This is a genomic window from Duffyella sp. Ts4 (assembly GCF_051851875.1).
GTDB lineage: Bacteria > Pseudomonadota > Gammaproteobacteria > Enterobacterales > Enterobacteriaceae > Duffyella > Duffyella gerundensis.
Map to the genome: position 1 here is coordinate 114,162 of NZ_JBLYPN010000001.1, position 56,245 is coordinate 170,406.

Consider the following 56,245-nt stretch of genomic DNA (forward strand, 5'->3'; position numbering starts at 1 on the left):
GAATGCCCATCGCCTGCAGCACGGTCTGATAGGAACCCTGTTGCACCAGTCCGGGCGAATTCCACGGCACCAGCGCCACCACGAAGAAAATCGACAACAGGTAGAACAGGGCGATACGCCAGATCACCGAGTTAGTTGCCTGGGTGATCTGCTTGCCCGGATTCTTCGATTCAGCGGCGGCGATGGTGACAATTTCGGTCCCCATAAATGAGAACATGGTGGTCAGGATGGCGGCCATCACCGCGCCCAGCCCGTTGGGCATAAAGCCGTGCGTATCATACAGGTGTGCCAGCCCGCTGGTGGTGCTGTTCGGCATAAACCCAAACACCGCAATACCGGCCGCACACAGGAAGGCGATAATCGCCACTATTTTGATCAGCGCAAACCAGAATTCAAACTCGCCATAATTTTTCACACTCAACAGATTGGTCACGGTAAGAATAAGTGTGATGGCGAAAGTGAACTGCCAGATGGCGACCTGCGGAAACCAGGCGTGCAAAATAGTGCCCGCGGCGTTGGCTTCCAGCGGGATCACCAGCACCCAAAACCACCAGTAAAGCCAGCCGATGGTAAAGCCTGCCCAGCGGCCCAGCGCCTTATCTGCATAGGTTGAGAAAGAGCCGGAATCGGGCGAGGCCACCGCCATTTCCGCCAGCATGCGCATAATCAACACCACCAGGGCACCGGCAGCAGCATAGGCGATCAGCACCGCCGGGCCCGCTTCAGAAATCGCGTGGCCGGAACCGACAAACAGGCCAGCGCCAATCACGCCAGCGATTGAGAGCATGCGCACGTGGCGCGGTTTCAGGCCTTGGGCCAGAACATCATCATTGGTCTGTATGGGTGTCATGGAAACGCCTCCAGAAAGACGCCCGGTCTCAGTTCACCGGGCGAATGGGGATCGGGCCCGCCGCAGCGAGCCCGGGCATCAGGCTGAAATCGTCTCTTGTTCCGCGCGCGTGGCGCAGCTCTCCAGCGTGGCGCTGAGAATCTCCAGCGCCTCAGCGAACTGCCCATCCGGGATGGTCAGCGGATAGAGGAAACGAATGACATTGCCTTTGGCACCACAGGTCAGCAGCAGCAGCCCGTTGGCCATTGCCATTTTTTGCACCGCCTGCGCGGTGCTGGCCCGATCGAATTCAACCGCCACCATCGAACCCAGGCCGCGTACGTCGGTAATCGCCGCATAACGCGCTTTCTGGCCCTGTAGAAAGGTGGTCAGCTGCTCGCCCAGTCCGGCCGCGCGCTCGCACAGCTGTTCTTCATCAATCACATCCAGTACCGCATGCGCCGCGGCGATAGCCAGCGGATTGCCGGCATAGGTGCCACCAAGCCCGCCGGGGCCAGGCGCGTCCATCACCTCGGCACGCCCGGCCACGGCGGAGAGCGGCATGCCGCCCGCCAGGCTTTTGGCCATGGTGATCAGATCGGCTTTGATCGGATAATGTTCCATGGCAAACAGCTTGCCGGTGCGGGCGAAACCGGTCTGGATCTCATCGGCGATGAGGAGAATGCCGTGACGGTCGGCCAGCGCACGCAGCGCAAGCAGAAACGCTTCTGGCACCACGTGAAAACCGCCTTCGCCCTGAACCGGCTCCAGCACAATTGCCGCCACGTCCTGCGCCGCAATATCCTGACTGAAAATGTCTTCAAGGCTGGCCAGCGCCGCTTCCACGCTGATGCCCTGAACCGCGCTCGGGTAGCGCGCATGAAACACCGAAGGTGGCATCGGGCCAAAATCACGCTTATAGGGGGCCACTTTGCCGGTCATCGCCAGGGTCATAAAGGTACGACCGTGAAAGGCGTTACCAAAGGTGATGATGCCGTGGCGGCGGGTCGCGGCACGGGCAATTTTCACGGCGTTTTCCACCGCTTCCGCGCCAGTGGTGAAGAAGGCGGTTTTCGCCGCGCCGGCAACGGGGACGCACTGATTAATGCGTTCGGCCAGCGCCACGTAGCTTTCATACGGGGAGATCTGAAAGGCAGTATGCGTAAATTTTGTTAATTGATCGGCAATGGCCTGTTCCACGCGTGGATGGCGATGGCCGGTGTTCAGCACGGCGATACCGCCGGCGAAATCGATCCAGCTGTTACCCTCGGCATCCCACAGGGTTGCGTTTTCTGCCCGCGCCACATACCAGTCGCACAGCGTGCCGGTACCGCGGGGTAAAGCCTGCGCTTTGCGCTGCTGCAACAGGGTCTGTTTCTCGCTCATTTAACCACCTCACCGTTATCCGTATTTACAATTCTCAACAAACACCTTATTTATGCGTGAGGCGAAGCGAGTTGCCAGAGCCAATTGTTGAGAGAAAGGAGGATCCAATTGCGGATGTTGTACGCGGATCATCTATTAGAGCGGTTGCAGTTTTTGCAGGAGGGGTCGTTACAGCAGCGTCTGCTGAACTGCATGCAGAGCGCAATAATTGACGGCATTTTTCCGCTCGGCGGGCGGCTGCCGCCAACGCGTGACATGGCGCGTGAGCTCGGGGTGTCGCGCAATACGGTATTACATGTTTATGAAAGTTTGATGGCACAGGGCTACGTCACCGCACGCACCGGCAGCGGCACCTGGATCGCCGAGACGCTGCCGGAAACCTGCCTGCACAGCCATGCCATTGAGGAGGCTCAGCCAGCGGCGGCGCAGCTGTCAGCCACCTTATCAAAACGCGGAGCGAGTCTGCTGGGCCATGCCACGGCATCGCCGTATCAGTGGGGCGCCTTTGTGCCCGGCGCGCCGGACGTCACGGAATTTCCTCACAAACTGTTCAGCCAGATTCAGGCGCGGCTGAATCGCGAGCCGGACGTGCACCGACTGGTCTACAGCAGCGGCGGCGGCTGCCCCGATCTGCGGCATGCGCTGGCGGCTTATTTGCGCGTAGCGCGATCGGTCAGAGCCGATGCCGATCAAATTTTGATCACCGAAGGGGTGCACCAGGCGGTGGATCTGGTTACTCGCGTGCTGTGCGATCAGGGCGACCGCGTCTGGATGGAAGAGCCAGGCTACTGGGGAACGCGTAATCTGCTACGCATGAATGGCCTCACTATCCGCGCCATGGCGGTGGATGAGCAGGGCATGGTACCGGAAGTTGGGCCGCCGCCGAAGATGATATTTGTGACACCGTCACACCAATATCCGCTGGGTGTGCATCTCAGTCTCGCACGACGTAAAGCGTTGTTAAGTCTGGCAAGAAAGCATAAAAGCTGGATTGTAGAGGACGACTACGACAGTGAATTTCGTTTCTCTGGCCAGCCTTATCCGTCGTTGCAGGGACTGGAGGCGGATGCCCCGGTGATCTACATGGGCACCTTCAGTAAAACGCTTTATCCGGCGCTACGTATCGGCTATATGGTCGTGCCAAAACAGCTGGCTGAGCCGCTGCGCATCGCCGCCGCCGAGCTCTATCGCGGCGGCCATCTGTTAATTCAGCGGGCACTGGCCGAGTTCATCCGTCAGGGCCATTATATGGAGCATATTCGTCGCATGCGGTTGCTTTATCGCCAGCGGCGGCAGTTTCTCTGTCGGCTGATTGAGCGCTATCTGGGGCCGGGATTTTTATCGCCGGTGAACCATGAAGCGGGCCTGCATCTGGTGGTGCATTTACCGGCCAATTGCGATGATGTGGCGATCGCCGCGCTGGCGCTGCGCCGTGGCGTAAAAGTGCGGCCGCTTTCGCAATATTATATGCATCAGCAGGAGGCGCGCGGTCTGCTGCTGGGCTACGCCTGCGTCAATGAGAAGCAGTGCCAGGATGCGTTTGGTACCCTGAAAGCCTGTTTGACTGAGTCGGGCATTGCGGTACAGCAGCAGGGATAACGCCGGACGGCGCGGTAAAAAGGAAAGAAAAGGGCGCGAGAATGGCGGGCGCTAAACAGGCTAATAAAGGCCATTTTGTCGTACCATGCACCGGGCTCCGTTGACGCCATCGATTTTTGCTCTGGCTTTGGCAGGAACGATTTATCACGTGAAAAAAGGCTGCCGTTTTCGATCGAAGCCCCAGCGAGGCGGAATGTGATAAGCGGGCACGGTTGACTGTTGGCGAGCGTGGTTCAACAATCTGACAACGCTGCGCCGCCCGCTGGAAATTGAAATGGGAGGTTTCAAAACCGCCGCCATTTTCTTTTCTGGAAAAATGGGCAGCGGCAGTCAATGAAACGCCATGTCATATCGATCGGGTTAAGCAGCAACGCTGAGCAAGAAAGCCATCGCAATACGTTCGGTGTCCTTACGTCGGTTTTAAACAGCGGGCGACGATCTGCAAAACATCTCGATATGCCAAAGCCGGGCTATTCGATAACGCAGCAGCGTGGCAGCGCAAGATTGAACGACAGGTGAAACAGTTGGCCAGACGTGAAGCTGAAGCGCGTTATACCATTCATATCGGCACCCATGGGCCGGAAGCAGATTGGCCACCATTGATGAGTAAATCGACCTGGCCAGTCATGGGTCAAAAACTCCGGATTTCACGTAGCGCCATCAAGGTGCGCATAATGTATATTATGTTAAATTAGCTATGCGATCGCGTAGCGACAACCGGCTGACCCCCTTTAACACGATGCTTCTCTGCCCTTGCCTCTTTTCTCACTGTGGTCGACGAATGCCAATCTTTTCCACGCTGCTGTGATTGCCTCTGTCAGCTAATGTCGATGCTCATCATCTCAATGATGCTTCACCCAACCTGGTGTTCTGCTGGCGCAACGCAACGCGGTGTTCATCTTGCGCATCCTTCTGTCAACTCTGTGGTTTTCTGATTTCGCGATCTTACAGCACCGTTATCAGCGCCGTTTGCACATGCGCCGTCGTCGTGTGAATCGTCTGCGCCATCCGTTCCCGTAGGCCGACGCATTTCATTGATGGTTTTCCATCATCGTCGCCTGTTTCTTCTGCCCGCTATCGTTTCTATAGTGAACCGACTTATTAGCCTGTCGCGGCGGCACATCACCGATCGCAGAATAAAAATACCCGGAGCATCACTATGTTTCCCTCCGCTTTACCGCGCCCGCGCCTGTTGTCACCTGCTGCTGTTCCAGGTTTGCGCTGGGGTATCATCGGCCCCGGCTGGATTGCCGATCGTTTTGCTGAGGCGCTGCGGCACCATACTCATCAGCAGCTGGTTGCCGTAGCCGGACGTAACGCTGAAAAGACTCAACGTTTTGCGGAAAAATGGGCCATTCCGCAGCGTTTTGACAGCGCCAGCGCGCTCCTGGAGATGAAACAGCTCGATATCGTCTACATTGCCACGCCGCATAACCACCACTTTCCCGACGGCCTGCAGGCGCTGCGCGCGGGCAAACACGTGCTGATTGAAAAGCCGCTGGCGCTAAACGCCCATGAAGGCATGGCGTTAAAACAGGAAGCGGAATCGCGCAAGCTGCTCTGTATGGAGGGCATGTGGTGCGATTTTACGCCAAAGTATGACGTTATCACCCAGCTGCTGCTAAACGGTGATTTGGGCGACGTTCATACGCTGTTGGCCGATCATGGCCAATATTTTCCTGCCGATCACCGTATTTTCAATGCCGATCTCGCCGGTGGTCCGCTACTGGATCTCGGCAGCTATCCGATTGCACTTAGCGTTAAGGTCGCGGGCGGCGTGCCGGAGCAGGTTTTTGCTCAGGGTCAGGCGGCACCACAGGGCGTCAATGGCCAGGCCTCAATGCTCTTTACCCATAGCAACGGCACGCATTCGGTGCTGAATACCACGCTGTTCAGCAACACGCCGGGTCGTGCGGTGATTGGCGGTAGCGAGGCGACATTGATGCTGGACGGCCCTTTCTACGCGCCGGGTAATTTTACCCTGAGCGCCAGCCAAAGCTCGCAAACGCTGGTGTGGCAGGATGCCGGTCAGCACTACGCCCAGCTGGCACATGAAATTGAGCACGCCGCCTGGTGCGTCGGCCAGGGAATCAGTGATTCGCCGGTACGGCCGTTATCGACCGCGCTGATGACATTGATTACCATGGATGAAGTGCGTCGCCAGTTGGGCATCGTGTTCAACGAAGAGCAGCCGCACTGATTGCATACCCGTCCGCCACAGCCTGGGTTGCGCCCTCGCCTGCGATCCGCACCGGATCCGGCGGGCATGACCGCAGGCTGCCGCGTCACCACGGGTTCGGCACAGGGAAATGGAGTAATACATGGCAGAAAAGTTGACCCTGGAAAGCCTGGCCAAACGGGCTGGCGTGGGCATCGCCACGGTCGATCGGGTGCTCAACGAGCGCGGCGGCGTGTCGCCCGATACCACACGCAAGGTATTGAAAGCCGCCCGCGAGCTGGGCATCAAACGCCTGCTGCCGGAGCCTTATAAACATCCGTGGCAGATTGAAGTCTTCCTCAGCAGCAATGACTCCTTCTTTTTTAAACAGCTGGCGCACCATTTTGCTGATATTGCCAGCGCGCTCGGCTATCAGCGCGTCACCCTGCACCGCACTTTTATTCCGGAATCACAGCCGGAGAAGCTGGCCCAGCGCATCATTGGCAGCAGCAAAATCCGCGACGGCCTGATGGTGTTTGCCCACGATTATCCGTTTATTCACGATGCGCTGCGCCACTGCCAGCAAACCGGCACGCCGGTGATCACACTGGCCACCGACTTGCCTGCGGCGGCGCGCCTGTGCCACGTTGGCGTCGATCAGTGCCAGGCGGGACGCACCGCCGGGCTACTGATGAGTAAAAGCGTTCATCAGCCCGGCGATATCATTATGGTCAGCGGACGCTTTGATTACCGCGCCCATCGCCAGCGTATCAGCGGCTTTCGGGACGTTGTCAGCCAGCGCGCGCCGCAGTCGCAGCTGCGCGAAGTGCTGGCGGGTATGGATCAACGCCACACTATCCGCGCCCTGCTCGACGATCTGCTGGCTGAATCGAGCCATGTCGTCGGCCTCTACAACACCGGCGTCGGCAACAGCGAGATCAAAGAGGTTCTGCTGCGTCATCAGCTGCTCGGCAAATGCGTCTGGATCACGCACGAACTCTATTCTGTTACCCGCCGCCTGCTGGAGCAGGATGCGGTCAGCTTTACCCTCGACCAAAATGCGCGTCAGCATGCCCGGCTGGCGATCGATATTCTGCTGCGCCATCTGGAGAGCGGTTTTCAGCCGGATGAGTATCAGGACGGCAACGTGGCGCTGAAAATTATCACCGCCGAAAATCTCGACTAGCGGTGCAGCTTTTCGCCCTGATCGCAAGGCGATCTGTTGGTTTTGCGACGGAGAAAACATTCCTCGCCAGTGAGTTTGACCGGCATCGCAAAATGAAATATTTAATCTGAATTTTAATTTTATGAAAATTTTGTTTGCTTATAATCCTGTGATGTTTCATTTACCGCCGTCGCCAACAAGCATCACAGGAGCCCAACATGAAAATCGCTTTTGACGTGGATGTCATCAAAGATTTAGGTATCACACGCATGGTCCATCAGGTGGCCGACTGGGGGTACAAATATATTGAGCAGTCGCCTCATCCGCAGATCAACCCGTTCTATAAGCACCCGAAAGCCAGCCGTGAGGTGATCACCGAATACAAAAACGCCCTGCGCGCCACCGGTGTGGAAGTCTCCTCTTTTATCGTGGTCTATCGCTGGTCCGGCCCGGATGAGATGCGTCGTCAAGCGGCGGTGACCAACTGGAAGCGCATGATTGAGATTGCGGTAGAAATGGGCGTACAGGTGATCAATACCGAGCTTTCCGGCACGCCAAACGAACCGGAAATCTGCGAAGAGATGTTTTATCGTTCGATGGAAGAGCTGCTGCCCATCGTTGAACGTGAAGGCATCCGCATCGAAATTCAGTCACATCCCTGGGATTTCTGCGAAGAGAACAATGAAACCGCCGATCTGGTAAAATCGTTCCGCAGCGAGAACGTGAAATATCTCTACAGCGTGCCGCACACCTTCTTTTACGACAAGGGCAAGGGCGATGTGAAAAGCATGCTGAACTATGCCGGAGAAGATCTTTCCCACGTGCTGATCGCCGACACCATGAACCACACCAAACATTGCCGCTACATCGTCAACCCGCCGGGCGTGGATGCGGTGGTGCATCAGCATGTTGGCGTCGGCGAAGGCGAAGTCGATTTTGATACGCTGTTTGCCACCCTGCGCGAGATGGATTTTGCCAACCGCCAGTTTAAGGTCGGGGGTGAAGCGATCATCGCCTCGTCGCTGTTTGGCTACCCGGAAAAGATGAAGTATCAGGCAGTGGAAACCCGTGAGCTGATCGAACGTCAGCTGCTGGGACGCTAATCCCTGAACCGCCCTGCGGGGCGGATTATGCTGCCTGGCGTTATGAGCGCCTTGATGTTAACGTCTTGTTGTTATTATTGTTAACGGAAAAATCATCCACGCGCTTTTTCCCTTTTGCGGCGGAATTCTTTTAACCTGTCCGTCGCTTCACGTTACACTAGCGCCACAATTTCTTTGCAGCGCCAGACCATGACCCTTTCCCGCTCGATAATGCAACGACTCACGGCCGCGATAGCAATCGTCGCCGTGCTGTTGCTGTTTGTCGCGCCGGTGATTTCAACCAGCCTTGCGCCGCAGATGATGATGGCGGACATGCCGGAAATGGCGATGGATCAGATGATGCCTTCCCATCACGGCGACGATCACGCGGCGGGCATGATGGACCATGCGGCCATGAACGACGCGGGCTTTGCCTGCGGCTATTGTGACCTGCTGATCCATGTGCCGCTGCTGCTCTGGCTGTTTATTCCTTTTATCTGGCTGGCGCTGCTGCTGTCACGCGCACCACCGCCCGCGCCCATCGCCGCGCCACTGCTGCGACCACGTCGGCAACTCTACCGTCCACGTGCCCCGCCGCGTCCTGCCCGCATCCTTTTAGCCTAACCGCAACGTCAGCGTGCACCTGCCGCCGCCGACCTGCGTCCTGTTTATTCTGTTAAGAGTAAAATGATGACTTCTACTGGATCCGTGCATGGCGCGCTGTTCACCCTGATTCGCCGCCTTCATTTTTACATTGGCCTGTTTGTCGCGCCGTTTATTTTTGTCGCCGCCCTGACCGGCACGCTCTATGTCCTGACACCACAAATTGAAAACGCGCTCTATGCCGATGCGCTGACCACCCAACCGCAAGGCAAAGCGCAGCCGCTGTCGGCGCAGATTGCTGCCGCGCGCGCCCATACCGGCGAGCGGGCAAAAATCTATGCGGTTCGTCCCGCTCCCGGCGCAACCGACACCACGCGCGTGCAGTTTACCCGTGCCGACTTGGGCGCATCGGAATCGCGCTCGGTGTTTATCGATCCCTACACGCTGGCGATTAAAGGCGATATGACGGTGTACGGCACCACCGGCGTGCTGCCGTTTCGTATGTGGCTCGATCAGCTGCATCGCGGTCTGCTGCTGGGCGACGTCGGTCGCCTGTACAGCGAACTGGCCGCGTCGTGGCTGTGGATCGCCGCGTTGGGCGGCCTGATATTGTGGCTCGGCACGCGTTCCCGTCGCGTGGTGAAAAAGTCGGGTGCCCGCCACTGGCACGTCACGCTGGGACTGGTGCTGGCGGCCGGCCTGCTGTTCTTCTCCGCCACCGGCCTGACCTGGTCGCAGTGGGCAGGCAGCAATGTCGACCGGATGCGCGCCGCGCTGAACTGGATGACGCCGCAGGTTAACACCGCGCTGGATGGACGTGCTCCCGACAGCGCACCCGATCCGCATGCCGATCATAACGGTTCTTCCAGCATGCCAGGCATGGATATGAGTATGCCGATGCCTGCGGCGCCAAAAGCGCCAGCGCAGCGCAATCGCGCTGACGCCGACTGGGATCGCGTGCTGAGCAGCGCGAAGGCGGCGGGTTTGCAGTCACCTCGTCTGGAGTTGCGTCAGCCAAAAAACAGCGCGTCGGCGTGGACGGTCACCGAAGTGGATCGCAGCTGGCCATCGCATGTTGACGCGGTCGCGGTAAATCCCGAGACCTTTAGCGTTATCGATCGTGTGCGCTTCGCCGATTTCCCGCTGGTGGCGAAACTGACCCGCTGGGGCGTTGATGCTCATATGGGCGTGCTGTTTGGCCTGCCGAACCAGCTGCTACTGGCGGCGTTTGGTCTCGGGCTGTGCACGATGATCGTGCTGGGCTATCGCATGTGGTGGCAGCGTCGCCCTAAACAGAGTGAAACCAGCCCGGCGCAGACGCTGGCCGAGGCCTGGCTGCCGCTGCCGGGCTACATCAAAGCGACCAGTTTGCTGATCGCCCTCGCGCTGGGCTACGCCTTGCCGGTGATGGGTGCCAGCCTGCTGCTGTTTGTGCTGTTCGATATTCTGCGCTGGCGCGACGATCATCGCGTGGTGGATGCGTCCGTGGTCTATCCCGATACGCCTATCGGCATTATGCGCGCCCGCTTTGCGGTGAAACGCAAAGAGATGCGTTATTTTCTGCGCTCGCTGGTGGTGCTGATATTGGTGGTGGGCACGGTGATCACCAATGCGGTAATTGGCGGAGTGGTCGATCAATACCAGATCCCGTTCAGTGACTGGACCATCACCATGTACATCATGCAGGGCCTGATGGTCGGCGTGTACAGCCTGGTGATCACCGGACTGTTATCGATTCCGCTATGGTATTTCTTCCTCGGCGAGAGCGATAAACAGGGCGAATAGCCGTCGCGTGTCAGATGATTTTTCGTATGTTACAGGGCCTTTATGGCCCTTTTTTTATCTCTGATCTCCGCCGTGCGGTGCCAGTGCGGCCTTCAGCGCCTCAATAAACAGCGTCACCCGCTGCGGCAGAAAACGCACGCTCGGCAGCACTGCCCAGACCGACAGCGACTGCGGAGTGGCATCCTGCAACGTCACTTCTTGCAGCAGGCCCGCGGCGATCTCCTGCGCGACATCCCATCGCGTCAGCTGCGCTACGCCCAAACCCTGTACGCATAAAGCACGCACCGCCTCAACGCTGGCCGAGCTGAAACGGCCATCAACGCTGACGCTGCTTACCTGCCCGTCAATCTCGAATGACCAGTGCAGCAGGCTGGAGAGGCGCAGGCAGTGATGATCGTCTAGCTCGCGCAGGGTACGCGGTGTGCCGTGCTGCGCCAGATACGCCGGTGAGGCGCAGAGTATGCGTGGATTAGCGGAGATACGCCGCGCAATCAGTGACGAATCACGCAGCGGCGCGACGCGTACCGCCACATCAATGCCACGGCTAACGATATCGACCACCTCGTCTGCAAGCTGTAAATCGATGCGCAGTTCGGGGTTGGCGGTCAATAAGGCAGGAATCAACGGCAACACATGACGTCGACCGAGGCCCGACGGCGCGGTAATGCGTAACAGGCCGCCCGCGCCTTTGGTGTCGGGCAGAAAGCGGGCTTTGGCGCTCTCTTCTGCTTCCGTCATGGCGCGGGCATAGGGAATAAACTCAGCGCCTTCCTCGGTAAGCGAAATGGCGCGCGTGGTGCGTTGAATCAGCCGCCGGCCGATCTCCTGTTCCAGCGCTGCCAGGCGACGAGACACTTTCATCGGCGCCAGATTAAGCCGTCGCGCCGCCTGCGCAAGGCTGTGGCTTTCGGTCACGACCAGAAACAGCCTGACGTCATCAATGTTCATTGGGTATCGCCTGTGCAAGGGGAAGTGTTGAGCCTCTTACGGCTCTGATCAACGCTGATTATATCCAATTTTGATATTCTGGCTTATCAGCAGCCGGGATTTCTTCATCACTCTGGCCGGATTATATTGCAGTACGAGATAAACCGACCCGGAGCGAGCATGTCCACGTCCCCTCTTTTTCACGCAGCAAAGATCAACCAGCTACAACTGACCAACCGGCTGGTGGTGGCCCCGATGACGCGCGTAAGCGCCTCGGAAGATGGCATCGCCAGTGAGCGCATGGTGCGTTACTACGAAGATTTCGCGCGCGGCGGTTTCGGCCTGACGATCAGCGAAGGCATTTACATCGATGATCAGTGGTCACAAACTTACGCCTTTCAGGCTGGCATCATTAATGCCCGTCAGGCAGAAGCCTGGCGTAAGGTCACCGACGCCGTGCACCGCCAGGGCGGAAAGATCCTGGCGCAGATCCAACACGCCGGTGCGCTTTCTCAGGGCAATCATTACCAGCAGGAGACCGTTGCCCCCTCGGCCATTCAGCCGCTGGGCGAACAGCTGCCGTTTTATCGTGGTGAAGGCGATTATCCGCAGCCTCGCGCCCTGAGTGACGCTGAAATTCATCAGATTATCAGCAGCTTCGCCGATGCTGCCGAACGCGCGATAAAGGATGGCGGATTTGATGGCATCGAAATTCACGGCGCCAATGGCTATCTGCTGGATCAGTTTCTCACCCGCTACACCAATCAGCGCAGCGATAAATGGGGTGGCGATACCGCCGGGCGGATGACGTTAAACCTGGCGGTGATCGCCGCGGTACGCGCACGTATTGGTGATACGGTGCCGCTGGGCATCCGTATTTCGCAGGCTAAGGTCAACGATTTTCAGCATAAATGGCAGCATGGTGAGGAGGATGCGCGCACGGTATTCAGCCTGTTGGGCGATTCAGCGATTGATTATATTCATGTCACCGAGCATGAAGCCTGGCAACCGGCATTTGCGGAGAGCCCACTTTCCCTGGCGGCGCTGGCACGGCAGTTTGCGCCGGGCAAAATCCTGATCGCTAACGGTGGCCTGCATCAGGTGGATAAAGCAGAGCGGCTGCTGGATCAGGGCGCCGATCTGATCGCCCTTGGCCGTGGCGCGCTGGCTAATCACGACTGGCCGCAGCGGGTTAAAAACCAGGCACCGCTGCGCGAATTCGATCGCACCCTTCTGGCGCCGATCGCCGATATCAAAGCCAGCGAACTGCCATCCTGAGGCCGTTGCCGGGCGCTGTGCTATCGCAGTCGCCCGGCGCCGATCGCCAGTAAAGAGAGAACGATCAGCGCCCCGCCTGGCGCCAGCACTACCCAACCGGCACGCTCGACATAGGGCATGCCTTCGGCCAGTAGTCGTCCCCATTCCGGCAGCGGCGGCGCGGCGCCCAAGCCTAAAAACCCCAGTGACGCCAGCGCCAGCGCAATGCCCGGCACGCGCAGCATGGCGTGGCGAAACAGCGGTCCGGCCACCGCAGGCAGCAGATAACATAGCCCGGCGCGCAGTGGGCCAACGCCCAGTATCGGCAGCATCTGAACCCATGCGCGCGCCCGCGCCTCACTTAATAACGCCGCGGTATGCGCCGCCAGCGGTGCCCAGCTCACCACGATCACCGCCAACACCGCGCCGCCTGCGCTCGGTCCGGTTAACGCCGCCACAATCAGCCCGGCCATTACCGGCGGCAGTGCGTTTGCCGCCTCAATCGGGCCGCTGCAAAAACGCGGAAAAAAACCGGCCAGCAGGCCGATCAGCAGGCAAATTAGCGCGGCGACAAACGCCATCACGCAGGTATGCAGCGTGCCGTGTGCCACCCGCGCCAGCAGATCGCGGCCCATGGCATCAGCACCAAACGGCAACGCCAGCGACGGTGGCTGCAAACGCGTAAAGCCTGACAGATAAGGATCGCGCGTTAACCCGGCCAACAGCAGCAGGCAAAATAGCGCCAGGCACAGCGCGGTCAGCCAGATGGCGCCGTGGGAAGATGGGGTGCGGTTAATGGCGGGCGTTGGCATCGCGCCGCCGCGCAGCGCCCGTCCGAGCAGCAGCTGTCGCAGCGCGCTGGTTAACAGCCCTGCCACCGCGGCCAGCAACAGCATAATCAGCACGCCCGCCTGCAATGCGGGCAGATCCTGCGCCGCGGCAGCGCCGAGCGTGGCGCGACCGATGCCCGGAATGGCAAAGACTTTTTCCACCGCAATGGCGCCGCCGGTCATCGAAACTAACACCAGGCTCAGCAGCGGCAGCACGCCCGGCAAAGCCCGCGTTAGCAGCGCCAACAGCAGATGACGACGTGCAATGCCAGCCACGCTCCAGGTCAACAGCCATTTTTCGTTCAGCGATTCACTCAAGGCATCAGCAAACATTCGTCCCAGATAGCCACCGGCCGGAATCCCCAGCGCCAGCGCAGGCAGGATCACATGCTGCACGCCCTGCCAGCCGTAAGGTGGCAGCCAGCGCAGCCATACCGCGCCGACGATCAACAACACGGTGGCCAGCAGAAACTCCGGCAAGGTGGTCAGCGTCGCCGCCGCGATGCCTGAAGAGACCCGCGGTTTTCCATGCAGGCCGCGCCACAATACCGGCAGGCAGAGTGCCGCCGCCAGCACGGCGGCAACCAGCGCCGCCGCGGCCATCAGGGTTAACGAGACGCCGGCAGCCTGTAACATGCCGGGCAGCACAGGCTGACCGGAAACCCACGACACGCCCGCATCGCCCTGCAGCAGCTGCCACAGCCAGTGGCCAAACAGCGACAGCGGGCCACGATCGAGGCCCAACGACTGACGAATCGCCGTCAGGGTTTCCGCCGTCGCCTCCTGCTCGCCGGAACGGGCGCGCAGCAGCGCCAGTGCCGGATCGCTGCCGGAAAGCCAGGGCAACATGCCCACGATCAGCAGAATGCCAAAGAAGGTCAGCAACCTGGAGAGCAATGTTAGCCGGTGCGGCGTACGCACAAGCGTGGCGCAGGTACGGCAGTAAAGGGATTCACTCATGGCGCGGTGGGCACCAGAACGGTGGCTTCATCGATCAACATGCGCTCACGCGGATCGCGCAGCGCACCGTGCAGCTGCGGATTTTCGCCCTGAATTACCCGCTCATGCAGCAGCGGGATCGCCGCGTCGCTGGCCAGAATCAGCTGTTCAGCAGCCACGATCGCCTTACGACGCGCGGTGCCCGCTGGCAGAGCCGCGGCCTGCTCCAGCGCGCGGTCGATGGCCGGGCGGCAGAGCTGAGCAATGTTAAAGGATCCTTTGCAGCTGAAATCGCTGTAAAGATAGGCGACCGGATCGCCGGAATCGAGCACCGTGGCGCGCGAGAGAATAAAGGCATCAAACTTACCGGCCAGCGCATCCGCCTCAATTTGCGCATATTCACGCACCACCTGCTTAACGGTAAAACCGGCGGCGGTCAGCTGTTGTGCCAGATAGACCGCCACTTCAGGCAGCTCCGCGCGGTCACTGAAGGTGGCCAGCGTAATGGTCTGGCCCTGCGGCGCGCGCGCGGGCGTCGGTTCGCTTACCGGCTGGCGTAATTGTGCTGCCCACGGCAGCGCCGGGCCAAGCAGACCCTGCGCCACATCGGCACGTTTTTCATAGACATTATCAACCAGCTGCTGGCGATTGACCGCATTACGCACCGCGGCACGCAGCCCGGCGTCGTGGAATGGCCCGGTTTTACTGTTCAGGTAGAGCGTATTGGTGCGCGGCATCGGGACTTCATGCACCATGGCGGGATCGAGCAGCGCCACCTGAGAAACCGGAATCGCCTCGACGATATCTGCCGTACCGGTGCGCAAGGCCGCCGCCCGTGCCGTGCCGTCGGGCACAAAGCTGACGTCAATGCCTGCGGCCTGCGCTTTGTTGCCCCAGTAATCGGCATGGCGATCGAGCGTGGCGCCGCTGGTGCCATTAATGCGTTTCAGCACAAAGGGTCCGCTGCCGGCGTTAAGCGGATTGATGATCCCTTTCTCACCGTAGGCCGCGCGCGACAGGATCGCCAGCTGCGGGCTGGAGAGCCGCTGCGGCAACAGCGGATCCGCCGTGGCGGTGGAAACGATCACCGCGTTATCACCGTCGGCGCGCACCTGCAGATCCACGCCGTCCAGAATGCGTGGCTTTGGCGCATACGTCGCGGCGGTACTCAGCGCGTTGACGACTGCCGCCGCATTCAGCGGCGTGCCATCATGAAAACGCACCCCCTGACGCAGCGTCAGCCGCCAGGCATGGTTCTTCAGCGGTTCCCATCGCGTTGCCAGCCCCGGCTGCGCATCGCCCGCCGCATCAAGTACGATCAGGGTTTCCGCCGTACGCCAGCGTGACAGTTTAAACGCGTCGTCACTGAGCGGCGTCAGCCCGGAACGCGGCGGCTGCAGCATAGCGAGATGAATTCGCCCTTCTCGATCCTGTGATGAATCAGACTCATTAAAGCAGCCCGCCAGCAGCGTGCCGAGCGTCAGTATCAGGGCCGGGCGCAGAAGCGATGTCATGGAAATATCCTTATAGTGAAATAACGGGGATCGCCTGCAGAAGCTGGCAGGTTTGTGGATGGTGCGGTGCAGCAAGCAGATCGTCGGTAGCACGATCTTCGACGATCTCACCGGCGTGCATCACCAACAGGCGATCGCACAGCCCGGCCAGCGCCGAGAAATCATGTGACACCATCAGCAGGCCCATGCCCTGTTCGCGCGTCAGCCGCTGCAACAGGCCTTTCATCTGCTCACGCAACGGCAGGTCGAGGCCGCTAACCGGTTCATCAGCCAGTAAAAAGCGCGGCTCTGGCGCCAGCGCCCGGGCAATGGCCACCCGTTGTGCCTGGCCGCCGGAGAGCTGCCCCGCCGGTACATGCAACAGCGTGCGCGGCAGCTGCACCCGATCGCACAGTTCCGCGACCCGCTGGTGCACGTTTTGCAGGCCGAGCAAATGATGCAGCGGTTCGGCAATCAGCTGCGCCACGCTGTGATGCGGTGCCAGCGCACTGGCGGGATCCTGCGGAATGTATTGCACGCGGCGTCGATACCAGGCAAGTGACGCCACCGAGGCCGGGGCGATCGCTCTGCCTTCACAGCTCATCGCGCCGCGGTCGGCTGCGTCCAGCGCCAGCATCACTTTTAACAACGAGGTTTTTCCGCTGCCGGAGGCGCCTACCAGGCCAACGGTTTCCTGGGATTGCAGACGGAGCGATATCTGATTGAGGATCGGCGTGGCTGCTGAATGGCGCTGCCAGAAAGATCGCGGCGCAAAGCGGCTGATGTTATCCAGATGAATAAAATCGTTAGCAATCATCCGGCCAGCGCCTGCCGCGCGGTGAGGATCAGATCGCTGTTCTGACGCGCCGCGGCGATCAGCGTGCGGGTAAAGGGCTGTTGCGGCGACCGTAAGATGCGCTGCATGCTGCCGTTTTCGATCGCCACGCCCTGCTCCAGGATCACTACCCGCTGGCAGAGCCGCGCGGCCACGGCAATATCGTGCGTAATAAACAGCAGCGCCTGCTTGCCTTGCTGCAACAACGTGGTCACCTGCTGTTGTGCCACGACGTCCAGCGCGGTGGTCGGCTCATCGGCGACCAACACACTACTGCTGCTCAGCAGCGCCATCAGCGCACAGATACGCTGACGCTGACCGCCTGACAGCTCGCCAGGGTAGCGATCGCCCAGACCATGCAGGCCTGCGGCATCAAGCAGCGTGCTCAGGCTGCCCTGCTTCGCACTGCCCGCCACCCATTTCAGCTGTTTAGCCACCGTAAAAAGAGGATGCAGTGCCGAAGCAGAATCCTGAAAGATCGCCGCTACCCGGCCCGCGGTACTGCGCTGTAACGCAGGCTGGTGGGCAACATCGATGCCATTAACCAGAATCTCACCGCTGACCACGATACCTGGCGGCAGCGTGCCGGTTAATGCCTGCGCCGTCAGCGATTTCCCACTGCCTGACGCACCCAACAGGCAGAGCCGTTCTCCGGCGTACAGCAGAAAGCTGAGATCGTCGATCAGGATTTTTTGCCCTGCGCGGAGGGTCAGATTGTTAACCTGTAAAACAGGCTGCTCAGAAAGGATCATAGTTACGGTGACGAAAAGGTTACGTTGATTATGTTATAACATAACATATCAAGGTATTGCCAGCTGATGCAAAACATTTCGCGCTGCGCCTGTTTGCCTTGTTTAGCTGAAAAGCCACTGAACTGCGAAGATTTTTAGCGTTAGCCCGGCACAGAGTGCGAAGTTATTTAGGCGGTAAAATTTAGAATGTCTGTTTTCCCTGCAAACGGAATAACCATGAACGACGTTATCAACACCTTTGTTACGCATCGCAGCGAACGCAGCTATCTCGATAAAGCGATTCCGGAAGAGATCCTCACCAATATCATCGAATCCGCTTATCACGCGCCCACCTCCGTGCACTCGCAGCAGATCTCGCTGATCGTTACCCGCGACAAAGCCACCAAAGAGAAACTGGCGGCACTGTGCGGTGGCCAGCCGTGGATTGCGCAGGCGCCAGTGTTTATTACCTTTGTGATCGACCTGCATAAATCAGCGGAAGGCATCAAGCTGACTGGCGAACAGCAAATTGCGCATGAAAGCATCGAAAGCATCGTTTCCGGTAGCCTCGACGCTGGCATCGCGCTGGGTACCGCCATGGCGGCAGCACGGGCGCAGGGTCTGGGCATTGTGCCGATTGGCGGCCTGCGTCGCGATCCGCAGGCGGTCGCCGAACTGCTGAACCTGCCGCCGCTGACCTTCCCGGTGAATGGTTTGGTGCTGGGTTACGTGGATGAACCGGCTGAGCTTAAGCCGCGTCTGCCGATGGCCACATTCCGTCATGAAGAGCGCTACAGCAGCGAAAACCTGCTGGAGAACATTCAGGCGCACAATCAGCAGCTAACCGATCACTGGCAGGCGATTGGCCGTGACGGCGGTGAGGACTGGAGCCACACCGTTGCCAACTACTACAAAAATATCTACTTCCCGGCGGTGCGTCCTGCTCTGCTGAAGCAAGGTTTTGGCATCGATAAGTAATCTCCACGGGCGGTGCCGAGTGCCGCCCGTTTTGTTGTCATCTTTTTCAGGCAGGCTGTGCCTGTTTTCCGGCGGGATATTCCCGCCGCTTTGTTATGGGAAAAATTTATGGTGCATTCTGATCAACCGGCGCAAAAGCCTGCATGGGGCGCCGTGTTCGCCATGTCGTTTGGCGTGTTTGGCCTGATTACCGCCGAGTTTCTGCCGGTGAGCCTACTGACGCCCATTGCCGACAGCCTACAGGTCACCGAAGGCCAGGCGGGACAGACCGTCACGGTTACCGCCCTGATGGCGCTGTTTACCAGTCTGGTGATTTCGCTGGCGACGCGCCGCATCGATCGCCGCTGGGTGCTGCTGGGTTTCTCGTTGATTCTGGTGGCCTCGAATCTGCTGGTGGCCTTTGCCGACAATCTGCATGTGATTCTGGCCGGACGCCTGCTGCTGGGTATCGCCATCGGCGGCTTCTGGACGCTCTCGACCGCGACCGCCATGCGGCTGGTACCCGCCGAACAGGTGCCGAAAGCGCTGTCGATCATCTTCAGCGGCGTGTCGCTGGCAACGATCATCGCCACGCCGTTGGGCAGTTTCCTCGGCGATATCATCGGCTGGCGCAATATCTTCCTGCTGACCGCGCTGCTGGGCGGCCTGGCGTTTATCTGGCAGTTTTTCTCGCTGCCAGCGATGCCCGCCGATCGCGAAAAACGGCATGGCAGCATGCTGTCGGTGCTGATGCGTCCCGGTATGCGCTGGGGCATGGTGGCGATCATTATGCTGTTCACCGGCCACTTCGCCTTTTTCACCTACCTGCGCCCTTTTCTTGAAACCGTGGCGCAGGTCAATGTGCACGCCCTGTCGCTGATCCTGCTGGCCTTTGGCGTGGCAAACTTTGTTGGCACTTCGCTGGCCGGTTATCTGCTGATGCGTAATCTGCATCTGACGCTGGGCGGCACCACGCTGCTGATGGGCATCATGGCGATTCTGCTGGCGGTGTTTGGGCATAATTCCCTGCTGGATGGCCTGTGCATTGCACTGTGGGGTATGGCGTTTGGCGCGATTCCGGTTGGCTGGTCAACCTGGATCACCCGTACCGTACCTGACGAAGCGGAAACCGGCGGCGGCCTGTTGGTTGCCACTATTCAGCTCGCCATTACGGTGGGTGCTGCGGCCGGAGGTTGGGTATTTGATGCCAACGGCGCACGCGGCGTGTTCTTTGCCAGCAGCGTGCTGATCCTGCTCGCCTCGATGACCATTTTTACCCGCTTACGCCAGCGCGCCTGAGCATTGTGCGGCCTCTTTCGGGGCCGCGTGAAAGAAATTGATATAAAGATGATGTTGTTGAATGGTTGAAAGCGGCGTTAACTGAGTCAGTGATCGTTAACACGGGGCAAGGCTATTGACTCTACCGGAGGCAAAATGATTATTGCCCAGATTTCAGATATCCATGCAGCCGCTGACAACGACAACCTGCAGCGTCTTGAGCGGGCCCTCGCCTGGCTGGCAACGCTGGCGCCCGATGCGCTGGTGCTCACCGGTGATCTGGCGGATAACCGCCACTGCGAGCACGACCTGCTCGCCGCCTGCCTTAACGCCGTGCCCTGGCCGCTGTTTATCCTGCCCGGCAATGCTGATAACCGCGATCGGCTGCGCGCCACGTGGCCCGAGCGATTCGTTGACAAGCGGCCTGCGCTGCACTTCACCGCGGACATCGGCGGCATCCGTCTGATTGGCCTGGATTCCACGCTGGAAAACAGCGATGCGGGCAGCGTTGCCGCACATCTCGGCTGGCTTGACCAGGCGCTGAACGCGTCGCCTGCTCTGCCATCCATCCTGTTTTTACACCATCACCTTTTTCTTTGTGGCATTCCGGGCATTGATAACAGCATCTGTCACGATCGGCGGCAGCTTGAAACGCTGCTGCGTAACAGTATGCGACCGCCGTTGGCTATCGCCTGCGGGCATGTTCATCGCCCAATGATGAGCCTGTTTGCCGGGATTCCCGCTTACGTCTGCGGATCGGTTTGTGCGGCCAACCCGCTGTGGTTTGGCGCCGATACGGTACCGCCGGTTAACGATCCGGTTTATCTGCTGATTCATCGCTTCAATGATGGCGAGCTGGTGAGTTACCACGTTGCGGTTTAACGCCGCGGCAGCCAGCTTGCTCTTTCTGTCCGACATCTACGTTTCATGAGGATAAAGAATGAAAAGCACGGGCAATACGTTTTTGATTACCGGCGGCGGTACCGGCATTGGACTGGCACTGGCCCAGCGCTGGCACGATATGGGTAACCACGTCATTATCACCGGTCGACGCCAGCAGGTATTACAGGATGCCGTTGCCGGTCGCGAACGCATGACGGCGTATGCGCTGGACGTTACTGCGCCGGACGCGATTGACCGCTTTGTACAGCAGGTGATTGCTGATCATCCCGCCATCAATATTCTGGTTAACAATGCCGGTATTTTCAGCGCGGAAAAGGTCACTACCCGGCGTGATATCAGTGATGCAGAGCGGATGATCGAAACCAATATTGTTGGGCCAATGCGCCTCACCAACGCCATGATCGATCATCTCAGCGGTCAACCCAATGCGGCGCTGATCAACGTCTCTTCCGGCCTGGCATTTGTGCCCTTTCCTGCTGCGCCAACCTACAGTGCCACCAAAGCGGCCCTGCACGCCTGGACAGCGGCCATCCGTCCACTGCTGAAAGACAAGGTGGAAGTGATTGAAATTGTACCGCCGCAGGTACAAACCGAACTGACACCGGGTCAGTCGCAGGATGCCAACAGCATGCCGCTGGATGCGTTTGCCGACGAGGTGATTGCGCTGCTGCATGCCACGCCAACGCCTGCTGAAGTTTGTGTCGAGCGCGTGCGCTATTTCCGTGAGGCGGAAGCCAAAGGCCAGTTTGACGAAGCGCTGCAGATGTTGGCGCAGTACAGCTAAGATTGCGGGAAATCCAGGGCGAAAAGCAGGCTTCATGCCGATCGCCCTTTTTTCTGTTTGGCGCTTTTTTTGCCAAAGTTAATGGAACCGGATTAAGAATTATATATGTATGTTGTAACTATGGATGATCGCTACACCTGCTGCTTATCCTCGCCTGCCTGCTGCCCTCGCTGACGCTGGCAAAATCGGTGGCGGTGAACCTGCAAGCCGCCTGTGATATTGAACAGCTTGAGCTGAAACTGATCGACCGCCAGCGAGCGCCCTACGACATTTTCATGTTCGAAGTGCAGATGACCCTCACCGAAGCCGCTGCACAGCGTCGCTCGACCGTGACACGAGAAAATATGCGGCAGGTGCTGGCGCTGTCACTCAATCACGTTCCCCTCACCTCGGCAACGATTCAGGGCGTGCTGGGTGCAAACATACGTGTCGTCATCACAGCAGAGATCGCACAACGGCTGCTCCCTGCCCTGTAGGATAAGCGCTGCCCGCTTAACGCAGCAGCTGCCACTGCTGATACGCCTGATTGACCTGCCGTGGTGACGTGAGCCACACCGCTGGCCCCTGCCAGCTCATGCACCACTTTGCGTTACGTCGGGTTTTTGCCGGCATCACGCGAGTAATATAATTCAGCATTTCCCACGTCACCCTGTCGTTGTCATCATTAACCCCGCCGTAGCGGTGCTTTTGCCACAGCGTACGCGCCAGATAGCGCCGCAGGCTGGTTAACGTAGAAACCTCCAGCACAATTAATCCGGTCGCCCGAGCAAGCCGAGCCGACAGCAGTCCGGTGTAATTTCCCTCCATTACCCAACGCGGTTCAGCAATTGCCTCAGCGTGCAGCGCATGAAACTCTTCTGTGGGCCGCATTTGCCAGGCGGTGTCGGGATAATGATGCAGCCTGTCGAGATACACCACCGGCAGTGCACGTTGCCGACCAATAGCCGCGGCAAGCGTTGATTTGCCGCTGTTCGACGGGCCGATGATCACGATACGCTCACCCAGTTCTGCTAACGACCGCATAAACACCTTTCTCCATGACAAAAAAAAGAGGCCGCAATCATGCGACCTCTTTTCATGTTAATGCAACTATCACGGCTCTTCGATGCGTTCCGCATTCAGCGTGGTACCAGGACCTTTGCCCTTCACGTAGCCACTGACGCGTACTTTATCTTCAGCCGTATACTCTTTGCCTTCAAAGATTTTTTTCGGTGCCATGATAACCATGGTGCCGGTCTGATCGCGGAAATCGTAACGGTTATTACCGTGATCTTTGATGATGTAGCCTTCCAGCGTAACCCACGCATCTTTGCGCATATCACGGGACGCTTTTACCGTGCCCTGACCGGTATCTTCAGAACCTTTATAACCGGCATCCTGCTTGTGCTGAGGCGGTGGCGTTTCGCCCGCTTTGAATCCACCCTCTTCGGCGTTAACCGACAAACTCACCACGGTCATCAGTGCCGCCAGCGTAATTTTCTTGTACATGCTGTCTCCTTTCTGTACGCCGGAACGCCCGGCATCAAACTCACTGACTTAAGCCTGGCACAAATTTCTATAAGTTGTGGATTGAACAGGTTAAAAGCTGCTGACTGGCTAAAAAAAAAGCCCCGCGTTTCGGCGGGGCTGATATTAACTTAACGCATTTTATTTCAGGCGGAACGCCATCACTGCATCACCCGGTGTGGTGCCCATCGAACCGTGACCGCCGGCGGCGATAACAACGTACTGTTTGTTGTCATTGCCCATATAGGTGGCTGGCGTTGCCTGGCCACCGGCTGGCAGCTCGGTTTGCCACAGGATCTCGCCGGTATTGATGTCATAGGCGCGGAAGAAGTTATCTGCCGTTGCACCGTGGAATACCACGTCACCTGCGGTTACCAGCGGTCCACCGTGTGCCACCATGCCCATTGGGAAACCAATCGGGAAGCGGCCAGGCATGAAGCTGGTTTTCAGGTTTTTAGTGGTGCCCACGCGGCGCAGCCATTCGGTTTTACCGGTTTTCAGATCGACACCTACCATACGGCCCCACGGTGGCGCGATACACGGAATGCCCAGATCGGAAGTGAACTGCTGAATCTGAATGGCATAGTCGCCCTGGAAGTTTTCATTCCAGTAAGGCGTGCCATCTTTGCCCAGCAGACGCTTATCCGCGGTTTCCGGCGTACGCTTCAGCAGGTGATATTTATAAGCCAGACGCACCGGAGCGGCGATCAGAATCTGACGCTCCGGATCGATAGCCACTGAACCCCAGTTGAAGACACCAATGTTACCCGGGAAAACAATCGAGCCTTTCTCGGTGGCTGGCGTCCATGGGTTACCGTCGTAGCGCATGGCGTGGAACTGCGTGCGGCAGGACATCTGATCAAACGGCGTAATGCCCCACATCGATTTCTCGTTGATCGGCGCCGGAATGAAGTTCAGGCGCGATACCGGCTGCGTTGGCGAGAAGGTTTCGCCCGCTACGCCGCCGGTGGTGGAAACATCGACCTGATTAATCGGATAGATCGCCTGGCCGGTCAGACGGTTCAGCACAAACAGGTTGCCGGTTTTGGTCGGCAGAATCACCGCTGGCGCACGCGTGCCCTGATAATCGATATCCATCAGCGAAGGCTGCGACGGATTATCACGGTCCCACAGGTCATTTTTCGATGACTGGAAGCGCCATTTAAAGGTACCGGTGTGCAGATCCAGCGCCACCAGCGTATCGCGGAACTTCTCCACGTTGCTGTTGGCATCACGACCACGGCTCAGCTCATCCGGCGAGGCGTTGCCAAACGGCACGTACACCAGACCATTTTTCACATCGGCGCTCAGCGTTGCCCAGGCAACCGGCGTGTCATACGGATAGTTTTCACCGGCGGCAATCGGCTGAGTTTTTTCCGGATTAGCCGGATCAAAGTTCCATACCAGACGACCGCTTTGCGCGTCATAGGCGCGGATCACGCCAGAAGGGTTGCCGGAATGGAAACCGTTGTCCATTACTGAGCCGCCGACGATTACCAGATCGCCCGCCACCAGCGGTGCCGACGTCTGCATCAGTGCATGTGGGCGCACCGTGCCCATATTGGCGCTCAGGTCGATCATGCCGTTATTACCAAAATCGGCACACAGCTTGCCGGTATCCGCATCCAGCGCAATCAGCTTCGCGTCGGTGGTGGCATTGAAAATGCGCTTACGGCACATTGCGGGTGCCGCACTGACGGTGGCATCCGGGGTGGTCGCTGCAGGTTTCGCTGCCGCTGCCGCATCGTAATAGCTCACGCCACGACAGGTTTGGTGCTGTTGCAGGTAAGAGCGGTTTTTCTCAGGCTGGTATTTCCATTTCAGCGCGCCGGTTTCCGGGTTCAGCGCATGCACTTCATTGTGCGGCGTACAGAAATAGAGGCTGTTATTGACCTTCAGCGGCGTCGCTTCAAAGGTATATTCGCCCGCATCTTTATCGGCATCACGCAGATCGCCGGTGTGATAGGTCCACGCCAGTTCCAGGTTGCTGGCGTTGTCTTTACCAATCTGCTTCAGGCTGGAGAAACGCAGGCCGTTATCGCTGCCGCCGTAAGCGGTCCAGTCGTTTGCGGCGCCCTGGCTTTCACTGGCCGTACGCGGATTCGTGATATTGCCCGCCTGCGGATAGGGATCGTAAAACATCATGCCGATCACGATAGCGACCATCACCAGCACGGTAGTGCCGAGGAACGGATGGAAACGACGCGGTGAAGAGGATTTATAGAGCGGCGCAACCACCCACGGCATCGCCAGCCAGACACCAATCAGGCCGATCAGATCGCCGCGTGGGATCCACTGCCATTTGTCGAAGCCGACTTCATAGATAATCCAGAACAGTACGATCCACATCAGCAGCGCATAAAGCGACAGCGCGATGCGTTTGTTGCGGAATAGCGTCCAGGCGGTAATTAACAGCCCGAGCGCCATAATGGCATAGAATGGCGACCCGCCGGCAAGCAGCAGTTTTCCGCCCATATACAGCATGGCCACGCCAAGAATGGCGATGACAATACTGGTAATTTTGTTAAGCATTCAAATCCCTCGATGATCGCGAAGCGCGTGTCGGTGCCTTACGAAATCTTACATTTCGCCTACAGAAGTTTAACGCCGATCACAACTTTGTTAAATAATATTAAATTAATGTTAGCAACGTGATGATTGCTATTGAAAACTATTATTTATTAGCGATTACACTAGGGGAAATTTGGCACTATCAGGGGCGACATCAGGCAGCTTTCAGGCGGTAACGCGGGGAGATAACGGCGGTAGCGGCGCGCGATAAACCAGGAACCAGGAAGCAGGGCCCGCAGTGGATAGCGGGCCAGTCAGCGTAAAATTGATTAGCGGTGTAACAGCATCGGTTTTTAGCCGGTGGGATTGCGTTGTAAATGACTGTGCACAAACGCCCGACAACGATCGGAATGGGGATCGAGAAATACCTGCTCCGGCGGTCCCTGCTCTTCAATCATCCCCTGATGCAGGAAGATCGCCTTGTTCGCCACTTCACGGGCAAAGCCCATTTCATGCGTCACGATAATCATCGTGCGCCCCTCTTCTGCCAGTTCGCGGATGACCCGCAGCACTTCACCCACCAGCTCGGGATCGAGCGCCGAGGTTGGCTCATCAAACAGCAATGCCTTGGGTTGCTGCGCCAGTGCGCGGGCGATCGCTACTCGCTGCTGTTGGCCGCCGGAGAGCTGCGACGGCCAGGCGTCACGTTTTTGATAAAGCCCCACCTTTTGCAGCAGCCTCTCCGCCTCTTCTGTTGCCTCTTTATGGCTGCGCCCCTGCACATGCACCGGCGCTTCGATAATATTTTGCAGCACGGTGCGATGCGGCCACAGGTTAAAGCTCTGAAACACAAAGCCAAGCTGCATACGCATCTGCTTGATGGTGCGCTGCTGAGCGGCGCTGAGCTTTTCATCGACGTTGTCGATAACAATGCGGTTATCTCCTACGGCAATCTCTCCCGCCTGCGGCACTTCCAGAAACGGAATACAGCGCAACAGCGTACTTTTGCCTGACCCACTGGAGCCAATCAGTGAAATCACGTCGCCATCCTGTGCGGTGAGGCTGATATCGTGCAGTACCTCATGGCCGCCATAACGCTTTTTGATGTTGCTGAGCATAATGGTGGGTCTGTTCATTAACGTGCTCCAAATTGATACGGTGACAGCCGGTGTTCCAGCAGGGTCAGCAACCTGCTGACGATAAGCGACAGGATCAGATAGATAACCGCCGCGGTGAGAAACACCTCCAGCGCACGAAAGGTGGATGAGACGATAGCATCGGCAATGCCGGTCATCTCCATCAGGCTGATGGTACTGACCAGCGAGGTCGCCTTGAGCATGGAGATCACCTCGTTGCTCCACGCGGGCAGTGCCTGACGCACCGCTATCGGCAGCGTGATGCGAGTGAAAATCTTACGCGATGACATGCCGCTGACCTTTGCTGCTTCAATCGACTGTGGGCTAACCGCATTCAGGCCGCCGCGCAGGATTTCGCTGGTATAGGCGGCATCGTTGAGAATCAGGGCGATCAGGCCGCACCAGTACGGCTCACGCAGCACCGGCCACAGCACGCTGTCGCGTACCCGTTCAAAACTTCCTAATCCGTAATAGATCATAAAAATCTGAATCAGCAGCGGCGTGCCGCGAAACAGCCAGATATAAAAGCGCACCGGATAGTGCCCGAGCCGCGTCAGTCGCAGCAGGTTAAAGCAGACCGCCAGCAGCGCGCCGCCGATCAATGCCAGCAGCGTCAGATTCAGCGTCAGCGGCAGGCCTCCCAACAGCGCCAGCAGCGTCTGGCTAAAGAAAGCGTTATCCACGCGAACCGTTCCTTGTGGGTGAAGTTGCCTGACCGCGTAGCGCCACCTTCTCGGCGCCACGAAAAACCATATCGGAGAGCGAAGTAATGATCAGGTAGATCACCGCGCCCACCGCATAGAAGAAAAAGGGTTCCTGCGTCGAGCCCGAAGCGGTGGCCACCTGATTCAGCGTTTCCACCAGTCCGGTTACCGACACTAACGCCGACTCCTTGATCACGCTCTGCCACTGATTGCCCATGCCCGGCAGCGCGGTGCGCAGCGCCTGCGGCACAATCATCCGGCGAAACAGCATCAGTCGGCCCATGCCGGTGACCCGTGCCGCTTCCAGCGTGCCCGGCGGAATGGCATAAAACGCGCCGCGAAAGACACCGCTCTGGGAGGCGGCGGAGATCAGGCCAATCGCCAGCGCCCCGGCCACAAAGCCGCTGACGTCAAACGGACCGTGAAACCCCAGCGCCTTGCCAAAAAACGCCACCACTTCTCGCCCGCCAAAATAGAACAGGTAGATCACCAGCAGCTCGGGCACGCCGCGAAATACCACCACGTAACTGCCCGCCAGCCGTTTCTGCCAGCGGCTACCGGCCACCTGCATCCAGCAAAGCAGGCTACCCAGCAGCGCACCGATTGCAAAGGCGGTGAGTGAGACCGAAAGCGTAATCCAGGCCGCCTGCAGCAGCGCAGGCCCCCAGCCTTCGTCGCCAAAGCCGATCAGTTGCCAGTCGATGTTCATTACGCTTTCGGCGTCACATCAAGGCCGAACCACTTCAGCGACAGCGCCTTCAGCGTGCCGTCGTTGATCATCTCCACCAGCGCCTTATCCAGCGCCGCCTTGAGTTCGGTCTGATCTTTACGCAGGCCGATTGCCGTTCCCTTGCCGAGCAGGCCACCGGTAAAACCGTAGCCGCTGGAGGTCAGGCGATCCGGATGCTTCTTCACATAGGCGGCGAAGTTAGTGCGCGACGCCATTACCGCATCCACGCGCTGATTCATCAGGTCAGCAAAGGTTTCCGGGCCCGCCTGATAGGTACGAATGGTGGCAACATCAGCAAAGTATTTATTCAGGAAGTCCGCCTGAATGGTTGCGACCTGCACGGCGATGGTTTTGCCCTTAAAGCTGGCGCGAAGCGTCTCAATCGCGCTGGCGGTTGCCGCCTCATCGCTGGCGACAATCACTTTGTCATCGCCAGGCAGCACCGCCAGCGGTCCCTTCTTCAGGGTGACGAAGCCAGAGATGCTCTGCGTATAGGGATGGGAAAAGGCGATCGCCTGTTCACGGGCAGGCGTAATCGACACGCCATCAATCACCGCATCATATTTCTCATCCAGCAAGCCGGGAATCATGCCGGACCACTTCTGCGCGCTGATCTCATATTTGAAGCCAACGCGCTTCGCCAGTTCCGCCACCATATCGGGCTCAAAGCCGATGATTTTGCCGCTCGGCGTGCTCTGATTAAACGGTGGGAAGGCGGCTTCGGTAGCGAAATGCAGGGTGCCAAAATCTTTTGCCAGTGCCATAACCGGCGTCGCCAGCAGCAGCACGGCGCCAAAGGTAGCGGTAAACAGGGTCTTACGCAGCGTGGTCATAGGTTTTCCTGAGGTTGAGAAGGAGAAAGCAGATCAAACGCGAGGCGCGCCAGCGCTTCGGTACCAATGGCAATGCTCTGTTCGTCGGGCTGATAGTCGGAATTATGCAAATGATCGTCGCGCCCCGGCGTGGCTGAACCGATGTGGATCTGGCAGCCCGGCACGCGCTCGGTAAACAGTGAGAAATCCTCGGCACCAAAGCTGCTGCTGGGCGCCGCCACAATCGTTTTGCCAAACTGGCTGGAGAGAATGGTTTCCAGCTGGCTCACCAGGTGGTCATCGTTCATCAGCGGTGGAACGCCCCGCTGGAAGTGAATCTCCACCTGCACGTTCATCGCCATCGCGCAGCCCTGACAGATGCGGTGAAACGCCTGCTCCATATGCTGGCGAGTCAGCGGCGATTTCGCGCGCAGGGTGCCGCGAAACAGGCAGCTGTCGGGAATAATATTGTGGGTGGTGCCGCCCTGAATATGACCAATGGTCAGCACCGCTGAGTTGGCCGGATCCAGCTCGCGCGCAACGATGGTTTGCAGCTGCGCAATCATCTGTACCGCAGCAATAATCGGATCTCTACCCATGTGCGGTCGCGCGGCGTGGGTCGAGCGGCCGCGCACGATGACATCAAACTCATCGCTGGAGGCGGTGCTGGCACCACGCGTCAGTCCAATCTCGCCGGTGGCCAGCTCCGGTTTGTTATGCAGGGTAATTGCCATCGCAATGCCATCGGCAGCCCCGTCGGCAATCATCGCTTCCGCCCCGCTCTCCGGCGTCTCTTCGGCGGGCTGGAATATCAACCGCACCGTGCCGCACAGCCGCTGGCGTTCACGGCTGAGGATATCAGCCACGCCAAGCAGCGTCGCGGTATGCATATCATGCCCGCAGGCGTGCATCTTGCCGGCATAACGGCTGCTGAACGGCAATCCGGTCTGTTCGTGAATCGGTAAGGCATCCATATCGGCGCGCAGCAGCAGCGTTTTGCCGGGCTGCGCACCCTGAATGTCCACCAGCACGCCGCTGCGGCCCACGCCACAACGCGGGCTGAGGCCAAGCCGTTCCAGTTCATCCCTGACCAGCGCCGCGGTGCGCAGCGTATCGAAACCAAGTTCAGGATGGGCGTGAATATCACGGCGGATCGCCACCAGCGACGGCGCAATTGCGTCAACCCGCTGTTTAATGGCAAGGGAGAGTTCCATGTCGTTTCTTACACTCACAGGTGGCTGAAAATTATTACGGACTGATATCGCCCGGCACATTCATCACTGGCTGAGCCATCATGCCGGGCACGGATTAAGCGCAGCGGTGCAGAGCAATCATTAACAAACTATAGGAATATCCGCAGGATGGAAACAGGAATGTACGGCGAAAAGCGGGTGAAAAGTGAAAAAACAGCGGCTAACGTCGGAGAACCTGGCTGTTATGGCGCAGGGAAATTAATAAATACGATGACAGAGAAATAATTATTCATATCGCTACTGATTTATCGAGGCAGCAGGCGAAACAGATCGTTTTCCCGTGCTTGACCGCGCGGCGGTCTACGTCGGCTACGAAAGCGCCTCACAGTTTAGTCGTGAACCCGTCGGGAGTTTGGCGACTCGCCGCGGCGTGATATCCGGCGATTACGCGTCTCCGCCGGGTAAAGGCGCTGCCGGATGGCATTAAAGAAGTGGCGCCACTCAGGCGCCACAGACGATCAGGCTTTGGCTTCCGGCTGGCGGTTACTCTGGTAGATCAGCACCAGCGCACCGGCCAGCAGTGCCATCGCCAGCCAGCGACTGCCGGATACCGGGATGGCGTGATTTCCCAGCCAGCCGTAGTTATCGATGATGATGCTCATCAGCAGCTGACCGAAAATCACCGACACGGTGGCGATCGCCGCACCGATGCGCTGCACTGCCAGCACCATGATAATGATGTATGGCACACCGCACAGCGCGCCCATCACCTGCCAGCGCGGCACCTCCAGCAGGGTTTGCGGCCCCAGCGGCTCAACAAAGAAAATCAGCAGGCCGGTGACCAGCGCACCCAGTGAAAAGGTTAAGAACGCACACTTCAGAATGCCGACCTGTCCGCCGAGACGACCATTAATCGCCGCCTGCACGCTGAGCAGCGCGCCACCCACAATCGCCAGTAAAACCATCACAATAAGCATTATTCCCCCTTCGCAATCAGCAGCAGTGCGGCCACGATCAATAACAGCGCCAGCAGGCGGCGTTTATCGATGCGGCGATGTTCCATACCAAACAGGCCATAGTGATCGATGATCACGCTCTTGCCCACCTGACCCGCCAGAATACCGGTCATGGTCATAGCGATGCCGATCGCTGGCGTGGTCAGCGTCAGGATAATCACGTACATCGGTCCCAGCACGCCGCCGAGCAGCGTCCAGCCCGGCTGACGGAAAAAGGATGGCGTATCGCGCGGGCTGAAAAACAGCATCAGCAAAAAGGTCAGCGCCGCGCCGATGCCGAAGATGCTCATGGTGGCCCACAGCTCGCCCACCTCATGCCCCAGCGGTCCCAACAGGCCAGCTTCCACCGACAGCCCCATGCCGCCGACGATCACTAACAGAATTAACAGGATTTTCATTATGTTTCCCCAGCTTCCAAAGGCGGGGAGATTACGGCAGGATTTAATGCAGAAAAATGCCATAATCAGCGAAACAGTTTTGCGGAATATGCATTAATGAACGATTTACATACCATCAGCCTGCGTTCGCTGGCGCTGTTTGTCGCCGTGGTGGACAGCGGCAGCTTCTCTGAGGTGGCGCGGCGCGAAGGCGTGGCCGCGTCGACCATTTCCCGCATGGTGCAGCAGATGGAAGCCACGCTTGGCAGCCAGCTGCTGTTTCGTAACACCCGCAACGTATCGCCCACCGAGGCGGGCATGCAGTTTGCCGGGGCAGCGCGCACCATGCTGGCGCAGTTCAATACCGCGCAGGCGCAGCTGATCGACCAGCAGCAGCAGCCCGCAGGCATGGTGCGTATCAACGCGCCGGTGAACTTTGGCCAGCGCCATCTGGCACCGTGGCTGGGCGAACTGCTGTTGCGGCATCCGGCGCTGAAGGTTGAGCTGGTGCAAACCGATGATTTTATCGATCCGCTACAGGAAGGCACCGACCTGCTGTTGCGCATCGGCGAGCTCAAGGATTCCCGCTGTCACGCCCGCGTGCTCGCCCATGAGCACTATATGCTGGTAGCCAGCCCGGCTTATCTGCAGCGCTGCGGCTTTCCCGCGACGCCGGACGATCTGCTGCGCCATCAGTGTCTGCTCTATCGCGGCGTCCACGGCCTGCAGCGCTGGTATTTCCGCGACGACCGCGGCCAGTGGCAGAATCCAGCGGTGGCGGGTGCGCTGGTGGCCAATAACGCCGAAACGCTGATTATCGCCGCGGAGAACGGCCTTGGCCTGGTGCTGTTCCCGGACTGGCTGGTCGTCGATCGTCTGCAGCAGGGCAAGCTGGTGCGCGTGCTGCCCGCCTGTGAAGCCGCCACCAAAACCGCGCCACAGGCGATCTCGCTGATCTGGCCGCGCGCCCACCCGCTGCCGCTGAAAACGCGGGCGGTGATCGACTTCTTCGTGGAGAAATTCGGCCAACCCGCCTACTGGACACGTTGATGCGCTATCGCGGCAACGGCTGAGCTGGCATTAATATTGCTTACCTTTCCTGACAATGGAAATTCAGGAGAAGCCGTATGAATGCCCAACAACCTGCCAGCCGCTATCGTTACCGTATTTTTAGCCTGCTGTTTTTTATCGCCTTAATTAACTATATCGACCGCGGCGCGCTGTCGTTCGCCGCCAACGCCATTTCCCACGAGTACCATTTCAGTAAGGTCGAGTTGGGCGCCGTGCTCAGTTACTTCGGCTTTGGTTATCTGTTTGGGTCGCTGTGCGGCGGCTTTCTGGCCGATCGGCTCGGCAGTCGTAAAGTCTGGCTGCTGGCGGGCGTGCTCTGGTCCCTGCTGGAGATCGCCACCGCCTGGGCGGGCGATCTGGGTATGGCGCTGTTTGGTGGCTCGGCGATCATGGGCTTTGCCGCGTTGCGCATCCTGTTTGGCTTTGCCGAGGGCCCGGCCTATGCGCTAATGAACAAAGCGATCGCCCACTGGGCACCCGATAACGAGCGCGGTATGGCGCTGGGCATCGGCCTGCTCAGCACCCAGGTCGGCGCCCTGCTGACCGCGCCGGTAGCGGTGGGCCTGCTGCTATTAACCCACGACTGGCGCACCATGTTTATCGTGCTCGGTCTGGGCTCACTGCTGGCGATGGCGCTGTTTGCCCGCACCTTTCGGGACGATCCCGAGCAGCATCCGCACGCTAATGAGGCAGAGCGCGCCCTGATCCGCAACGGCCAGGCGGCACAGCGCTCAGAAGCGACGCTGCCGTGGTGGCATTTTTTCACCAGCCGCACGCTGGTGTGCAATGCACTGGGCTACTTCTCCTTTCTCTATATCACCTTTACGCTGATCACCTGGGGACCGAAATACCTGCAGGATAATTTCCATTACGATCTGCATTCGCTGTGGTACGTGGCGATGATCCCGTGGAGCGGCGCCTGCATCACCGTGCTGCTCGGTGGCCGCATCGCCGACACGCTGCTGCAGCGCTACCGAAACCTGCGCCTGGCGCGCAATCTGTTTGCCGCCGTTACCCTGCTGTTCACCGCCTGCTGCTTTCTGGCGATTCCACTGGTCTCCTCGGCGGCGGCAATCATCGCATTGATGACGCTGGGCAACGCGCTTAACGCGCTGGTCAACAACGTCTACTGGTCAGTGGTGATTGACGTTACGCCGAAAGGCAACGTCGGCACGTACAGCGGGATGACGCTGGCGATCGCCAATCTCGCTTCGATTATCTCGCCGCTGCTCAGCGGCTGGCTGGCGGAATATTATGGCTATAACGCCATGTTCACCGCGACCGCTGCCATCGCCTTTGGCAGCATGCTGGCGATGACGCTGCTGCAGCCGGAAAAGCGCCTGCAGGCACAGACTTCTGCCACGCTGCGCGAACAGCAGGCGTAACCGCTTTATCGGCCGCCTGTTCGGGCGGCCCTTTCTCCCTTCTTCCTCTGCGCGCTTTTCATCACCGGCGAGGTACAAATCGCGCTTTGCTGATACCTTTTTTGTATAACAAACAGAGCAATTCCGCTGTCTCTGCCAATGGCGTTTACTGGCTGCCTCAACCGCAACAGGAGTCAGAAATGAAAACATATTCACTTGCCAATACCCACCGTGCTATCGAACTGCCTGCCATCGGTTTTGGCGCCATGGGCATTTCAGAATTCTACGGCGAGACCGATCAGGCCAGCGCGCAGGCGGCGGTCAGCCACGCGCTGCAACATGGCATCGCTCATTTTGATACCGCCGACAGCTACGCCTTCGGCGATAACGAACGCTGGCTGCGGCAGGCGCTGGCGCTGGACAACGACGATCTGCGCGCCAGCCGGATTATCGGCAGCAAGGCCGCACTGGTTCGCGATGCCAGCCATCCCGAGCGACGTGACATTTGCATTGCGCCAGGCTGGCTGCGCGGTCAGTTACAGCGTTCGCTGGAGAATCTTGGCACCGGTTATCTCGATATCTTTACCGTGCACCGCTTGCCGCCCGCGGCCAGCGAGGCAGAATTATTAACGCTGGCCGATCATCTCAACCGCTGGCGCGATGAGGGCCTGATGCATGCCGTGGGCATCAGCGAACCAAGCCTCGCGCAGCTTCGCCTGCTGCATGCCCACTGCCCGCTTAGCGTGGTGCAATCTGAATACAGCCTGCTGGAGCGCAGCGTTGAACGTAACGGTATCCTCGATTTTTGCCGTGCGGAAGGTATCAGGTTTATCGCCTACAGCCCGCTGTCGCGCGGATTACTCAGCGACGGCTTTCATCCCGACAGCCTCACCGAAAATGATTTTCGCCGCGGCTTACCGCGTTTCAGCGGTGATAATTTTGCTCATAACCACCGGCTATTGACCGCGCTACGCCAGCTGGCGGCGGAGAAGCAGCTGTCACTGTCGACTTTTGCGCTGGCGTGGCTGCTGGCGCAGCAGGTCGCGGTGATTCCCGGCATGCGCAAGCCGCAACGGGTCGATGATGCGCTGGCGGCGCTGGCGGTGAGTTTTACTTCTAAAGAGCTGGCGGCGATTGAGGCGATTGCGCCGCCGGATGCGGCACGGGGCGAACGCTACAGTCGGGCAGCGAGCGAGGTATACGGTTTCAGTGGGAGTCAGCGCTAAGCGCGTTGGCTGATACGACAAAGAGAGGAGCATAAACCGGTAGCACACGGCAAAGGCGCGCTACCGGTTTAACACAGCGGTCAGTCTTCGCCACTGCCGGTCGGTAATTTTCGTACTCTGAACCGGTTGTGCGGAAGCCTGACGCTTTTTTTATCCGCCGGACCGTTTTCTGTTGAACCCGGCGCGGCCATCGGACGGAAGAGTTTTCTTGCCTGCCAGTACGACATGATTTTACTTTCATCGGTCGCACCGTCGGCAAACTGCTCAAGCTTACTGAGGATCGCCTGATTGCTCACCGTCTCCTCAGCGTCAAGCAGGCTCAGCACGGCTTCGCCCAGGGCGTTATACATTTTTCTTATTTCATCGTCGTTATTCAAATACTCTCCTCTGCCGGGAATAAAAGAAGCCAGCCAGACACGGGATATTACTAACCACCGACAACGCGGTATGAAAGCGAAAATGGCGTCGGGACAACTGGCGGTGTTTTAGCAGGCACTGAAAGAGAGAAATCAGGCCAGCCAAATATCGAAGAGTGTTGCAGAGGGTATTCATGCGCTTTACTGATTTGCAGATGTTAAAAAAGCTGGCCGAAGCCAGCGTTTATTAGACAGTTATTCTTTTATTCGCGCCCGAGCAGCAACGCAATTAATTCGTGGTACTGTTTTTCCAGTTCAGGATCCTGATTGTCGGACAGTCTGGCTAACAACTTTGCGCAAATCGCCTTGCGACTTACCGTCTCCCCGGCACGAATAATGTCCGTCACAATGTGGCCCAGCGTCTCTTGCGACGAAGGGAACGCGTCGTTGCTGGACTGCATATAGTCTGAAACCGTATGCTCTGCCTCTGGGGTCCGTCGTTGCTGAAGCATCATTTGCTCCTTCAGGAGAATGGTTGAAAATAAACCTGCATCTGTTGTTAGCTAAGTTATACAAAAAAGCAAAAGCTGTACAGAAAATTCTGTACAAAATATTTTTTAAGGCCAGGCGTTTTCATATTGCTTTTGTATACCGCTTTGCGTATGCATTGCCCTTTTATTTTCTCTTCGCTTTACCTGCAGAATAAAATTTGCGTCATTAAAAGACTATTTAACAAAAAAAAGCGCCGCTGAGAAGTGCCAGGGCGCCGGTTTTATTGCCTGCCGTTATCATTTATTACCGTTAATAAAACGCAGGCCGTCAGTCAAAATGCTTATTTGCCGTAGCTGAAGGTTAATAATGAATGCCCTCGGGATTGATCACCGATGTTTTAACCGCCTCATCCTGTTCGCCCCAGCGTGCCAAAACCTGTGCGTAGCGCCCGCTGTCGATGGCACTGTTCAGCGAGGCGGAGAGCGCCGCCGCCAGCCCGTTGCCCTTTTTGGTGGTCACTGCTACCCACGCGCGAAACGGCCCGCTGCCCACCAGCCGCGTCTGGCCGTTGAGCGCGGCTTTATACGCCGCGATTGAATGGGGGCCAAACTGCGCATCAGCCCGCCCGGAGAGCAGGCTCAGGGTGGCGGAGGCGTCGTCGGTTAAGTAGATCGGCTCAACCGGCGACAGCCCTTTTGCCCGATTCTCTTCATCCCACTTCAGCAAAATGCGCTCCTGGTTGGTGCCGGAAGCCACGATGATGCGCTTGCCCGCAATCTCAGCGGGCTGGTTAATGCGCGTGATGGCGCTGCTTTTCTTCACCACAAAGGCGTGGTTATCGGCACGATAAACGGCAAAATCAAAACGTTGCTTACGTTCTTCAGTGACGGCGATATTAAACATCGCCACGTCGTAGCGCCGTGCGGTCAGGCCCAGCGGCCACTCCTCCCACGAGGCGGGCACCAGCTTAAGTTTGAGGCCAAGGCCGTCGGCGATCAGGCGGGCAATATCCGGATCGCTGCCGATGCGGGTCTGGTTATCGCTGGCCAGCAGCGCCAGCGGCGGCGAGTTAGTTGACGAGGTCGCCACAGTCAGAGTGCCAGGCGTCACCAGCACGTTGGGACTTGGCAGCAGCGCCACCGCCGCCGCGCTGACCGGTGCGTTGACTGGCCGTTCGTTGGCCAGCAGATCGATGGCGGATGCCTGCGCGGCCAGCGAGAACAGCGCGCTGGCGATCGCTACCCCTGTCAGGTTTATTCCTGAATATCTCAGCATTTCACAGCACCTTATCGAGAAAACGCCGCGTGCGATGATGCTGCGGATTGTGCAGCACCTGCGCGGCGCTGCCCTGCTCAACGATTTTGCCATCCACCATAAACACAACGTTATCCGCCACCTCACGCGCAAAACCGATTTCATGGGTGACGATCACCAGCGTGGTGCCCGAACGCGCCAGCTTTTTGATCACGTCGAGCACCTCGCCCACCAGCTCAGGGTCCAGCGCCGAGGTCGGCTCATCAAACAGCATCACGCGCGGTGACAGCGCCAGCGCGCGGGCGATAGCGATACGCTGCTGCTGACCGCCCGACAGATGGCGCGGCCAGGCATCAGCCTTGTGGCGCAGCCCCACGGTTTCCAGCAGCTGCCACGCCAGCTCCACCGCCTGCGCGCGGCTGCATTTTTTATGGGCGATCGGCGCTTCAATCAGGTTATCCAGCACCGTCATATGGGGAAACAGGTTGAAGTTCTGGAACACATAGCCAACGTTGATGCGCTGACGCAAAATCGCCTTCTCCTTCAGTTCATACAGGCGGTCGCCGCGCCGCTGGTAGCCGATGTAATCGCCGTCGATCTGAATAAAGCCCTCGTCGACCCGCTCCAGATGGTTGATGGCGCGCAGCAGGGTCGATTTGCCCGATCCCGACGGCCCGAGGATCACCGTGACCGAACCCGGTGGCAGCTGCAGCGACACGCCATCCAGCGCCTTGTGTTTGCCAAACCACTTGCTGACGCCGGTAATGACGATCTCTCCCTGCGCCGGCTGCAGGCGGTAATCAATGGCTTCGGACATGATCGGGCTCCTGTTTATCAGTGAATGAACGGATGCGACCGCGCCATTGCCGCCAGATTGACGGCGCGGGCTGGCGATCGACGCTGCGAGCCAGCCAGCGCTCAACGCCATATTGCAGCAGCGACAGCACGCTGGTAATTGCCAGATACCAGGCCGCACCCACCATCAGCAGCGGAATCACCTGCTGGGTGCGGTTGTAGATCATCTGAATGGTGTAGAACAGCTCCGGCATGGCCAGCACATAGACAATGGCGGTGCCTTTGGTCAGGCTGATGATTTCGTTAAACGCGGTGGGAATAATGGCGCGCAGCGCCTGCGGCAGCACGATGCGCCAGGTGCGCCGCCAGGATGAAAGCCCGAGCGCGGAGGCCGCTTCAAACTGGCCGTGATCGACGCCGAGAAAGCCGCCGCGAATGATCTCAGCGGTATAGGCGCTCTGCACCAGCGTCAGGCCAATCACCGCCGCCGGAAACTGCCCGAGCACGTTGATGGTCTGAAACGATCCCCAACTCAGCGCGGTAAACGGAATGCCCACCGACAGCGTCTCGTAAAGATAGGAGAAGTTGTAGAGGATAATCAGCACCACGATCAGCGGCAGCGACCGAAACAGCCAGATATAGCCCCAGGCCAGGCTGCTCAGCAGCCACGAGGGTGACAGGCGGGCCAGCGCCAGCAGACCGCCAAACAGCAGGCTGAGCACCGTGCCGCACAGCGTCAGCAGCAGCGTCTGATACAGTCCGTTGAGGATCACCGGATCGAAGAACCAGCGGGCAAACACCGCCCACTCCCAGCGCGGATTCAGCGCCACCGACTGAACCACCGTGGCCAGTATCAGCAGCGCCACACCGGCGCCGAGCAGGCGCAGCGGATAACGTGCCGGTATGACGCGCAGTCCTGGCGTATGTTTCATGATCGTTCTCCTCTGTCAGCTCGCCTGCGCCACGGCGTGGGCATCAATGATTTTGCTAAAGCGCAGTCGGCCATCGTAAGGCGGCTGGCTGTACTCCTCCGGATCGCGGGTGATATCGAACTGCGGCAGATAACCGTGGCCCAGATAGAGTTTCACCGCCTCCGGCTGGCGAAAACCGGTGGTGAGCCACAGACGCTGATAGCCCGCCCGCAACGCGCGCCGCTCCAGCTCCTGCAGAATCACCAGCGCAATGCCCTGACGCCGCCAGTCGCGGCGCGTCCAGATACGTTTCAGTTCCGCGGTCTGCGGGTCGTAAGGCTTATAGGCGCCGGTGGCGATGATTTCCCCCGCCTGCTCCAGCACCAGAAACAGCCCGTGCGGCGGCAGATACCATTCGGTCAGCTCCTCTTCCGCATCGCGCGAAAAGTAATCCTGATAGCGCTCGGCGTACTCACCAAACAGGCCGTTGAGGATCGGCGCCAGTTCAGGCGCATCGGGTGAAAGTTCACGAAAACGTCGGGTGGTCATGGCTCTCTCCTTAATCGCCCAGTCCGGCGGGGTTAATTTCAGAGCGATCGATGCGCTCGACATTTTCTCCCCAGCGGCTGAGCACCTTGTCATAATCGCCGTTGGCCATCACGCCGTTCAGCGCGGTGCTGATCGGCTGCGCCAGGCCGCCTGCTTTTTTCAGGGTGACGGCGATATGCGCCGCTTTCGGCCAGCCACCGTCAACGCTGCCGACTAACCGCGTTTTACCGGTCAGCGCCGCTTTCCACGCGCCGGTGACGTTCGGACCAAACCAGGCGTCGGCGCGTCCGGCCTGCAGCGCCAGCGTCTGTGCGGCATCATCTTTGGTGTAGACCGGCACAAACGGCTTCAACCCTTTCGCCTGATTCTGTTGATCCCACGCCAGCAAAATCGCCTCCTGATTAGTGCCGGAACCGACGATGATGCGCAGCCCGGCGATATCTTCCGCTTTGGTGATGGCGTGCAGCGGACCGCTGGCTTTGACATAGAAGCCCAACGAATCCTTGCGGTAGGTCGCGAAATCAAACCGCGCCTTGCGATCTTTGGTCACGGTGATGTTACTGATCGCCGCGTCATATTTGCCGGAAGCGACGCCCAGTGGCCAGTCTTCCCACGAGGTGGGCACCACGTTGAGCTGTAATCCGAGGCTGTCGGCCACCAGCCGGGCAATGTCCACCTCGCTGCCCATCAGCGTTTTGTTGTCCTCGCTGAACACCGTCAGCGGCGGCGAATTCAGCGCCGCCACCGCCACGGTGAACTGGCCGGGATGGGCAAAGCGATAGCCCGCCGGTAGCTGAGCGATCGCCTGGCTGTTTTTTGCGGTGTGAATCGGCGTCTGGTTCGCCTCAAGGCTGACGCTGTGGCCATTCAGCGAGACGCTTTCCGCCAGAGCGCTGCCGTTAAGCAGCGCCAGCAGGGTCAGCGCGGCGGCGGTTTTTCTCATAATGGTGCTCCTGTGACGGCGTGGCGATAGCGGTTCAGCGGCGTATCCAGCGCAAAACTGGCGCGTAGCGTGGCGCCGGGATAGTCACGGCGGCTCAGTCCGCGCTGCTGCAACAGCGGCACGACGCGATCGACAAAGCGCGGGAAGGTATCCGGCGTGCCGCCCTGAATAATAAAGCCGTCGGCGGCGCGGCCATGAAACCAGGCCTCCAGCCCGTCCGCCACCTGCTCCGGCGTACCGTGAAACAGCGGACGTGGCGTGGCGGCTTCCAGCGCCGCCTGACGCAGCGACTGGCCCTGCGTCTGCGCCCGCCGCTTGATCTCATCGGTGGTGCTGCGGAAGCTGTTTTGACCGAGTTCGCCCAGCGCCGGGAATGGCGCATCCAGCGCGTACTGGCTGAAATCGTGATGATCAAAGAAGCGGCCAAGATAATTCAGCGCATCCTCAATCGAGACCAGCGCCGCGGTCTGCTGATACTGACGCTCAACGTCATCGGCATCATCACCCACGATCACGCTGACGCCCTGAAAGATGTGCAGCGAATCGGGTCGACGGCCCTGCTTTTCCAGCTGCTGCTTCACGTCGCGATAAAAATCTGCGGCTTCTGCCTGGCTGGCGTGATGGGTAAAGATCGCATCGGCATGCTTTGCCGCCAGCGCGCGGCCATCCTCCGAGGCGCCCGCCTGAAAAATCACCGGACGGCCCTGCGGCGTGCGGCCAATGTTCAGCGGTCCCTGCACCTGAAAGAAATCGCCGTGGTGATGCAGCGCATGCATTTTGCTGGCGTCAAAAAAGGTGCCGCTGGCTTTGTCGCGCACAAACGCATCCTCTTCCCACGAATCCCACAGCCCTTTCACCACCTGCAGATACTCATCGGCGATGCGATAGCGCAGCGCGTGCTCCGGGTGCTGCTGACGGGAGAAGTTTTTCGCCGATCCTTCCAGCGGTGAGGTCACCACGTTCCAGCCCGCACGCCCGCCGCTGAGGTGATCGAGGCTGGCAAACTGGCGGGCAACGGTAAACGGCTCGCTGTAAGAGGTCGAAACGGTGCCTACCAGGCCAATATGCTGCGTGACACCCGCCAGCGCGCTGAGCAGCGTCAGCGGCTCAAAGCGGTTGAGAAAATGAGGAATCGATTTTTCATTGATAAACAGCCCGTCGGCCACAAACAGGAAGTCGAGCTTTCCCTGCTCGGCCTTTTGCGCCACCTCGATGGCGTAGTTGAGATTAATGCTGGCATCCGCCACCGCCGCCGGATGGCGCCAGGCGGACATATTTCCGGCAGCGCCGTGCAGCATGGTGCCGAGACGCAGAACGCGTTGAGTCATGATCTTCTCCGTGGGTGAAATCAGGCTGCGACCAGCAGAGGGCTGGCCAGCTGTTCGATCGACCAGAGCCGTGCGGTGGCGTCGACGATGGGGGTATCGATGATGAATTCATCAATGTCATAGCGCTGATGCAGCGCGTGCAGCTGGGCATGAACCTGCGCCGCGGTGCCTTTCAGCGCGGGAACCTCACGCGGCGTGATGCGGTGTGGCGGATTGCCCGCCTGACGCACCCACGCCTGCGCCTGTTCCTCGCTGCCCACGGTGACCGGCGCGCTGCCTTCCGCCTCCACGCGCCAGAGTTGCAGCGAGGCGGCCAGCGCGGATGCCGCCACCGGGGAGTCAGCCACAATCGCCTGTACCGCCACCAGCGCCTTTTCGCCGCCGCTGCGTGCGCTGTAGAGCGTCAACGCACGTGCCATCAGCTCCCGATCGCCGTTGAGATGCGCAGCAAATACAAACTGCCAGCCGAGCTGAGCCGCCAGCGCGGCGCTCTCTTCGCTGGCACCGAGCAAAAAGCGTGTGGCGGGCTGTGGCGGCAGCGGCGTCGCCTGTAGCCGATCCGCCGCCGCGACCTGGGCGCTGCGGTTGCTCAGCCAGCCGTCAAGCTGGGCCAGCTGCGTGGCGAAGTCGCCTTTTAGCGCGGGGTCACTCCCTGCCTGCAGCGCGCGGGTGGCCAGCGGTAAGCCACCCGGCGCTTTGCCCACGCCGAGATCGACGCGACCCGGCGCCAGCGACGCCAGCAGGTTAAAGTTTTCAGCCACTTTGAACGGGCTGTAATGCTGCAGCATCACGCCGCCGGATCCCACGCGGATCGACGTGGTATGCGCCAGGATCCAGGCGATTAAGATCTCCGGCGCTACGCTGGCCAGCTGCGGGGCATTGTGGTGCTCCGCCAGCCAGAAGCGATGATAGCCCCAGCGTTCAGCGCTTCGCGCCAGCTGCAGGGTGCGGCTCAGCGCCGCGCTGGCGCTCTCGCCATCAGTCAGCGGGCTTTTATCTAACAGACTCAAACGGTATGGCATCGGCCACCTCTTCTCTTCACCAGCAATGGCTCGATAGTGAGACGGGCAACGGATGCAGTAAAACAACAAATCCGGGCAAGTCCATGAGGAAAACAGAAATGCGGCGAACGACGCGATTTTTTGGCCGGTTTAGGCCGTTACGCGCTAACTAAAGCAGAAATTGTGCTTATTCACGGGCAAACAGCCGCCAGCGCAGCGGCTGAATCTGCTGCATATTCAATCAACTGGTAAATAGCGGCTGCCGCTGCATACAAAATACGCGGTTTCCTTCTTATTATTAATTTCCATCCTACTAAAAGAGAAATCACTATGTCTGAGGTCAGCCGTGCAGGAACCTGGTTACTGGGCGAGAAAAGCGTCTCCCGGATGGGATATGGCACCATGCAGCTTGCCGGGCCACAGGTCTTTGGCCCGCCGCGCGATCGTAATGCCGCGATAAGCGTGCTGCGGGCGGCGCTGGAGAGCGGCATCACCCACTTTGATACCAGTGATTTTTACGGGCCGCACATCACCAATCAGATCGTGCGGGAAGCGCTGAGCCCTTATCGTGATGACGTGACCCTGGTGACCAAAATCGGCGTTAAACGCGGGGAAAAAGGCCAGTGGAATCGGGCGCTGACCCCCGAAGCGATTAACGAGGCGGTGCACGACAACCTGCGCAATCTTGGGCTGGAGGTGCTGGACGTGGTTAACCTGCGGCTGATGTTTAATCCGGCAAAACCGGTTGAGGGAGACATTACCGAGCCGCTGGAGGCGTTGATCGCCCTGAAGGAGCAGGGGCTGATTCGCAAGCTAGGCATCAGCAACGCGACGTTGCAACAGGTGACGCAGGCGCGCAGCATGACTGAGATTGTCTGCGTGCAGAATATGTATAACCTGGCGAACCGTCAGGATGACGCGATGATCGACCTGCTGGCCGCGGAAAATATCGCCTATGTGCCCTTTTTCCCGCTGGGCGGTTTCACGCCGTTGCAGTCCGCCGAACTGGATCGCGTGGCGGCAGAGCATGATGCCACACCTAAGCAGGTGGCGCTGGCCTGGCTGCTGCAACGTTCGCCTAATATTTTGCTGATCCCCGGTACCTCTTCGCTGGCGCACCTGCGTGAAAATATCGCCAGCGTCAACGTTGAGCTGAGCGACGACGCCGTGGCAGAACTCGACGCCATCGCCGGTTAATCCACCGGCATCAGCAGGATCATTTTCAGCGTGCGGTTGCTGGCCAGCTGCCAGCTCTGCTGATGAAAATGACGTTCACCCCGCTGATGCCGGAATACCCGCTCGCCGCCTTCCCGCGCCACCACCTGCTGGCGCGCCCAGAACAGCCGAAACGCCTCACTCTGCTCAGCCATCTGCTCAACAAAGCGGTTCAGCGTCGCGTCGTGCTGATAATGCGTGGCATCGGCGCGTAACTCTGCCACCACCCGACTCGCACGCGTCTCCCAGTCCGCCACCAGCGTGCGCGCCAGCGGATGCAGAAACAGAAAACGCATCATATTAGGCGCGGCGTCACGATCGAGCCAGCCGCTGAACAACGTCGCCGCCGCCGCGTTCCACGCCAGCATATTCCAGGTCAGATCCAGCAAATAGCACGGTACGATCACCTGCTGCACCGCGTCGATCGCCATGCGATCCACCTGCGGCACCGGATCCTGCTGCGGATCGTTCTGCTGCGCCAGCGCAAAAAGATAGCGTCTTGCCGCCACGGGCAGCCGCAGGGCATCGGCGATACTGGCAAGCGTCTGCGCCGACACCACGATATCTCTGCCCTGCTCAATCCACGTATACCAGGTCGCGCTGATGCCGCTGAGCTGCGCCACCTCTTCACGACGGAGCCCCTGCGTGCGGCGACGGCGGCCCGGCGTAATACCCACGCGTTCGGGTGCGGTGTTTTCTCGCTGACGACGCAGAAATGCGCCCAGCGTTTTCGGGCCTGACAACAGTGAATCCGCCATCCGGGTACTCCTGATACCAGTATAACCAGCCATATTGTACCCGTATCAATACGCCGTATAGTCATGCTGAACAACCCCGACCTGATGCATTCGCGAGGAAACTCTGATGAAAAATACGCACGAAGAGAAGATTGAGAAACAGTTTGGCGATCGCGCTGCGGCTTACCTGCAAAGCGACGTGCATGCCAGCGGCGACGATCTGCAGCGGCTGGCGCACTGGCTGGCTGAAGACCGTGCAGCATCGCTGCTCGATCTCGGCTGTGGTGCCGGGCACGCCAGCTTTGTTGCCGCCGCACAGGTGGCGCAGGTCACCGCTTACGATCTGTCGGCAAAGATGCTGACGGTGGTGGACGCCACGGCCGCTGAACGCGGCCTGCACAATCTGACCACCCGTCAGGGCGTGGCGGAGCAGTTACCCTTTGCTGACCACAGCTTTGAGGTGGTGATTAGCCGTTATTCGGCGCACCACTGGCGTGACGTCGGCATGGCGCTGCGCGAAGTCAGGCGCGTGCTGAAGCCGGGCGGCAAATTTATCCTGATGGATATCGCCTCGCCGGGCTATCCGGTTCTGGATATCTGGCTGCAAACCCTTGAGATGCTGCGCGATCCTTCCCACGTGCGTAACTATTCACAGGGAGAATGGCTGCGGCTGATCAACGAGTGCGGCTTCAATGCCCGCGAGCTGGTGGCCGGTAAGCTGACGCTGGCGTTTGCGCCGTGGATAGCGCGGATGCAAACCTCACCAACGCTGGCCAGCGCCATTCTTGAGCTGCAAGGTCATGCCGCCGATGAGGTTAAAACCTATTTCGCCTTTGCCGACGATGGCTCTTTTTGCAGCGACACGCTGATGTTTGTCGCCTGCTGACGCGCATAAAAAAACCGGGCGCGCGGGCCCGGTTGTCATGCTCAGCGATCGCTTAGCGCGTGGTGACGCGCCAGACGGTATTGCTGGCGTCATCGGCAATCAGCAGGCCGCCCTGCTGATCCTGCGCCAGGCCAACCGGCAGGCCGCGAACCTGCTTCTGATCCTCGGTCAGGAAACCAGAAACCACGGTTTTTGGTTCGCCCACCGGCTTGCCGTTCTCAAACTTCACCCACGCCACGCGATAGCCATTGAGCGGCTTGCGGTTCCAGCTGCCGTGCTCACTGACAAACGCGCCGCCACGGTATTCTGCGGGCAAACCGTTGCCGGTGTAGAACCACAGTCCCAGCGGCGCCACGTGCGAGCTCAGCGCATAATCTGGCTTGATCGCTTTCTCCACCTTATCCGGACGTGCCGGCTTCACGCGCTCATCGACATGCTGACCATAATAGCTCCACGGCCAGCCATAGAAGCCGTTTTCCTGCACCGAGGTCATGTAATCCGGCACCAGATCGGCACCGATTTCATCACGTTCGTTTACGATGGCCCACAGTTTGCCGGTTTGCGGCTCCCACTGCAGCCCGGTTGGGTTGCGCAGGCCGCTGGCGTAAATGCGGCTGGCCCCGCTGGCAGCATCCACTTCCAGCACCGCCGCACGGCGATACTCGGCGCCAATGCCATTTTCAGTAATATTACTGTTCGAGCCGACGCCGACGTAGAGTTTGGTGCCGTCCGGGCTGGCGAGCAGCGATTTGGTCCAGTGATGGTTGATCGGGCCGCCTGGCAGCTCGGTCAGCTCTTTACCGGCGGCGGTGATTTCAGTCTGTCCCGGCTGATAGGGAAAGGTCATCAGGCTGTCGGCGTTGGCCACGTACAGCGTATTGCCAATCAGCTGAACGCCAAAAGGCGAGCTAAGCCCGTTGATAAACGGATGCTTCTCCCAGTTGCCGTTGTTGTTGCGCAGCAGCGTAATGCTGTTGCCGCCTTCGCCGCCTTTACCAGAGGCCTTCTGTACAATGCCCATGATCATCTGTTTAGGCCGCGTGGTCGGCTTGGCCGGACCGTTGCCCTCGACCACCAGCACGTCATTATTCGGCAGCACGTAGAGCTGGCGCGGATGCTTAAAGCCATCGGCCAGCTTCTCAATTTTCAGCCCTTCGGCCACGGTGGGCATTTCGCCCGCTTTCCATGCCACGCCTTCCGGCACCTGCATCGGCGGCAGCAGGAAGTTTTTCGCTTCCGGCAGCTGTGGATTAGCCCCGATCTGCTTCGCAGGATCGAGCGTGGAGCCGTTGTCACAGGCGGTCAGCAGCAGTGCGCTGCTCAGGGAAAAGGCGATCAGTTTAATTTTCATTATGCGCGCTCCTTATGCCACACGACGTTCGCGCAGGGCGAGTTGAACATTGGCGATAGCGAGCAGCAACACCACAAGCGTGGAAAGAATAACGCCGGCCGGCACCACCGCGTAGCTGTCACGGCTGTGAATAAAGGCGTTCACAATGGCGAGAATAATGGCCAGCAGATTAGCCCAGAAGGAGAATGCCACACCCGGCCCGCGCAGACGCGCCTTGCCGAACCACACCTGAACCAGATTAATCAGGCGCGGAATGATCGCCAGAAAGAGACCAAAGGTGATCAGCCAGCTGGCAGCTTCGGTCCAGAGGATTTCATAGCTGCTGATATAGATGATGTCGAACAGCCAGGCCGCGACAAAAAAACCAAAGGGTATCGGATTCAGTAGTTCAAACAGCCCCACCGCCAACGCGGAATTTCCCGAGGTATATCGATATGACATGAACAGGTTCCTTATCAGAAAAAAGCAGGGCAAGCGCCACCGCTATGCTCTAAAAGGGTAGTCAATAAACGGTGGCCGGGCGGATTAAACGCAGCAGATAAGTAAAATCAGTGCGCTAAAGTGGCTGAGCAGCAAGGAAAAAATGCAGGGTGAGGCAAAAGCGGACGTTATCCGGCGGCCTGATTAGCCGCCTGTAGCCGAACGCGCGCATTGGCAGGCTGGCTGAGTGTGAGCTGCGCTTCCAGCCACTCAAACAGCGCCGGATAATCCAGCGGAGAGTTTTGATCGCACTGCCAGAGTGGCCCTAATCCCAGCGGCATGGCGCGCTCGGCCAGTGCCCGCAGCTCCGGCAGATACTCTTCACCGGGATGGCCCACCGGCCGCTGCGGAATACGCGCCTTGTAGCGCGCCGCCACCCGTTCACCGTCGATCTGGTTCCACACCTCCAGCACGTGGCTGACACCCGCCTGGCGCAGATGCTCCTGCAGCAGCGTCAGCGGTTGAAAGCCAAACCAGGCATCGATGACGTAAACACAGCGCAGCGGCGCCTGCGCCACCGCCGACCAGATCGCCGCATAGGCTGCCTTACCCAGCTGGCGATTGGTGGCGCGATCCACCGGCGCCAGCATCGCCATAAACGGCTCTTTCACCTCATCCAGCGTCAGGTAAGGCAGCTGAAAACGATTGGCGATCTCGCGCGCCACGCTGCTTTTTCCCGATGCCGGTACGCCATTGACCAGAATGACCGTTTTTCCCGTGATGCTGTTCATAGGATGTCGATAACCTCCGTACGGTGCTGCGCCTGACGCAGGCGGCGCAGCGTTTCATCATCTTCCAGCATTGAGACAATGGCACGAATGCCCTCTTCAATGTGGGCGTTGCTGTCGCGGGCGCCGAACATAATGACGATATCCGCCATGTCGCTGCCCTGAAATGAGATCGGCTCCGCCAGCAGCAGCAGGCTGAAACAATCTTTGATCACCCCGCTTTCCGGTCGCGCATGGGGAATGGCGATGCCCTCTTCAAAGACATAATAGGCGCCATGCTCTTCCGTGTTGGCGATCACCGCCTGATAATAGGATTCGTGAATATAGCCCTTCGCCACCAGCGGCTGGGCCGCCAGCGCAATCACCGCTTTCCAGTCGCGCTCGGTGACGCCAACCTGAATCGCATCTGCCTCAATCAACAGCTGTTTAATTGACATCGCTACCTCAGAGTGTTGTACGCATGATATTGCGTAACTCATCCATTTTGACAAACAGCGGATCGATGCGATCACGATGGCTGCGGCTTTTGGCGAACACTTTTATCGCCTGGTTGTAGTGCACCAGCAGCTTTTTCTGCGTCTCGCCGTCGCGCGGCGTTTGTGCCAGCTTTTGTTCCAGCAGCGAGAGCTGCTGCGCCAGGGTTTCCGCCTGCGCATCGTAATCCGATGTGTCGCTGGCCTCTTTTTGCCACAGTTTTTTCACGGCATTAAACATGCGATCCTCCAGCCCCGACCCGCGCCGGGGCGCCAGGGTAATCAACGGATAATGAAGAAAGGGTTCAGCGGAACAGCGCGATTTTTTCCATCAGCACGTTGCGCACCGCGTCATTGGCGGGCACGAGGAAGTTGCGCACGCTGTCGTTGACCTTGCCTTTAGAGAAGGTGTTCTGACACTCGCCAACCCACTGCACGTTCATTTCAGTACCGACGTTGACCTTTTCAATGCCGCCCTGCACCGCCTGACGCATATCCTCGTCGCTGACGCCGGTGCCGCCGTGCAGAACCAGTGGCGTTTGCGTCGCAGCGTAGATATCGGCCAGCCGCTGATGCTGAATTTCCGCTTTGCCGGTGTAGAGGCCATGCACGGTGCCCACCGAGACCGCCAGCATGTCAGGATGCGTCTCCTCCACGAAGCGTTTCGCCTCTTCCACCGTGGTAAAGGCCATGTCGCTCATCGCCACGCATTTACCATCTTCTGAGCCGCCGATAGCGCCCAGTTCCGCCTCCACGGTGATATTACGCGGCCGCGCCATGCCGATCACTTCCCGGGTGTTGGCAATGTTCTCTTCAAACGGCAGATGCGAGCCGTCATACATCACCGAGCTGAAACCGGCATCCATCGCGAACTTGATCGCCGCAAGGTCAGAACAGTGGTCGAGGTGCAGACAGGTCGGCACATCTTCGCTCTCAGAGAGCGAGCGGATGGAATCGACCAGCAGTTTGTGTCCGAGATATTTCGCCGTACCGGTAGAGATCTGAATCATCAGCGGGCTGTTGGTTGCTTTCGCCGCTTTAAAATAGGCGGGCAGCATCTCCAGACAGTGCAGATTAAAGGATCCCAGCGCTTTGAAATCACGCTGCTTAGCCACCTGTAACAGCTCGGTGAAATTATAAAGTTTCATGGACTTTTTCCTCATGGGGACGCGTGGATTTACCGTTAACAAACCAGGCAATCAGGGTAATAAAGGCAACAAACAGGGCGACGAACAGCCAGTTGTTCTGGAACGCATGGCCGAGCAGCAGGCCGGTACTGATGACGTCGGAGTCACTGAAGGTGACGCCGGTAAAGCCGTAGCCCTCAAGCATTGGCACCAGAATCGACGGCAACAGGGTGATAAACAGACCGTGCACCACGCCGCCAATCATCGCGCCACGCCGACCGCCGAGCGCGTTACCAAATACCCCTGCCGTGCCGCCAGCAAAGAAGTTGGTCAGCAGGCCGGGCAGAATCATCGCCATACCGAACATCGGGAATACCAGCATGCCAATCACCGAACCGAGCGTGGTGGCCAGAAAGCCGACGATCACCGCGTTAGGGGCATAGGGAAACAGCACCGGACAGTCGAGCGCCGGTTTGGCATCCGGCACGATGCGCATGGCGATACCGCGAAAGGCAGGCACCAGCTCGTTAAGCAGCAGACGTACACCGCTGTAGAGCACAAAGACACCGGCAACAAACTGAATACCCTGCATAAAGGCGTACATCAGGTAATTCATGCCGTTGGAGAACTGGGCGATGTAGGCCGGACCGGCGGCAAGCGCCGGAATCAGGTACATCGGCACCATCACTACCGCCATCGACAGATAGGTGTCCTGCAGGAATTTAAAGTTGTCGGGCAGCTTTAAATCCTCGGTGGATTTCGAGCCTTTCCCCACCACTTTGGCCACCGCCGCCTGCACCAGATAACCGATGGTGCAGAAGTGACCGAGTGCGACATCGTCAGAATCGGTGATGCGACGCACTATCGGCTGGGCCAGCGCTGGCATGATCACCGCCATGATGCCGCCGAACACGCCGCCGGTGAGGATCAATGGCAGGCCGGTCAGCCCCGCTTTGTAGCCGATCACCGTGCCGATGGTCGCCATCCACAGCAGCGCCTGGCCGGTGAGGAAGATGTACTTAAACGGCGTGATGCGGGCCAGCAGGATATTGACCAGGAAGATCACCAGCAGCGTTAACGCCACTTCTGAACCCAGCTCGCGGCTGGCCAGCCCGGCAATCGCCGCAACGTCGGTGATATATCCGCGCATGCCGAAGCCGTGGGTGAATATATCGTTCAGAAACGTTAATGTGCCGACAATAATATTGATGCCCGCCATCATAATTAAAAAGCCGAGCAGCGTTTTAAAGGTTCCTTCAACCACTTTCCCTGCGGATTTCTTTTGCAGCAGTAAACCCACCATGGCAATCAGGGCGATCAATATTGACGCCTGGCCAAGCAGATCTTTTACCAGGAAGTTAATAAAGCTGTTCATATTCAGGCTACCTTAGTATCGCGGTCTTTTAAAAAGGCCAGAATTTTCTCTTCGATTTCCTGTTTATCCGTTAACCGGTTTAAAATAATGACGCGTTTCTTCTCCTCATCACTGGCGTCAGCATTTAAAATATCAGCGAAGGTTTTTTGCGTCAGAATAATATCCGATTTAAACGCGTTGGCTTCCGATATGGTGGTATGATCGATCTCAGCATCAATTTCGAGTTTTTTTAATACCGATTTGGCGCTCATTTCGATGGCAAAGCTTGAACCTAAACCGCAACCGCAAACACACAGAATCTTCAACATAATATTTCCTCACAGTATGGATAACTGTTTAGCCAGTTTATAATGGTGCCCTTCGGTATCGACCAGCCGTTTTTGCATGCTAATAAGATCGATTGGAATAGGCTTATTGCTGGAATTAATAATCACAGCTTTATTACGCAGACCTGATGCAATACAACGCACTACTTCACTCGCAATAATCGTTCCCTGATAAATCTCTTCACAGGTCGGATCGCCATTACGCAATCCGTAACCGATAATGGTTTTTCGTATCCGCACGCCGATGCGCGGCTCCAGTCGGGCAATCATGGTGTCAATCGCCCCCTGAAAGCCGGGGGTGTATTCGCGGGTGTAGCCTTCAGAACAGAGCACGATGACGCTGTTTTGCTGCGTCAGCTTGTGGCGAATGCGCTCGGCCAGCGTCTCCAGCGGTATTTCGCATTCCGGAATCAACGCAATATCAGCATTGGATTTAATCGCCGCCTGCAGCGTCAGCTCGCCGCAGTAGCCGCCCAGCAGTTCCATCATAAATACCCGGCCCGGCAGTGCCCGCCCGGTATTGCGTAATTTACTGACCTCTTTAATCACCTGTTCGCAGGCGGTGGAAAAGCCCAGCGTATAATCGCTGCCAAAGACATCATTATCGATGGTCATCCCGACGCCAAAACAGACAATGCCATATTCACTGAGCGTATTTAAAAACTGTAGTGAACCGTCTCCGCCCGCCATAATTAGCGCATCAATATGCAGTGCCTTTAATTGTTTGGTGATCGCTTCATATTCCCGGCCGTGCAATTTCCGCGTGGTGCGTCCGGAAGCCATAACCGGAATCGCGCTGATCGAATAATCCAGCAGATCGCGCAGGGAAATTTCCCGCTGGCGATTATCCAGCAATCCCTGAATACCGCCGTCGAATAAAATAATATTGGCCTGCGTCAGGCGCGCAATTTGATAAACAAAGTTATTAATACCGGAAACATCACCACCGCTAATAACCATACCCAATTTCATCGTTGCTCTCCCGTCGCTGGCTACAGGACTTATCTTACGTTTGGCAACAGGGTTATTTGCAACGAATATCACATAATGGCGATGTTTTACCTGAGCTGACGTCTTGACAGTGCATTGTCAGCACTATTAATTGTGATTCACTTCACATCGTTATTTTTACTGGTTAATGAGATGTTAAAGTGAACATAAGCTAAATCAGCAAGTTAGCCAGTTTCATGCTATCGCAACGGTAACAGCTCTATTTCTCTTAGTCGTACTTTTTCTGAGATGATAAAAATGTGAGTGAGTGCGCATTTATTCAGGCAGCGAGTAAACCGGAAAAGAAATAAGGCGTGGGGAGGCGTTTAAAAAGGGCTAAAAAAACGCACAGAAGTAAGACGGGAATAGAATCGGGAGCGCCAGTGCGCGCCCCCTTTACAGATAAGCGTTACTGATTTTTCAGCCAGGCAAATACCGAAGCGAGATCCTGTTCGCCATAGCCCGCCTCAACGGCCTGTTGCCAGACGCGGGTAACATTTTCCAGCGCAGGCAACTGACGATCGCTGGCGGCATCCAGCGCCAGGCGCGCATCTTTCAGCGCCCAGTTAAGGTGCATCTGTGGCGTGTAATCACCGCCGGTAATCATGTCGAGTTTGACTTTGGCATAAGGTGCCGCCAGCGGTCCGCCCTCCAGCACCTGCCACAGATCGTCCGGGCTGAAACCAAACTCTTCGGCCAGCAGCGTACTCTCCGCCAGGCTCTGCATCATGCCAATCAGCCAGCTGTTGATCACCAGCTTCATGCGCGAACTGGCACCGGCACTGCCCAGCCAGCGCGTGCCTTTACCAATGGCGGCAAACACCGACTCAGCAGCAGCGGCTCGCTCACGCTCACCGCTGGCGAGGATCAGAATCTGCGCATTTTCTGCCGGCGCTTTGGTACCGGAGACCGGCGCATCGATAAACAGCAGATCGCTGCGCTGCGCTGCGGTCTGCGCAATCAGTGAGTCGGTCATTGCCGTGCCAATAGTGCCCATCTGACACAGGGTAGCGCCCTGCTTCATGGCGGGCAGCGTCTGGTTAACCACGCTTTCGGTCGAAGCCGGATCGGCCAGCATCAGGATCACGACGTCAGCCTGCGCGACCGCGTCAGCAGCCCGCTCGGCCAGCTGCAATCCCGCGGCGCAGAGATCTTCCCCTTTCGATCGCGTGCGATTCCAGCCATGCACGGTAAAACCCTTTTTCAGCAGGTTAGCGGCAAAAGCGTGGCCCATAGCGCCTAAACCCAGTACGGCGACGGTTGGTTGATTCATCTGTTTATCCTTTTTCTGAGTCGAAAATGCAGCTGATAGCCTGGTGCAAGTCGGCAAAAAAGTCGCCGCTGGCGAGGTTTTTTTTCGTCAGCAAGCGTAACCAGCGCGTCTCTTTTTGCGGTGAACGCGGGTAAACGCGCCCGCAACGCCTGGGCAATTAATGCTATCCCGTGAGTGCGCTAAGCGATTATCCTGTGCGCCATCTGTTTCAGCAGAAACATTCCCTCACTTTTACCGAGTAAAAATGGTATGAAAATCACACAATTTTACCCGTTGCCCGCCGCCTTGCTGCTGCTTGCTCCCGGCGTGCAGGCGGAGAACGCTCCCGCCACCCTGGTGGTCAGCGCAGCACCGACCCCCTCCGGGCTGTCGGAGCTGGAAACGCCCGCGGCGGTCAGCGTGATCGGCGGCGACGATATGCGCCGCGCCGCGCCGCAGATCAACCTGTCAGAATCGCTGGGCGCGGTGCCGGGTTTACAGCTGCTTAACCGCCAGAACTATGCGCAGGATTTACAGCTGTCGGTACGCGGTTTCGGTTCGCGCTCTACCTACGGCGTGCGCGGCGTGCGCATGTACGTTGACGGCATTCCGGCAACCATGCCCGACGGCCAGGGACAAACGTCCAACATCGATATCAACTCGATTGACCACGTTGAAGTGCTGCGCGGCCCTTTTTCGGCGCTCTACGGCAACGCCTCGGGCGGCGTGGTGAATGTTGAAACGGAAACCGGCAGCCAGCCAACGCGGATACAGGCCAGCAGCTATTATGGCAGCTACGGCACCTGGCGTTACGGCCTGAAGGCCACCGGCGCGGTGGGTGACGGCACCCAGCCCGGCGACGTCAACTACGCGGTGTCCACCACCCGCTTTACCAACCACGGCTATCGCGACCACAGCAGCGCGCAGAAGAATCTTGCTAACGCCAAACTCGGCGTACGCATTGACGATCTCAGCACCCTGACGTTGATCTTTAACAGCGTCGATATCGACGCCAACGATCCGGGCGGATTAACCGGCGATCAGTGGCGATCCAATCCGCGTCAGGTCGCCAGCAACGTGACGCTCTACAACGCGCGCAAAACGGTAAAGCAGACCCAGGCCGGGCTGCGCTATCAGCGCGCCATGAATGAAAACAACGATCTCAGCGTAATGGTGTACGCCGGTGAGCGTGAAACCGTGCAGTATCAGTCGATTCCACGCGCCGTTCAGCTGGCCAGTGCGCAGCATCCCGGCGGCGTGATCGATCTGACCCGTCACTATCAGGGGATTGATACACGCTGGACCCACCGCAATCAGCTGGCGGGCATCCCGCTGACGCTGACCGGCGGTCTCGATTATGAAACCATGACCGAGCAGCGCAAAGGCTATCAGAACTTCACCAGCGCCAGCGATCTCGGTAATAAAGGCGCCCTGCGCCGCGACGAACGCAACCTGATGTGGAACGTCGATCCTTATCTGCAAACCGCGTGGCAGCTCAGCGATAAACTGTCGCTGGATGCCGGGGTACGTTTCAGCACGGTAAATTTTGACTCCAACGATCGTTACATTACCGCGCTAAACGGCGATGACAGCGGCAACGCGCGCTATCACAAATGGCTGCCCGCCGCCGCGCTGAAGTATGCCGCTACCGATGCGTGGAATCTTTACGCCTCGGCGGGACGCGGATTTGAAACGCCGACCATCAATGAGCTCTCCTACCGCACCGGAGGGATTAACGGACTGAATGTTGCCCTGCAGCCTGCCACCAGCGACTCAGTGGAAATTGGCAGCAAAACGCGCATCGGTAACGGACTGTTCAGCGCCGCGCTGTTTCAGACCGAAACCAAAAATGAAATCGTCGTTGATCAAAGCAGCGGCGGACGCAGTAGCTATAAAAACGCCGGTGAGACGCGCCGCCGCGGTATTGAGCTGGCGCTGGATCAACAATTTGCTTATGACTGGCGGCTGCGCATGGCGTGGACGCTGCTTGATGCGACTTATCAGAGCAACGCCTGTGGCGATGAGAGCTGCCGTGGCAACCGCATTCCGGGTATCGCGCGCAACATGCTTTATGCCGCGTTTGGCTATGAGCCGGAGAGCGGCTGGTATGCCGGCACCGATCTTCGCTACATGAGCAATATTGCCGCTGATGATGACAATAGCGCCAAAGCGCCCGCGTACACGCTGGTCGGCCTGAACAGCGGCTATAAATGGGTGCAGGAGAACTGGACGCTGGATCTGTTTGGCCGCGTCGATAATCTGTTTGACCGCGACTACGTCGGCTCGGTGATCGTTAACGAAAGCAACGGCCGCTACTTCGAACCGGCACCGGGGCGCAATTATGGCGTCGGTCTCTCGGTCAGCTACGCCTTTCAGTAAATCTCGCTGGCGGCACCGTCGTGCCGCCATTTTCGCGACAGGTCTTGTTGCACCCGCCCGACTCCCCGCAGAAAATCCGGCTTTTGTTTTCGGAGCCTGTGACCATGCCT

General features: G+C 58.5%; 56 protein-coding genes (2 of these 56 only partly in view). 19 read left to right on the forward strand and 37 right to left on the reverse strand.

All coding sequences use genetic code 11. The features are described 5' to 3' along the window. Positions 1-850: the 5' portion of a GABA permease gene (gene gabP / locus ACJY2L_RS00515; RefSeq protein ID WP_187485939.1), read on the reverse strand. It extends 557 nt beyond the left edge of the window; 850 of the gene's 1,407 nt are visible here — the first part of the coding sequence; its start codon is at positions 848-850; its stop codon lies off the left edge, out of view. A 78-nt stretch (positions 851-928) separates the two neighbouring features. Continuing rightward, positions 929-2,215 carry a 4-aminobutyrate--2-oxoglutarate transaminase gene (gabT, locus tag ACJY2L_RS00520; RefSeq protein WP_439212029.1) on the reverse strand — a complete coding sequence of 429 codons (1,287 nt, stop codon included), beginning with the start codon at positions 2,213-2,215 and terminating at the stop codon, positions 929-931. A gap of 108 nt (positions 2,216-2,323) precedes the next feature. Between gabT and ACJY2L_RS00525 the strand changes: the two genes are divergently transcribed. The 6 genes from ACJY2L_RS00525 (at position 2,324) to ACJY2L_RS00550 (ending at position 10,607) form a co-directional block, all read left to right on the forward strand. Continuing rightward, positions 2,324-3,814 (forward strand): MocR-like pyridoxine biosynthesis transcription factor PdxR, encoded by a 1,491-nt coding sequence (locus tag ACJY2L_RS00525; protein WP_439212030.1) that lies wholly within the window; start codon positions 2,324-2,326, stop codon positions 3,812-3,814. Between the two features lie 1,159 nt (positions 3,815-4,973). Continuing rightward, entirely contained in the window at positions 4,974-6,014 is a 1,041-nt protein-coding gene (locus tag ACJY2L_RS00530; RefSeq protein ID WP_439212031.1) for a Gfo/Idh/MocA family protein, read from the forward strand. Positions 6,015-6,135: 121 nt separating this feature from the next. Further along, on the forward strand, positions 6,136-7,158 hold the full coding sequence (locus ACJY2L_RS00535) for a LacI family DNA-binding transcriptional regulator (RefSeq protein WP_439212032.1): 1,023 nt from the start codon (positions 6,136-6,138) through the stop codon (positions 7,156-7,158). 197 nt (positions 7,159-7,355) lie between these two features. Continuing rightward, entirely contained in the window at positions 7,356-8,240 is an 885-nt protein-coding gene (locus ACJY2L_RS00540) for a sugar phosphate isomerase/epimerase family protein (protein ID WP_225701691.1), read from the forward strand. 210 nt (positions 8,241-8,450) lie between these two features. Then, positions 8,451-8,843 carry a DUF2946 domain-containing protein gene (locus tag ACJY2L_RS00545; protein WP_231938701.1) on the forward strand — a complete coding sequence of 131 codons (393 nt, stop codon included), beginning with the start codon at positions 8,451-8,453 and terminating at the stop codon, positions 8,841-8,843. Between the two features lie 63 nt (positions 8,844-8,906). Beyond that, positions 8,907-10,607: a DUF2534 family protein gene (locus ACJY2L_RS00550; protein ID WP_439212033.1), complete on the forward strand. Its 1,701-nt coding sequence runs from the start codon at positions 8,907-8,909 to the stop codon at positions 10,605-10,607. 54 nt (positions 10,608-10,661) lie between these two features. Here the strand turns inward: ACJY2L_RS00550 and ACJY2L_RS00555 are convergent, their stop codons facing one another. After that, the gene (locus tag ACJY2L_RS00555) at positions 10,662-11,555 is read right to left on the reverse strand and encodes a LysR family transcriptional regulator (protein ID WP_439212034.1); all 894 of its coding nucleotides are present in this window, start codon (positions 11,553-11,555) and stop codon (positions 10,662-10,664) included. 159 nt (positions 11,556-11,714) lie between these two features. Here ACJY2L_RS00555 and ACJY2L_RS00560 point away from each other — a divergent pair, with 159 nt between their 5' ends. Next, entirely contained in the window at positions 11,715-12,812 is a 1,098-nt protein-coding gene (locus ACJY2L_RS00560; RefSeq protein WP_439212036.1) for an oxidoreductase, read from the forward strand. 20 nt (positions 12,813-12,832) lie between these two features. Here ACJY2L_RS00560 and ACJY2L_RS00565 read toward each other — a convergent pair whose 3' ends face one another. Genes ACJY2L_RS00565 through ACJY2L_RS00580 form a run of 4 tightly spaced genes read right to left on the reverse strand, consistent with a single transcriptional unit; the run spans position 12,833 to position 17,640 of the window. Continuing rightward, a complete protein-coding gene (locus ACJY2L_RS00565; RefSeq protein ID WP_439212037.1) occupies positions 12,833-14,581 on the reverse strand; it encodes an ABC transporter permease subunit in 1,749 nt (582 codons plus the stop codon). After that, a complete protein-coding gene (locus ACJY2L_RS00570; RefSeq protein ID WP_439212038.1) occupies positions 14,578-16,074 on the reverse strand; it encodes an ABC transporter substrate-binding protein in 1,497 nt (498 codons plus the stop codon). The genes ACJY2L_RS00565 and ACJY2L_RS00570 overlap by 4 nt, the downstream gene beginning before the upstream one ends. Before the next feature lie 10 nt (positions 16,075-16,084). After that, positions 16,085-16,870 (reverse strand): ABC transporter ATP-binding protein, encoded by a 786-nt coding sequence (locus ACJY2L_RS00575; RefSeq protein ID WP_439212039.1) that lies wholly within the window; start codon positions 16,868-16,870, stop codon positions 16,085-16,087. Beyond that, entirely contained in the window at positions 16,867-17,640 is a 774-nt protein-coding gene (locus ACJY2L_RS00580) for an ATP-binding cassette domain-containing protein (protein WP_439212040.1), read from the reverse strand. Before ACJY2L_RS00580 ends, ACJY2L_RS00575 begins: the two co-directional genes overlap by 4 nt. 216 nt (positions 17,641-17,856) lie before the next feature. On the opposite strand from ACJY2L_RS00580, the gene ACJY2L_RS00585 reads away from it, so the two are divergent. The 5 genes from ACJY2L_RS00585 (at position 17,857) to ACJY2L_RS00605 (ending at position 22,017) form a co-directional block, all read left to right on the forward strand. Beyond that, positions 17,857-18,597: an NADPH-dependent oxidoreductase gene (locus ACJY2L_RS00585; protein ID WP_264289237.1), complete on the forward strand. Its 741-nt coding sequence runs from the start codon at positions 17,857-17,859 to the stop codon at positions 18,595-18,597. Positions 18,598-18,705: 108 nt separating this feature from the next. Continuing rightward, positions 18,706-19,875 carry an MFS transporter gene (locus ACJY2L_RS00590; protein ID WP_439212041.1) on the forward strand — a complete coding sequence of 390 codons (1,170 nt, stop codon included), beginning with the start codon at positions 18,706-18,708 and terminating at the stop codon, positions 19,873-19,875. Positions 19,876-20,010: 135 nt separating this feature from the next. Then, entirely contained in the window at positions 20,011-20,736 is a 726-nt protein-coding gene (locus tag ACJY2L_RS00595; protein WP_439212042.1) for a metallophosphoesterase, read from the forward strand. 58 nt (positions 20,737-20,794) lie between these two features. After that, the gene (locus tag ACJY2L_RS00600) at positions 20,795-21,541 is read left to right on the forward strand and encodes an SDR family oxidoreductase (RefSeq protein ID WP_439212043.1); all 747 of its coding nucleotides are present in this window, start codon (positions 20,795-20,797) and stop codon (positions 21,539-21,541) included. A 188-nt stretch (positions 21,542-21,729) separates the two neighbouring features. Further along, entirely contained in the window at positions 21,730-22,017 is a 288-nt protein-coding gene (locus tag ACJY2L_RS00605) for a hypothetical protein (protein ID WP_439212044.1), read from the forward strand. Between the two features lie 16 nt (positions 22,018-22,033). Here ACJY2L_RS00605 and ACJY2L_RS00610 read toward each other — a convergent pair whose 3' ends face one another. From ACJY2L_RS00610 to ACJY2L_RS00655, 10 genes are all read right to left on the reverse strand, one after another. Then, positions 22,034-22,564: an isopentenyl transferase family protein gene (locus tag ACJY2L_RS00610; RefSeq protein ID WP_439212045.1), complete on the reverse strand. Its 531-nt coding sequence runs from the start codon at positions 22,562-22,564 to the stop codon at positions 22,034-22,036. Between the two features lie 69 nt (positions 22,565-22,633). After that, entirely contained in the window at positions 22,634-23,029 is a 396-nt protein-coding gene (locus tag ACJY2L_RS00615; RefSeq protein WP_439212046.1) for a YgiW/YdeI family stress tolerance OB fold protein, read from the reverse strand. Positions 23,030-23,188: 159 nt separating this feature from the next. Then, the gene (locus ACJY2L_RS00620; RefSeq protein ID WP_067430584.1) at positions 23,189-25,579 is read right to left on the reverse strand and encodes a membrane-bound PQQ-dependent dehydrogenase, glucose/quinate/shikimate family; all 2,391 of its coding nucleotides are present in this window, start codon (positions 25,577-25,579) and stop codon (positions 23,189-23,191) included. Between the two features lie 332 nt (positions 25,580-25,911). After that, positions 25,912-26,694, reverse strand: a complete 783-nt coding sequence (locus ACJY2L_RS00625) for an ABC transporter ATP-binding protein (RefSeq protein ID WP_439212047.1) — start codon at positions 26,692-26,694, stop codon at positions 25,912-25,914. Further along, positions 26,694-27,377, reverse strand: coding sequence for an ABC transporter permease (locus tag ACJY2L_RS00630; RefSeq protein WP_439212048.1), 684 nt, complete (start codon positions 27,375-27,377; stop codon positions 26,694-26,696). Before ACJY2L_RS00630 ends, ACJY2L_RS00625 begins: the two co-directional genes overlap by 1 nt. Continuing rightward, positions 27,370-28,107: an ABC transporter permease gene (locus ACJY2L_RS00635; RefSeq protein ID WP_187485956.1), complete on the reverse strand. Its 738-nt coding sequence runs from the start codon at positions 28,105-28,107 to the stop codon at positions 27,370-27,372. Before ACJY2L_RS00635 ends, ACJY2L_RS00630 begins: the two co-directional genes overlap by 8 nt. Further along, a complete protein-coding gene (locus ACJY2L_RS00640) occupies positions 28,107-28,961 on the reverse strand; it encodes a transporter substrate-binding domain-containing protein (protein WP_067430595.1) in 855 nt (284 codons plus the stop codon). The genes ACJY2L_RS00635 and ACJY2L_RS00640 overlap by 1 nt, the downstream gene beginning before the upstream one ends. Further along, a complete protein-coding gene (locus tag ACJY2L_RS00645; protein WP_439212049.1) occupies positions 28,958-30,154 on the reverse strand; it encodes a M20 metallopeptidase family protein in 1,197 nt (398 codons plus the stop codon). Before ACJY2L_RS00645 ends, ACJY2L_RS00640 begins: the two co-directional genes overlap by 4 nt. Positions 30,155-30,651: 497 nt before the next feature. Next, positions 30,652-31,110 (reverse strand): DMT family transporter, encoded by a 459-nt coding sequence (locus ACJY2L_RS00650; RefSeq protein ID WP_067430597.1) that lies wholly within the window; start codon positions 31,108-31,110, stop codon positions 30,652-30,654. Continuing rightward, the gene (locus tag ACJY2L_RS00655; RefSeq protein WP_067430600.1) at positions 31,110-31,547 is read right to left on the reverse strand and encodes a DMT family transporter; all 438 of its coding nucleotides are present in this window, start codon (positions 31,545-31,547) and stop codon (positions 31,110-31,112) included. Before ACJY2L_RS00655 ends, ACJY2L_RS00650 begins: the two co-directional genes overlap by 1 nt. Before the next feature lie 96 nt (positions 31,548-31,643). Here ACJY2L_RS00655 and ACJY2L_RS00660 point away from each other — a divergent pair, with 96 nt between their 5' ends. The 3 genes from ACJY2L_RS00660 (at position 31,644) to ACJY2L_RS00670 (ending at position 35,187) form a co-directional block, all read left to right on the forward strand. Continuing rightward, positions 31,644-32,576, forward strand: coding sequence for a LysR family transcriptional regulator (locus ACJY2L_RS00660; RefSeq protein WP_439212050.1), 933 nt, complete (start codon positions 31,644-31,646; stop codon positions 32,574-32,576). Between the two features lie 77 nt (positions 32,577-32,653). Then, positions 32,654-33,982, forward strand: a complete 1,329-nt coding sequence (locus ACJY2L_RS00665; RefSeq protein ID WP_439212051.1) for an MFS transporter — start codon at positions 32,654-32,656, stop codon at positions 33,980-33,982. 179 nt (positions 33,983-34,161) lie between these two features. Then, positions 34,162-35,187 (forward strand): aldo/keto reductase, encoded by a 1,026-nt coding sequence (locus ACJY2L_RS00670; RefSeq protein WP_439212052.1) that lies wholly within the window; start codon positions 34,162-34,164, stop codon positions 35,185-35,187. 80 nt (positions 35,188-35,267) lie between these two features. On the opposite strand, the gene ACJY2L_RS00675 is transcribed toward ACJY2L_RS00670, so the two are convergent. The 9 genes from ACJY2L_RS00675 to ACJY2L_RS00715 all read right to left on the reverse strand — a co-directional run bounded on the left by ACJY2L_RS00675 (position 35,268) and on the right by ACJY2L_RS00715 (position 42,837). Then, positions 35,268-35,564, reverse strand: coding sequence for a hypothetical protein (locus tag ACJY2L_RS00675; RefSeq protein WP_439212054.1), 297 nt, complete (start codon positions 35,562-35,564; stop codon positions 35,268-35,270). A gap of 242 nt (positions 35,565-35,806) precedes the next feature. Beyond that, positions 35,807-36,058, reverse strand: a complete 252-nt coding sequence (ycgZ, locus tag ACJY2L_RS00680) for a regulatory protein YcgZ (RefSeq protein WP_225701678.1) — start codon at positions 36,056-36,058, stop codon at positions 35,807-35,809. Between the two features lie 337 nt (positions 36,059-36,395). Then, positions 36,396-37,310, reverse strand: a complete 915-nt coding sequence (locus tag ACJY2L_RS00685) for an ABC transporter substrate-binding protein (RefSeq protein ID WP_439212055.1) — start codon at positions 37,308-37,310, stop codon at positions 36,396-36,398. A 1-nt stretch (position 37,311) separates the two neighbouring features. Continuing rightward, complete coding sequence (locus ACJY2L_RS00690; RefSeq protein WP_067430618.1) at positions 37,312-38,106, reverse strand: amino acid ABC transporter ATP-binding protein; 795 nt, start codon at positions 38,104-38,106, stop codon at positions 37,312-37,314. After that, the gene (locus tag ACJY2L_RS00695; RefSeq protein WP_264272718.1) at positions 38,090-39,016 is read right to left on the reverse strand and encodes an amino acid ABC transporter permease; all 927 of its coding nucleotides are present in this window, start codon (positions 39,014-39,016) and stop codon (positions 38,090-38,092) included. The genes ACJY2L_RS00690 and ACJY2L_RS00695 overlap by 17 nt, the downstream gene beginning before the upstream one ends. Positions 39,017-39,031: 15 nt before the next feature. Continuing rightward, positions 39,032-39,544 (reverse strand): GNAT family N-acetyltransferase, encoded by a 513-nt coding sequence (locus tag ACJY2L_RS00700; protein ID WP_067430624.1) that lies wholly within the window; start codon positions 39,542-39,544, stop codon positions 39,032-39,034. A 10-nt stretch (positions 39,545-39,554) separates the two neighbouring features. Continuing rightward, complete coding sequence (locus ACJY2L_RS00705) at positions 39,555-40,487, reverse strand: ABC transporter substrate-binding protein (protein ID WP_439212056.1); 933 nt, start codon at positions 40,485-40,487, stop codon at positions 39,555-39,557. Further along, positions 40,484-41,815: an LLM class flavin-dependent oxidoreductase gene (locus ACJY2L_RS00710; RefSeq protein ID WP_439212057.1), complete on the reverse strand. Its 1,332-nt coding sequence runs from the start codon at positions 41,813-41,815 to the stop codon at positions 40,484-40,486. The genes ACJY2L_RS00705 and ACJY2L_RS00710 overlap by 4 nt, the downstream gene beginning before the upstream one ends. Before the next feature lie 20 nt (positions 41,816-41,835). Next, positions 41,836-42,837 carry an MsnO8 family LLM class oxidoreductase gene (locus ACJY2L_RS00715; protein ID WP_439212058.1) on the reverse strand — a complete coding sequence of 334 codons (1,002 nt, stop codon included), beginning with the start codon at positions 42,835-42,837 and terminating at the stop codon, positions 41,836-41,838. 309 nt (positions 42,838-43,146) lie between these two features. Between ACJY2L_RS00715 and ACJY2L_RS00720 the strand changes: the two genes are divergently transcribed. Then, positions 43,147-44,013 carry an aldo/keto reductase family oxidoreductase gene (locus tag ACJY2L_RS00720; protein WP_439212059.1) on the forward strand — a complete coding sequence of 289 codons (867 nt, stop codon included), beginning with the start codon at positions 43,147-43,149 and terminating at the stop codon, positions 44,011-44,013. Here ACJY2L_RS00720 and ACJY2L_RS00725 read toward each other — a convergent pair. Next, positions 44,010-44,789: a helix-turn-helix transcriptional regulator gene (locus ACJY2L_RS00725; RefSeq protein WP_439212060.1), complete on the reverse strand. Its 780-nt coding sequence runs from the start codon at positions 44,787-44,789 to the stop codon at positions 44,010-44,012. The genes ACJY2L_RS00720 and ACJY2L_RS00725 overlap by 4 nt on opposite strands. A gap of 103 nt (positions 44,790-44,892) precedes the next feature. On the opposite strand from ACJY2L_RS00725, the gene ACJY2L_RS00730 reads away from it, so the two are divergent. Continuing rightward, positions 44,893-45,654 (forward strand): class I SAM-dependent methyltransferase, encoded by a 762-nt coding sequence (locus tag ACJY2L_RS00730; RefSeq protein WP_439212647.1) that lies wholly within the window; start codon positions 44,893-44,895, stop codon positions 45,652-45,654. A gap of 52 nt (positions 45,655-45,706) precedes the next feature. Here the strand turns inward: ACJY2L_RS00730 and ACJY2L_RS00735 are convergent, their stop codons facing one another. The 10 genes from ACJY2L_RS00735 to ACJY2L_RS00780 all read right to left on the reverse strand — a co-directional run bounded on the left by ACJY2L_RS00735 (position 45,707) and on the right by ACJY2L_RS00780 (position 53,834). Next, positions 45,707-47,005, reverse strand: coding sequence for a PQQ-dependent sugar dehydrogenase (locus tag ACJY2L_RS00735; RefSeq protein WP_439212061.1), 1,299 nt, complete (start codon positions 47,003-47,005; stop codon positions 45,707-45,709). 12 nt (positions 47,006-47,017) lie between these two features. Further along, complete coding sequence (locus tag ACJY2L_RS00740) at positions 47,018-47,446, reverse strand: hypothetical protein (RefSeq protein WP_187485967.1); 429 nt, start codon at positions 47,444-47,446, stop codon at positions 47,018-47,020. A 167-nt stretch (positions 47,447-47,613) separates the two neighbouring features. Next, positions 47,614-48,216 carry an AAA family ATPase gene (locus ACJY2L_RS00745; protein ID WP_439212062.1) on the reverse strand — a complete coding sequence of 201 codons (603 nt, stop codon included), beginning with the start codon at positions 48,214-48,216 and terminating at the stop codon, positions 47,614-47,616. After that, complete coding sequence (locus ACJY2L_RS00750) at positions 48,213-48,650, reverse strand: PTS sugar transporter subunit IIA (RefSeq protein ID WP_264272714.1); 438 nt, start codon at positions 48,648-48,650, stop codon at positions 48,213-48,215. The genes ACJY2L_RS00745 and ACJY2L_RS00750 overlap by 4 nt, the downstream gene beginning before the upstream one ends. A gap of 7 nt (positions 48,651-48,657) precedes the next feature. After that, a complete protein-coding gene (locus ACJY2L_RS00755) occupies positions 48,658-48,927 on the reverse strand; it encodes a hypothetical protein (RefSeq protein WP_439212063.1) in 270 nt (89 codons plus the stop codon). A 64-nt stretch (positions 48,928-48,991) separates the two neighbouring features. Then, positions 48,992-49,834 (reverse strand): class II fructose-bisphosphate aldolase, encoded by an 843-nt coding sequence (locus ACJY2L_RS00760; protein ID WP_187485969.1) that lies wholly within the window; start codon positions 49,832-49,834, stop codon positions 48,992-48,994. Continuing rightward, a complete protein-coding gene (locus ACJY2L_RS00765; RefSeq protein WP_067430662.1) occupies positions 49,821-51,188 on the reverse strand; it encodes a PTS sugar transporter subunit IIC in 1,368 nt (455 codons plus the stop codon). Before ACJY2L_RS00765 ends, ACJY2L_RS00760 begins: the two co-directional genes overlap by 14 nt. A 2-nt stretch (positions 51,189-51,190) precedes the next feature. Next, positions 51,191-51,496 carry a PTS sugar transporter subunit IIB gene (locus ACJY2L_RS00770; protein WP_067430665.1) on the reverse strand — a complete coding sequence of 102 codons (306 nt, stop codon included), beginning with the start codon at positions 51,494-51,496 and terminating at the stop codon, positions 51,191-51,193. Positions 51,497-51,505: 9 nt separating this feature from the next. After that, positions 51,506-52,486 (reverse strand): 6-phosphofructokinase, encoded by a 981-nt coding sequence (locus tag ACJY2L_RS00775; RefSeq protein WP_067430669.1) that lies wholly within the window; start codon positions 52,484-52,486, stop codon positions 51,506-51,508. Between the two features lie 427 nt (positions 52,487-52,913). Beyond that, on the reverse strand, positions 52,914-53,834 hold the full coding sequence (locus ACJY2L_RS00780; RefSeq protein ID WP_439212064.1) for an NAD(P)-dependent oxidoreductase: 921 nt from the start codon (positions 53,832-53,834) through the stop codon (positions 52,914-52,916). 192 nt (positions 53,835-54,026) lie between these two features. On the opposite strand from ACJY2L_RS00780, the gene pqqU reads away from it, so the two are divergent. Further along, positions 54,027-56,135: a TonB-dependent receptor PqqU gene (gene pqqU, locus ACJY2L_RS00785; RefSeq protein WP_439212065.1), complete on the forward strand. Its 2,109-nt coding sequence runs from the start codon at positions 54,027-54,029 to the stop codon at positions 56,133-56,135. A 104-nt stretch (positions 56,136-56,239) separates the two neighbouring features. Beyond that, positions 56,240-56,245 carry the start of a glycosyltransferase family 2 protein gene (locus tag ACJY2L_RS00790; RefSeq protein WP_439212066.1) on the forward strand. It continues 903 nt past the right edge of the window, so the window shows 6 of its 909 coding nt (coding positions 1-6); it begins with the start codon at positions 56,240-56,242; its stop codon lies beyond the right edge, outside the window.

Excerpts from the sequence above, each read along its gene's own strand:
- ACJY2L_RS00775 (WP_067430669.1), bottom strand. The coding sequence starts at position 52,486 with ATGAAATTGGGTATGGTTATTAGCGGTGGTGATGTTTCCGGTATTAAT.
- ACJY2L_RS00545 (WP_231938701.1), top strand. The coding sequence starts at position 8,451 with ATGCAACGACTCACGGCCGCGATAGCAATCGTCGCCGTGCTGTTGCTG.
- ACJY2L_RS00750 (WP_264272714.1), bottom strand. The coding sequence starts at position 48,650 with ATGTCAATTAAACAGCTGTTGATTGAGGCAGATGCGATTCAGGTTGGC.
- ACJY2L_RS00650 (WP_067430597.1), bottom strand. The coding sequence starts at position 31,110 with ATGCTTATTGTGATGGTTTTACTGGCGATTGTGGGTGGCGCGCTGCTC.
- ACJY2L_RS00660 (WP_439212050.1), top strand. The coding sequence starts at position 31,644 with ATGAACGATTTACATACCATCAGCCTGCGTTCGCTGGCGCTGTTTGTC.
- ACJY2L_RS00665 (WP_439212051.1), top strand. The coding sequence starts at position 32,654 with ATGAATGCCCAACAACCTGCCAGCCGCTATCGTTACCGTATTTTTAGC.
- ACJY2L_RS00560 (WP_439212036.1), top strand. The coding sequence starts at position 11,715 with ATGTCCACGTCCCCTCTTTTTCACGCAGCAAAGATCAACCAGCTACAA.
- ACJY2L_RS00570 (WP_439212038.1), bottom strand. The coding sequence starts at position 16,074 with ATGACATCGCTTCTGCGCCCGGCCCTGATACTGACGCTCGGCACGCTG.
- ACJY2L_RS00760 (WP_187485969.1), bottom strand. The coding sequence starts at position 49,834 with ATGAAACTTTATAATTTCACCGAGCTGTTACAGGTGGCTAAGCAGCGT.
- ACJY2L_RS00550 (WP_439212033.1), top strand. The coding sequence starts at position 8,907 with ATGATGACTTCTACTGGATCCGTGCATGGCGCGCTGTTCACCCTGATT.
- ACJY2L_RS00700 (WP_067430624.1), bottom strand. The coding sequence starts at position 39,544 with ATGACCACCCGACGTTTTCGTGAACTTTCACCCGATGCGCCTGAACTG.
- ACJY2L_RS00755 (WP_439212063.1), bottom strand. The coding sequence starts at position 48,927 with ATGTTTAATGCCGTGAAAAAACTGTGGCAAAAAGAGGCCAGCGACACA.
- ACJY2L_RS00770 (WP_067430665.1), bottom strand. The coding sequence starts at position 51,496 with ATGTTGAAGATTCTGTGTGTTTGCGGTTGCGGTTTAGGTTCAAGCTTT.
- ACJY2L_RS00705 (WP_439212056.1), bottom strand. The coding sequence starts at position 40,487 with ATGAGAAAAACCGCCGCCGCGCTGACCCTGCTGGCGCTGCTTAACGGC.
- ycgZ (WP_225701678.1), bottom strand. The coding sequence starts at position 36,058 with ATGATGCTTCAGCAACGACGGACCCCAGAGGCAGAGCATACGGTTTCA.
- gabT (WP_439212029.1), bottom strand. The coding sequence starts at position 2,215 with ATGAGCGAGAAACAGACCCTGTTGCAGCAGCGCAAAGCGCAGGCTTTA.
- ACJY2L_RS00620 (WP_067430584.1), bottom strand. The coding sequence starts at position 25,579 with ATGCTTAACAAAATTACCAGTATTGTCATCGCCATTCTTGGCGTGGCC.
- ACJY2L_RS00745 (WP_439212062.1), bottom strand. The coding sequence starts at position 48,216 with ATGAACAGCATCACGGGAAAAACGGTCATTCTGGTCAATGGCGTACCG.
- ACJY2L_RS00740 (WP_187485967.1), bottom strand. The coding sequence starts at position 47,446 with ATGTCATATCGATATACCTCGGGAAATTCCGCGTTGGCGGTGGGGCTG.
- ACJY2L_RS00765 (WP_067430662.1), bottom strand. The coding sequence starts at position 51,188 with ATGAACAGCTTTATTAACTTCCTGGTAAAAGATCTGCTTGGCCAGGCG.
- pqqU (WP_439212065.1), top strand. The coding sequence starts at position 54,027 with ATGAAAATCACACAATTTTACCCGTTGCCCGCCGCCTTGCTGCTGCTT.
- ACJY2L_RS00640 (WP_067430595.1), bottom strand. The coding sequence starts at position 28,961 with ATGACCACGCTGCGTAAGACCCTGTTTACCGCTACCTTTGGCGCCGTG.
- ACJY2L_RS00670 (WP_439212052.1), top strand. The coding sequence starts at position 34,162 with ATGAAAACATATTCACTTGCCAATACCCACCGTGCTATCGAACTGCCT.
- ACJY2L_RS00580 (WP_439212040.1), bottom strand. The coding sequence starts at position 17,640 with ATGATCCTTTCTGAGCAGCCTGTTTTACAGGTTAACAATCTGACCCTC.
- ACJY2L_RS00585 (WP_264289237.1), top strand. The coding sequence starts at position 17,857 with ATGAACGACGTTATCAACACCTTTGTTACGCATCGCAGCGAACGCAGC.
- ACJY2L_RS00735 (WP_439212061.1), bottom strand. The coding sequence starts at position 47,005 with ATGAAAATTAAACTGATCGCCTTTTCCCTGAGCAGCGCACTGCTGCTG.
- ACJY2L_RS00625 (WP_439212047.1), bottom strand. The coding sequence starts at position 26,694 with ATGAACAGACCCACCATTATGCTCAGCAACATCAAAAAGCGTTATGGC.
- ACJY2L_RS00595 (WP_439212042.1), top strand. The coding sequence starts at position 20,011 with ATGATTATTGCCCAGATTTCAGATATCCATGCAGCCGCTGACAACGAC.
- ACJY2L_RS00635 (WP_187485956.1), bottom strand. The coding sequence starts at position 28,107 with ATGAACATCGACTGGCAACTGATCGGCTTTGGCGACGAAGGCTGGGGG.
- ACJY2L_RS00685 (WP_439212055.1), bottom strand. The coding sequence starts at position 37,310 with ATGCTGAGATATTCAGGAATAAACCTGACAGGGGTAGCGATCGCCAGC.
- ACJY2L_RS00600 (WP_439212043.1), top strand. The coding sequence starts at position 20,795 with ATGAAAAGCACGGGCAATACGTTTTTGATTACCGGCGGCGGTACCGGC.
- ACJY2L_RS00565 (WP_439212037.1), bottom strand. The coding sequence starts at position 14,581 with ATGAGTGAATCCCTTTACTGCCGTACCTGCGCCACGCTTGTGCGTACG.
- ACJY2L_RS00655 (WP_067430600.1), bottom strand. The coding sequence starts at position 31,547 with ATGAAAATCCTGTTAATTCTGTTAGTGATCGTCGGCGGCATGGGGCTG.
- ACJY2L_RS00590 (WP_439212041.1), top strand. The coding sequence starts at position 18,706 with ATGGTGCATTCTGATCAACCGGCGCAAAAGCCTGCATGGGGCGCCGTG.
- ACJY2L_RS00695 (WP_264272718.1), bottom strand. The coding sequence starts at position 39,016 with ATGAAACATACGCCAGGACTGCGCGTCATACCGGCACGTTATCCGCTG.
- ACJY2L_RS00720 (WP_439212059.1), top strand. The coding sequence starts at position 43,147 with ATGTCTGAGGTCAGCCGTGCAGGAACCTGGTTACTGGGCGAGAAAAGC.
- ACJY2L_RS00645 (WP_439212049.1), bottom strand. The coding sequence starts at position 30,154 with ATGGAACTCTCCCTTGCCATTAAACAGCGGGTTGACGCAATTGCGCCG.
- ACJY2L_RS00715 (WP_439212058.1), bottom strand. The coding sequence starts at position 42,837 with ATGCCATACCGTTTGAGTCTGTTAGATAAAAGCCCGCTGACTGATGGC.
- ACJY2L_RS00555 (WP_439212034.1), bottom strand. The coding sequence starts at position 11,555 with ATGAACATTGATGACGTCAGGCTGTTTCTGGTCGTGACCGAAAGCCAC.
- ACJY2L_RS00710 (WP_439212057.1), bottom strand. The coding sequence starts at position 41,815 with ATGACTCAACGCGTTCTGCGTCTCGGCACCATGCTGCACGGCGCTGCC.
- ACJY2L_RS00540 (WP_225701691.1), top strand. The coding sequence starts at position 7,356 with ATGAAAATCGCTTTTGACGTGGATGTCATCAAAGATTTAGGTATCACA.
- ACJY2L_RS00530 (WP_439212031.1), top strand. The coding sequence starts at position 4,974 with ATGTTTCCCTCCGCTTTACCGCGCCCGCGCCTGTTGTCACCTGCTGCT.
- ACJY2L_RS00535 (WP_439212032.1), top strand. The coding sequence starts at position 6,136 with ATGGCAGAAAAGTTGACCCTGGAAAGCCTGGCCAAACGGGCTGGCGTG.
- ACJY2L_RS00575 (WP_439212039.1), bottom strand. The coding sequence starts at position 16,870 with ATGATTGCTAACGATTTTATTCATCTGGATAACATCAGCCGCTTTGCG.
- ACJY2L_RS00725 (WP_439212060.1), bottom strand. The coding sequence starts at position 44,789 with ATGGCGGATTCACTGTTGTCAGGCCCGAAAACGCTGGGCGCATTTCTG.
- ACJY2L_RS00690 (WP_067430618.1), bottom strand. The coding sequence starts at position 38,106 with ATGTCCGAAGCCATTGATTACCGCCTGCAGCCGGCGCAGGGAGAGATC.
- ACJY2L_RS00610 (WP_439212045.1), bottom strand. The coding sequence starts at position 22,564 with ATGCGGTCGTTAGCAGAACTGGGTGAGCGTATCGTGATCATCGGCCCG.
- ACJY2L_RS00615 (WP_439212046.1), bottom strand. The coding sequence starts at position 23,029 with ATGTACAAGAAAATTACGCTGGCGGCACTGATGACCGTGGTGAGTTTG.